Genomic DNA, 43252 nt, shown 5'->3' with positions numbered 1-43252 from the left:
AAGATCGGTGACATCTCCAAGGCGTTGAAGGGCGTCGGGAACATCGAGATCCCGAAGCTGCCGGAGACGGCGGTCCACTTGCCGCAGGGGACGTCGGTCCTGCCGGACGGGACGGTGCACCTGCCGGAGGGTGCGGCGGTGCCGGCGGGGCTGCACGAGCTGCCCGGGGGCGGGTTCAAGGTGCCGGACGACGTGCCGGTGGTGCACGAGGACGCGTTGCCGGTGAAGGCGGAGGGCGGCGAGCCGACCCTGTACGCCGACAGCCACGGCAACATCGTGGACGGGCAGGGCAAGGTCCTGCTGGACGTGGACAAGCCCGGGACGCAGGACATCGTGGACCGCCCGGCGGACCCGGACAGCACGGGTCCGGCGGGGGCGGACGTCCCGCACGTGGACTCCCCGGCGAAGGTGCCGGCGATGGCGGGCGCGGCCCCGCACACAGTGGACGCGGCGACGCACATCAACCTGGGCGACAGCCTGGGGGACGTGGGCCGGGTCGGCGAGGACGTACCGGTGGCGCCGGGGGTCCACGCGGGCGGCGACATCCCGAACGTCCACGCGGGCGGGGACCTGCCGGGTGGCCACGTGGGCGACCACCTGCCGGGCGGCACGGCCGACCACCTCCCGACGGGTACCGCCGGCGACCACCTGCCCGGCGGCAGGGCCGACGATCTCGGTGCCGGCCCCACCGCGAGCCACGACACGCTCCCCGGGACGCGTCCCGAGACGCCGACGACGCCCGTGCACACAGGGGGCTCACCGGAGCACGTACCGGGAGGTGCCGCCGACAACGCCGGTGCGGACGCGGGAACCGGGTCGCACGCCGCAGGGGGCGGCTCCACCACCGACACGCTGCCGCCGCGGGGCGACGACGGACTGCCGGGAGACCACGCGGGGCACTCGGAGTACCCCGACGGCGTGGACCGGCCGGAGGACCTGGGGCACCCCGGGGACGACCACGACCTCGGCTCCGCCGACGACGCCGCCGCGGACCACCCCCACACCCACGACGGCAACCCCTACGCGGGCCATGAGCCCGACTACTCGCGGCCCGCCCTGCTGCCGGCGGACGGACCACTGACCCTGCGCGACGTCCGCAACGTCCGCGACGTGCGGACCCGCTGGCAGCTCGGTGAGGAATTCCACCGCCAGATGTGGGGCGGCGACCCGGAGCGTCATTACCCGGTGCCCACCAACAACGACCCCCGGTATCCGGTGACCGCGACCGGCGGGCGCAAGGTCGACGTTCCCGTCGACCTCCCGGACGGGCGCACGGTCGCCGTCGAGGTGAAGACGTACGGGCCGTACCGGACCCTCACCCTGAAGGACGGAACGCGTGAACTGATCCAGAACGAAGTGCCGTTGAGCAAGCACATCAAGGAGCAGATCCACAAGGACATCGCTCTTCGGCGCCTGAATCCCGGATATGACCCGCGCTGGTCCTTCACGCACGCAGGGCCGTCCAAGGAACTGCGTGCCTATCTCGAGAAGGCGAAGATCATATTCCTCGAATACGGTCCCGCGCCCAAGAAGGATCAATGGGACCTGCCCAAGAAGAAGTAGACTCCTTCTTGGTCAACTGGAGGGCTGAGCACCATGCAGAACCAGACGCCGAACGAGGCGGCCGCCGAAGCGCTGGAGTGGGCGGAGGGCGCCCACCGCAACGCCGCGGGACTCGCCTCCACGCTCGGGCTGGCGCCGGAACGCTACGCGGACGACCCCTTGCTGCTCCTGCCCGGCCTGCAGAGCTATGTCGACCGGCTCCCCCTGGGGGAGTTCGAGCAGTCGGACTGGATCGGGCTGCACACGGACCTGACGTCCTACCTCGGTGATCTCCTCGTACGTCGGCACGGCGCGAAGTGGGTGAAGGCGGCGGACTCCACTTCCCCGGTCGGCTACCGCTATCTGGTCGAGGCGAAGGGTCTCGACGGCAGGACCCACCGGGTCGAGCCCTATGACGTGGTGATGGAGGAATTCCAGCACCTCCCCATCGAGATCGGCCGGTTGATCGCCAACGCGGAAGCGGTACTGCATCTGACACCCGAGGTGGACGAGGAATCCCTCGGGGACGTCCCCCTGGAAGACCTCTTGGGAGAAACAGGAGATTCTCGCTGAGAATCCCGCAGTCCTGCGGCGGCGGGACCCCGCGCTGCGAGCCGGGCCGGGTCCCGCCGCCGTATCCCCGCTAGACGGAGCCCGGCAGGCCCGCGGCCTGCAGGGGGAGCCTCACCAGCGTTCCGGAGCGGTTGACGAGGAGTTCGGGGATCTCGTCCTCGTAGAACCTCACCTGACCGATGACCCCCTCGGTCCTGGCGTTGAAGGCGAGCATCTCCGCCAGGGATTCCAGGTCCGGGAGGAGCTCCGCGTGGATCTCCTGACGCGCCGTCAGACACCAGTGCCCGCCCGCCCGGACCAGTTCTCCGGTCAGCACTCCCCCGATGCGAGCCGCGGGCCCGCGCTCCGCCAGCAGCGGGACGACGTCGAGGAACTCGTCCTCCTCACCCCTGCCGCCTTCGTCGCCGTCGAGCCCCAGGTGGAGGCGCAAGTGGTCCAGAACGGCGCTGGGTACGGTCGGTGCCAGGTCGAGGCCCAGGTCCACCGCGAACACGTCACTCATGTGCGCAGAGTCTAGGCCCGACCAGCCGAGGCCCGGACCGTGGACTCGGGGAGCACGCCGGGTACCGCACCCCGGCGGACGGGAGTGCCTGGGCTGCTCCTACGCTGGTGTCACCGTCGAGCACGTGAAGATCTGGCCCGAGGAGAGCAGGTGGTCACCCGCATCACCCGCCATGCGTTCCGTACCGACAACGCGGCGGAACTCATGGCACCGATCACCAGGAGCGCGAAAGAAGCGCTCGACCACCTGGAGACGTCGGAGGACGACCGCTACGACGCCCTCGACCTGTCCCTCACTCTCGCGAAGTGGCGGTGCCTGACCGACCCGACCGCGGGAGAACTCGCCTCGTGGGAGGCATGGGTCACGGCCATGCAGGTCGGCAGCGCACTCTTCGCCTCCGGTACGGCGACGGAGGGTCCCGTGCCGTGCCGCATCGGCGGCACCGGCGAGGTGAAACACCTCCCGGCGACAGGCCCCCGGGACTACCTGCACGCCGGCAACTGGCTGACCAGCTTCTACCTCGCCGTCATCTGCCGCGAGAACCACCGGATCGACCGGCTCGCGCGGGTACCGGTCTCCTTCCTGCGCGCATCCGGCGCCGAGTTCGACGACTACCTCTACGCCTGGGTGGAGACCCTGCAGCACTTCTGGTTCGGCCGGCAGGCCACCTGGGACACCCTGGCCGCCGCGGTCGACGGCACGGACCCGGAGAACGCGCGGATCGCCGGGCCGGAACTGATGCTGAAGCTCCTGTACCCGCCCATCGACCTCTTCCAGCGGTACCTCAGGCGCGAACCCGAGCAGTTCAACGCCGTTCTGGTCGACGCCCTCACGTGGCACAAGGAGTACTGGACGGCGAACGAGGCCCGCTCCCTCAGCGGTGAGGGCCTCGTAGCGCTCGGCCCGCTGGCCCTGGCCTGCCTGGCGTACGACGCCGGCCTGCCCGTGGAGGCGGAGTCCGCGTACATCCCCCGGGCGCTGCTGAGGCGTTCCTGGATCGGCGAGTGGACCACTGCATGACGATCACCATCCCGCGGCACGGTGCCCCCGGGCCCCACTCGGCCGAGTGGGCCGAGTCGCTCGGTGCGGACGTCGCCTCGGACGCGGAGAGGATCGAGCGCTCCCCCGGCAAGATCGACTTCATGTTCAGCACGGCGCTGCTCCACGTGCGGGCCCGCTGCACCGTGGACCCCAGGGCCGCGGCACTCGAGACGTGGGAGGCGACGGTCAGCGCGCTGCAGGTCGGTTCGGCCCTGTTCGCCGTGACCGGTGAGACCGAGGGCCACGTCGACTGCCGCATCAACCACAAGGTCCGGCGCATCCCTGCTCTCGGCCCCCGTCCGTACGCGGACGCGGGCAACTGGCTGACCACCTTCTGGCTCGCGATCGTCTGCCGCGACCAGAAGCGCATGACCCGGCTCTGCGAGATCCCGGTCGAACGGCTGCGCTCCCCCGAGGGGCAGTTCGACGCGTACGTGTACCACTGGGTCGAGACCCTTCAGGCGTACTGGCTCCAGCGGCCCGCGGTCGTGGAGAAGCTCACGGCCGCGCTGCAGAGCTCGCACCCCGGGGCGGTGACCGTCGCTCCGCGCGACCTGGTGCAGAACATCCTCGGTCCGCCGATCGGCCTCTTCCACCGCTTCCTCCGCAAGGACGAGGCCGGCTTCAACCAGGCACTGGTCGAGGCCCTCGAGCTGCACAAGGCGTACTGGACCGCGGACGAGGACCGGGCCAACGACCCCGAGGGCCGCATCGCCCTCGGCCCCCTCGCCCTCGCCTGCCTCGCCCACGACGGCGGCATCCCGATCGAGGTCGAGTCCGACTACCTCCCCCAGCACCTGCTGCGACGGGGCTGGCTGGGCGAGTTCGACATCTGAGGCGTCCACGGGGCGCGGGCCGGGGCACCGGCCCGGTCCCGCGGGTCAGAACAGACTCAGCAACGCCTCCGCCGGGTCCGTCAGTCCCGTTTCGCCGTCCGGCAGGGGCAGTTCGAACCACACCGTCTTGCCGCGCGGTGTCCGGCGCGAGCCCCACGCCGCGCTGAGGAGGCCGACGAGCTGGAGGCCGCGGCCGCCCTCGTCCGTGTCGCGGGCGCGGCGTCGGCGGGGCTGGACGAGGCCGGAGTCCCAGACCTCGCAGACCAGGGTGCGGTCGAGCAGCAGGCGGAGTCGTATCTCGCCCTCGCCGTAGCGCAGGGCGTTGGTGACCAGCTCGCTGACCAGCAGTTCCGTGGTGTCGACCAGCGGCTCCAGGTCCCAGCTCAGCAACTGCCCGCGCGCGTACTCCCGCGCCCGCCCGACGCTGCGCGGCTCACGCGGCAGGGTCCAGTCGCCGACCGAGTCGGTGGGCAGCCCCTGCACCCGAGCCATCAGCAGCGCGATGTCGTCCTCGCCGTGGTGCGTGTCGAGGGTGTTCAGGACGTGGTCGCAGACGTCCTCCAGCGGCTGGGAGGGGTCCGTCAGCGCCCCGACGAATGCCTGCAGCCCCTCGTCCAGCGGGTGGTCGCGGGACTCGACCAGGCCGTCCGTGTAGAGCGCCAGCAGCGCTCCCTCGGGGAGTTCGACCTCGACCTCCTCGAACGGCTCCCCGCCGACGCCGAGCGGCATCCCGGGCGGCACGTCCAGCATCAGCGCCGCCTCGCCCGGCTCGACCAGCACGGGCGGCAGGTGGCCCGCGTTGGCGAAGGTGCAGCGCCGCGTCACCGAGTCGTAGACGGCGTACACGCACGTCGCCAGGTACACCTCGGACAGGTCCGCCTCGCGGGGGCGGCGGGCCGCTCGGGTCGCCTGCTGCACCCCGCCGGGCGTGCCGAGCCCGCGGGCGATCTCGTCCAACGCGGAGAGCACTTCGGCCGGTTCCAGGTCGAGCAGCGCCAGCGTCCGTACGGCGGTGCGCAGTTCACCCATGGCGACGGCGGCGCGCAGGCCGCGCCCCATGACGTCCCCGACCACCAGCGCCGTACGGTGGCCGGGCAGTTCGATGACGTCGAACCAGTCGCCGCCGACCTCGCTGGGCCGGCCGGTGGAGGCGCTGCCGGGCAGGTAGCGGCAGGCGATGTCCAGGCCGGAGGCGACCGGGTCGCCCGGGGGCAGCAGGGACCGCTGGAGTATCAGCGCCCGCTCGTGCTCCCGCCGGTACAGGCGCGCGTTGTCGATGCACACGGCGGCCCGCGCCGCGAGTTCCACGGCGAGGTCGCGGTCCCGCTCGCCGAACGGCTCGCTGCCCTTGGTCCGCGAGAACTGCGCGAGTCCCACGACGGTGTCGTGGGCGACCATCGGCACGGCCAGGGTGGACTGCACCAGGCCGCCCTCCTCGCCGGGGATGTGCTGCGGGCGCGCGGTGCGCAGGGCGTCCGCGCAGGGCGAGTTGAAGGGGAAGTGGTGCACCGCGCCGACGGCGACGGGGGCGACCGTACTGGCGAAGGGGGCGTCCGAGACGGCGGAGGAGAAGGCGACCCGGCGCAGTTCGGCGCTGCCGTCGGCGAGGCCGGGCGGGGTCTCGTCGCCGACCAGCAGGCCCTGGTAGAGGTCGACGGTGGCCAGGTCGCAGAAGCCGGGGACGACCACGTCGAGGAGTTCGCGGGCGGTCGTCTCCAGGTCGAGGGAGTTCCCGATGCGGGCGCCGGCCTCGTTGAGCAGGGCGAGATTGCGCCGTGCCGCCGCGGCCTCGCGGGCGGCGGCGCGCCGGGCGGTGATGTCGGTGCCGAGCCAGGCGATGCCGATGGGGCGCCCGCTGCCGCTGTGCACGCGGTAGAGGTTGATCGACCAGTGCCGGCGCTCGTCGGACTCGGGCAGGTAGCCGGTGACGTGCATGTCCGTGATGGAGTCGCCGGTCTGCAGCACCCGGCGCAGCACGGCGGTGACCCGCTCGGCCTCGGACCGGGGCAGGTAGTCCTGGACGCCCTTGCCGCGGTGGTCGTCGGGGCTGCCGCCGAACAGGGACGCGAACCGCTCGTTGGCGCGCCGCACCCGGAGGTCGGAGTCGATGAGCAGGAAGCCGAACGGAGATTGTCCGAAAATGGCCTGCGAGGCGGCGAGGTCGGTCTCGATGCTGCGCAGGGTGCGGACGTCCACGACGATGCACACGGCGGCCTTCTCGCCGTCCTGTGTCCGTGTCGGCATGACGTAGACCTCGGCGAGCCCGTCCTCGCCCCGGTCGCCGTCCGGTCCCTCGGGCATCCGGAAGGGGACGACCCCGGTCCACTCGCGGCCGTCGAGGATCTCGGCCATCTTGCGCTGGCCGCGCTCGCGCAGATCGGGGTCGACGAACGCCTCGATGGGATCCCGGCCGACGGCCCGTTCCGCCGGGACGCCGAAGATCTGCTCGGCGCGCAGGCTCCACTGGTCGACCAGCCCGTCGGGGCCGATGGAGAAGGAGGCGACCCTGATGTAGTCGTAGATCGAACCGGGCGGACTGCTCTGCCACATGGCGTCACCGGGCGCGGCCTCGCCGTCGGCGGGACCACGCTCGGCAGCGGCGGCGAACGCGTCGGCGGGACCGGCGAACGCACCGGCGGCCTCCGTCCTCGCGCCGCCCGACGGGTCCTCGGACTCCGTGGCCTTCGCTGGTATCTCGCTCACGCGAACCGTCCCCTCCAGCTCACCGCGTCCGGCACCGGTCACCGGCGGCGGCTGCCCGCAGTATCCAGCACTACGGCGCCGCGCGACACGGTGTTCACGATCACAGCACGGTCCAGACGTTTTCCGGCCCGTGCCGTGAGAACACTTCCAGTCTTCTAACCAGCGGACACGCCCTCGAACCGCCCCCTTCGACAGTTGTCTGCGGCCGGATCCCTGCGGTGGACAGGGCGTCACGCTCCGTACACCCCGCCCCCACCGTTTCCCCGCCGGTCCGGAGAGCGGGTACGACGGCATCAGTACGGCCGTCTCCACACGGCCGACCCGGCATCCCGGCACCCTCCCCACCCGCGCCCGACACCGCGGCACTCCGCGTCCGACCGCCCGCTCAGTCCGCGCGGTCCGGTACGGCCAGTTCGAACCACACCGTCTTGCCGGCGGCTCCCGGGCGGCTGCCCCAGCGGCGCGAGGAGGACGCCACCAGTTGCAGGCCCCGGCCGCTCTCGTCGTCCGGCCGGGCCACCCGCTCGCGCGGCAGTTCGGGGAGCGGGTCGGACACCTCCACCAGCAGCACCCCGCCGATCCCCGCGGGGCGCACGAGCCGGACGCCGATGGGACCCGTGGCGTGCCGCAGGGAGTTGGTGACCAACTCGCTGACCAGCAGCGCCGCGACATCGCTGACCGGTTCCAGCCCCCAGCCGCGCAACTGACCCCGCACCGCGGCCCGTGCGGTGCGCACCGCCCCCGGGTCGGCGGGGAAGGTCCACTCGGCGCGCACGCCTTCGGTGTCGATCACGCCGATCACTTCCCAGGCCAACGAAGGTCACCCCTGTCCGTTTTCGCGGGGTTAATGGCCACATACCCGATATCCGGGGGCAAGTACCGCACCATCGGGCGCACGGGGTCACGAACGGCGTACGGCGCCTGCCGAGCGCCTTCGGGGTGCCTCCGGGCAGCCGCCGGCGAGCCCTCGGCCCCCGGCGGGCCGTTTACGAGCCGCGCGCTTCCGTTGCCCAGGGGGCGAGCGTCGCGCGGACGGCCGGGACGTCCTGGTCCAGCCAGTCGACCTCCCAGACCTGTGCGGGGGTCAGCCAGCGCAGCGCGTCGTGGTCCTGCAGGGGCTCGGGGGCGGCGGAGCCGGGGCGCAGCCGCGCGGTCCACACGCGCAGCACGTACGGCGGCCGCAGCGGCCACTCCCCCGGTACGGGCGCCAACGGCTCGGCGTCGACGCCCAGTTCCTCGCGCAGCTCGCGCACCAGGGCGTCCTCGGGCCGTTCGCCCGGCTCGACCTTGCCGCCGGGCAGCTCCCAGCGGCCGGCGAGGTCGGGGGGTGCGCTGCGCCGGGCGGCGAGCAGCCGGCCGCCGTCGAGCAGGGCGGCCGCGACCACCACGATCCGTTCCGTCACCCGCGGGAGCTTACGGGATGTCCACGGGGCCCCGGGGACCCCCAACCGCACGCCCGGGGGCGTCAGTTCCGGGCACCGCCACCGCGCCCGTTCCCCGCGGTGCGGCTGCCGTCGCCGTGATGCGTGCCGTCGCCGTTGCGGGTGCCGTCGCCGTTGCGGCTCTGGCCGATGCGCTCGACCCAGTAGAGCTGCTTGTGCCCGCGGGCGTCGAGGCTGTCCGCGATCTTCTGGGCCTCGGCCCGGGTCGCGTACCGGCCCACGCGGTAGCGGTTGCCGTTGTCGTCCTGGCGTATGACGAGCCACGGCAGAGGGATCGTGCCGTCGTTCATGGGGTCCCCCGCCTCCTTCCCGCGCGGGACCGCCCAGGTCCCGTCCGCGGTCCGCCCCGTGCCCCGCCGTCCAAGGAAACCGCACACCGCATATGCCCGAGCGTACGCCTTACCTTTACGCAGCGAACACGGATTTTCACAAAGAGGTACGCAACCAGCCAAGACGGAGGGGGCGCACGAGATCGAACGCGCCGTCCGCCCGGCGTGCGACCTCCGGTCGACGGACACCGGGCACGCGGCGGGGACACGAGGGCGACCTGCGAGAACGACCGGAAACGACCGGGTGCGGGGCAGGAGCGGACCGGTCCGGAACCGGTTCCGGCCGGTTCGCGGCGGGGCCGGGGCGCACGCGCTCGCACGCCGTCGGACCGTTCACACCCGGGCCGACGGGCGGCCCGGGAGACCCCGGCGACGGCGGCGGCGGCCCCCGCCTGCCGGTCCGCGCGCCCCGACCGCGCCCCGCTCCGGCCCCTTTCGGGGGCTACCTCACGGGCAGGTGGTACGACACCCGGTACCGGTCCGCCGGGATGACCACGTCGGCCGTCTCCACCGCGCGGCCGGAGGCGTAGTACGTCCGCTGGACGACGAGGACGACGTGGCCCGGGACGCCGCCCAGGGCGAGGAGTTCGTCGGCGAGGCCGGGACGGGCGCCGACCTCCTCGGTGACGTTGTCGACGATGACGTCGATGGCGCGCATGCGCTCGACGACGCCCATGCCGCCGAGCGGCCCCTCCTCGGGCAGCATCACGGGGGTGCGGCCGGTGACGGCCAGGGGCTCCCAGGAGGTGGAGAGCATCATGGTCTCCCCCGCCTCCCGGAACACGTACTTGGTGCGCATGACCCGGTCGCCCGGCTGGATGCCCAGCCGCCCGGCGATGGCGACGCTCGCCTCGACCTGCTCGCTGCGGGACTCCCAGGTCCCGCGCGCCTCCGCGTCGGCCTGCTCCTGCCGGAACGGCGTGGCCCCGCCGGCCGGCCGGTAGCCGGAGCGGTGGACGCGGCGGGGCACGGGCCGCTCGCGCACGTACGTCCCGGACCCGGAGCGGCCCTCCACCAGGCCCTCGGCCATCAGGACCTTGCGGGCCTCCAGGGCGACGGTGTCCGAGACGCCGTACTCCTCGCGGATCCTGGCCTGGGACGGGAGGCGGGTGTGGGGCGGCAGTGAACCGTCGACGATCTTCTTGCGGAGATCACCCGCGACGCGCAGGTACGCCGGCTGCTCACCGAATGTCACTGGCCGCTCCCATCAGGTTGTACAGACAGCAACAGCGTGGCAACCGTGGGTTCGCCTGTGCAAGCAAAGGCCAGGGAATCACTCGAAGTGATGACATCTGCGGGGGGAGGGCTTTACGCAGGCACTTTCTCCCCGCTACGGCCGCGATTACACGCTCGCGTCCCCGGAGTCGTCCCCCGAATCGTCGCCGGAGCCATCACCGGAGCCGTCGCCCGAGCCGTCGTCGTAGCTGGGCGGGGTGGTCGCCAGACGCAGGGCCCGGCGGGCGCCGACGGTGGTGTCGCCGTCGACGTACTCGTACCCGGCTTCGTAGTACGTGTAGTACGCGTCCGCGTCGTCGGCGGCGGCCGCCTTCGCCCACTCCTTCTGCGCGGCCGTCATGTCCTTGATCAGGGCGGCGACGGGGGCCTGCGCCGCGGCCGGCCAGGTGTGGCCGCGCAGGGCGGTGACCTGCGTGCCCAGGGCGTCGTGCACGCCCCGCGCCCAGTCCTTGCTGGCGCCGAGGTCGTCCTCGGCGTAGTCGTCGGGCTCCTGGTAGAGGACCCCGTCGATCGCGTTCATGGCGTGCAGGAAAGCCAGTTGGTCGGCGTCGAACGTCGAGGCGTCGGCCCGCAGCGAGCCGGTGAGGGCGCCCGACCCGTCCTCGTCGGCGAAGGCGCAGGTGATCTCGCGGTCGCCGAACTCCCAGGTGTCGCCGGTGGGGGTGAGGTAGTACACGCTGACGGTGTCGGGCAGGGCCCACGGGTCCGTCGCGTACGCGGTCTGCAGGTCCCAGCAGCGGTCCTCGGCGAGGTCCGTGACCCGGCCCTCGCCGGGGAAGGTGTCCCCGGCGACCGGTACGACGGCGAACACCTCGGCGTCGTGCGCGCCGGAGCAGGGGACCGTGTCGACGTCGTAGATCTCGGAGTCGAAGTCGCCCCCCGGCACGTCGAAGCAGTCGCCCTTCGCCAGTGACAGGCTGGCGGTGCCGTCCAGGCCCTCCTTGAAGCCGTCCCAGAGCGCGGAGGCGGCACCGGTGCTCAGCGACACGATCCACAGGGCGAGCCCCAGGGACGACAGCGCCGCCCCGACGATCGCCAGGGGCTTGCCGCGCTCGCCCCTGCGGCGGATCTGCACGAGCGCGACGATGCCGAGGACTAGGCCGACCGCCGGCAGGAAGCACATGACGCCGAGCACCAGCGCGGCGATGGCCACGCCGTTGACGGGTGCCTGCCGGTTGTACGGCGTGTAGCCCTGCCCCCAGCCCTGGTACGGCGCCCCGTACGGGCCCTGCGGATACGGGCCGTAGGGGCCGCCGGGCGGCTGCGCGCCGGGCGAACTGGGCGCCTGCGGAGCCCGGAACGGGTCCTGCGGCTCGTGCGGCCCGGGGGGCGGGGGTATGGACACGGCTACCGTGCTCCTGCTTTCCGACGGTGGACCCGGCGCGCAGGGCAACGGACGTACGGCGCGCGGACGGGGGAAGGACGACTGGGCGCATGGTAAGCGCGTGAGCGCCCACGCCGGAACGGGGGCCGGAGACCGGGCGATCCGGGCGCGGGGGGATGCGGAGGTCCGTCAGCCGTCCGGCTGCCCCACGGTGTCGCGCGCGCCCTCCGCGAGCCGTTGCTGCTCCTCCTCCACGATCCGGCGCGCGAGGCCGTCGTCGGAGACGTCGACCGCGTCCGGGGTGGCGTCGGCGGTGTCGCTGCGGCGGGCGTAGGCGTCGAAGAGGCGGTCCTTGTCGGCGAGGATCCGCAGCAGCCGGTCGTCGACGCTGTCCGGGGTCAGCAGCCGGTGCACCTGGACCGGGCGGACCTGGCCCATGCGATGGGCGCGGGCCACGGCCTGGTGCTCCAGCGTCGGCTTGACCTGCGGCTCGCACAGCACGACCACGGACGCGGCCTGGAGGTTGAGCCCGACACCGCCCGCCTGGATCTGGGAGAGCAGCACGGCGTGCCCGCCGGCGGCCGTGAACGCGTCGACCATCTGCTGCCGCCGGGCGGCCGGCACGGAGCCGGATATCGGGCCGAAGAGCGCGGTGCCCGGCTCCGCCGGTGGGTCCTCGAGCGTCCCCTTCGGCTCGGCGAGGGCCTCCCGCACGGCCTCCAGCACGGCGCGGAAGTACGAGAACACCACGACCTTCAGGCCGTTGGCCGCCGCCTCCGCGACCAGTTCGCGCAGCCGCTCCAGCTTGGCGGACTTCGCGGGATCGGCGTAGGCGGCCCGGCGCATCGCCATGAAGTTCCCCTCGGCGACCGCCGCCCGGTACGCCTCCTCGTCCGCCGCGCTGAACTCCTCCCACTCGTCGACCACCAGCAGCGCGGGCAGCTCGGTGAGCACGTCCTGCTGGTTGCGGCGCAGGTACGCGGGCGCGACCGCGGTGCGGAACGCGTGCGGTCCGGCCACCGCGTCGCCGGCGCGGATCGCGGGCAGCAGACCGGGCTGGAGCAGGCGGACCAGGGCGCGGAACTCCTCGACGCGGTTCTCCATCGGCGTACCGGTGAGGAACAGCACGCGTTCGCAGCGCTCCGTCCACGCCGCCACCGAACGGGCGCGGCGGGTCTCGGGGTTCTTGACGTAGTGCGCCTCGTCGACGACCAGCAGGGCGGGGACGCGGGCCGGGTCCGGGGCCAGCGTGTGCAGGACGTCGAAGGTGGTCACCGCCACGCCCCCGCGCTCACGCCAGCGCGCCCACGCGTCCTGCCGGTCCGGGCCGTGCACCGGGACGGCCCTGAGGGTGCTGCGGGCGCGGATCTCGCGGGTCCAGTTGATGAGGACGCCGGCCGGGCAGACCACCAGGAAGTGGGTGTGCCCCCCGGCCGCGAGGTGGGCCAGCGCGGCGATCGCCTGGACGGTCTTGCCGAGCCCCATCTCGTCGCCGAGGACCACCCGCCGCTGGGCGAGCGCGAACCGGGCGCCGAAGGACTGGTAGCCGCGCAGGGAGACCCGGCGGTGGGTGTCGTCCAGCGGCTGGGCGCGCACCCGCTCGGCGATCCCGGACGGCACGAACCCCTCGGCGGCCGCCGCGTCCGTACGGTGTGCGCTGACCTCGGCGAGCAGGCTGTAGTACTCGGCGGAGCGGACCTCGAAGTCCACCCACGCCTCGATCTCGGAGGCCGGTTCGCGCAGCAGGTCCGCGCCCGCCTGGGCGAGCCGCAGCCGTACCTCCAGGGCGGCGGCCTCGGCGGTCAGCGCGCGCAGCTCCGCGGCGGCGGCCAGGGCGGCCTCCCTGCGCTCCCGTCCGGCGAGCGCGAGCCGGAGCCTGCTGACGGTCGGGCGGACCGCGGGCAGCAGCTCGGTCAGCCGGCGTTCGTAGCGCTCGGCGGTGTCGACGGCGCGGCGCAGCTCGGGGCCACCCTCGACGAGCCGGTACAGCGCGCCGACCAGGGCCGTCGTGCGCGGCTCGGGGTGGTCGACGTCGATGCGCACGGAGACGGTCTGCTCCACCGCGCGGGCGATCTGGCGGGCCGCGGCCAGCGCCTGGTCGGCGGTCTGGGCGCCGACGCCGGGGATCTGCCGCAGCTCGTACCGCTCGGCGTCGTGCACCGCGCGCACCGACCCCAGCCCGGCCGCCTCGAGCGCGCCGAGCCGCAGCCTGCCCTCGGTGACGTCCTTGAGCCGGGCGAGCGGGATGGACTCCAGCTCCTGCGCGACCAGTTCGTCCCGCAGGGGTGCGAGCGCGGAGCGGACGGCGTCCAGGGCGCGCTCGTGGTCGGCGCGCAGGGCGCGGGCGGCGTCGTACAGCGCGACGCCCTGCGCGTGCAGGTCGCGGGCCCGTCGGCCGACGGGCGCCGCCGCGGCCCCGGCCTGCTCGCTCTCCCCCATCACACCCCCGTACGCACCCGCAGTTCGGCTCGGACTGCCCATGCTCGCACCTGCCGCTGACAACGGGCCCGCGGCGGCCGTGGTCAGTCGTCGAACGCGGTGGCGCGGCTGCGGTCCTCCCAGGCGGCGATCTCGGCGCGGACGGCGTCCAGCTTGCCGAGGACCGCGCTCACGCCGTCGTCGCCGAGCGGCAGGTGCAGCGGGGTGTCGTCGGCGTCGAGGGCGGCGAGGATCAGGGCGGCCGCCTTGGCGGGGTCGCCGGGCTGGCTGCCGTGCCCGCCGGAGACGGCGTCACGGGTCCGGCGCACCGTGGCGTACACGCCGCTGTCCGCGCTGACGCCGGCCCGGGCGGTCTCGAACAGCGAGGTGCGGAAGGCGCCCGGTTCGACGACGAGCACCTTGATGCCGAACTCCCGCACCTCGTCGGCCAGTCCCTCGGACAGGCCCTCCAGGGCGAACTTGGTCCCGCTGTACGCCGAGAAACCGGCGAAGGACATCTGCCCGCCCATGCTGCTCATCTGCACGATCGCCCCCGAGCGCCGCTCGCGCAGGTGCGGCAGCACCGCGCGCGTGAGCGCGGCCGGCCCGAAGACGTGCAGGTCGAACAGCTCACGCAGTTCGGCGTCGGTGGTCTCCTCGAAGGCGCCGACGTGGGTGCGGCCGGCGTTGTTGACGAGCACGTCGAGCCGTCCGTGCCGGTCGACGACGTCCCGTACGGCCGCCTCGGCCGCCGCCACGTCGGTGACGTCGAGCCGCAGGGCCTCCACCTGGTCGGGGTGCGCGGCGACGAGGTCGTCCAGCGCCTCGGGCCGCCGGGCGGCGCCGACGACCACGTCGCCGGCGGCGACGGCCGCCTCGGCGATCGCCCGCCCGAACCCGCTGCTCGCACCGGTGATCAGCCAGACCTTGTGCATGGGAACTCCTCCTGGATCGCGGTTGCGTGCACCAGCCTGCGCCGGAACGGAGTTGTGGGTCCAAGACCCGCGGTGATAACCGATGGGCATGACCACGGACGTCCACGTACGGGACCTGCGCTACTTCGTCGCGGTCGCCGAGGACCTGCACTTCACGCGCGCGGCGGAACGGCTGTACGTCTCCCAGCCCGCGCTGAGCAAACAGGTCCGCGCGCTGGAACGGCAGTTGGGCACCGCGCTGTTCCGCCGCGACCGGCACGGCGTGGAGCTGACCGCGGCGGGGACGGCGCTGCTGGCGCACGCGCGGCGGGTGCTGGCCGCGTGGGACGACGGCTGGGCGGAGGTGGAGCGGGCGAAGGCGGCGCAGCGCAGCACCCTGACGGTGGGCATGAGCACCAGCCCGGGCCGGGGCGGCCTGCTGCCGTCGATCCGCTCCCGCTTCACAGCGGCCCACCCGGAGGCGGAGCTGCGGCTGCGCCAGGTCGGCTGGCAGGACCCGACGGCGGGCCTGGCGGACGGCACGTCGGACGTCGCCTTCGTGTGGCTGCCGCTGCCCGACGAGCGGCGCTACGCCTGGACGGTGCTCGCCGAGGAACCCCGCCTGGTCGCCCTCCCCGAGACGCACCCGCTGGCCGCCCGCGCGGAGGTCGCCTTCGCGGACCTGGCCGACGAGCCGTTCCTCGCGCTGCCGCCGAGCGCGGGGGTCCTGCGCGACCACTGGCTGGCCCTCCCCGAACGCGCCGGCCGCCCGCCCCGCATCGGCGCGGAGATCGCCGGCACGGAGGAGACCTACGAGGCCCTGGTCGCCGGCCTGGGCGTCTGCCTGATCGCCGCGGGCAACGCCTCCCTGATCACCCTGGGCGGCGTGGTCACCCGCCCGGTCCCCGACCTCCCCCCGACCCGCTACGCCCTGGCATGGCGCCGGACGGACGGGGAGCGGCCGCTGGTGAGGGGGTATGCCCAGGCGTGCCGGGAGGCGGTGCGCTGAGACCTGGCACGCGCCGGCGATCTCGTGCCCTGCCCCTCACCGGCCGGCTTCGAGGTCGAGCGCCAGATGACGATTCGCCTGGACGCCCGCAACCGCCCCGAGCCGGACCTCCTGCTGACGAACCTGCCGTACGACCCCGACCGCACCTGGTACGCCCCGGAGGACGTGAAGCTCGTCGTGGAGGCGGTCTCACCCGAGTCGGCCCATCGCGATCGCACCGTGAAGCTCCGCAAGTACGCGGAGGCCGGCATCCCGCACTACTGGTGCATCGAGGACGAGGACGGAGCACCGGTGGTCCACGTCTACGAGCTCGACGCGCCGACCCGCGCCTACGCCCCCGCCGGCATCTTCCGCGGCAGCCTGGAGCGGCCCGTGCCCTTCCCGATCAGCCTGGACCTCGACCAGCTCACTCCGCCCCGGAGCAGGTGAGAGCGGCGCAGCAGCGCGGAAGGGGCCGGACTCCTTCGAGTCCGACCCCTTCCGGAACGGCGTCTCAGACGTTGAAGCGAAATGTTTGCGGACTGATCCTGACCTGCGGCGGAGCCCCAATCAGGGCCCTGACCTGGGCTTCCTCGTTGTCATGCGTTGGCTCCAGACGGCTGTTTACGGGTGTCCTGCGGACTGGCTGCGGACTGCCCGGGGGCTCCGAGGTGGCGAAATCCCTGGCACACCGGCTGGGCCTGCAAGGAAACTGCGCAGGTGAGCGACTCCTACCCCTGTCCCTGCTGCGGGCACCGCGTGCTGGACGCGATGCCCGGTTCGTACGAGATCTGCCCCGTCTCCTTCTGGGAGGACGACGGGGTCCAGTTCCGCTGGCCCACCTTGGCCGGCGGGGCGAACAAGGTCTCCCTGACCGAGGCCCAGCGCAACTACCAGGACTTCGGCGCCTGCGACGAGCACGGCCGGCGGTACGTCCGCCCTCCGGCCGAGGACGAGCCGCTCGACCCCGCCTGGCGCCCCATCGATCTGGCACGGGACTCCTTCGAGGACTGGGCGGCCGAGGACCGCGCCCCGTGGCCCGACGACCACTCGGTGCTCTGCTGGTGGCTGCCCACCTTCTGGCGCCGGGACCACTCCGCGTCATGACCTCCCACATCGAGACACTCGTCCAGCAGCTCGACGGCAAGGCCGACGAGTCCTACGACGCCCGCGCAGAGCTGATCTGGATCGGCGCCGACGCCATACCCGCCGTCATCGACGGCCTGCCTTCCCTCGGCGGCTTCGGTCAGCTGACCGCCATCGAGGTCTTCGAGGAGGTGGGCGATCCCCGTTGCGGCCCCGCTCTCATCGGCCTGCTGGACAGCGACAACCCGACCGTCCGCGAATGGGCGGCCACGACCCTGGCAAGCCTGAAGATCGACGGCGCGGTCGAGCCCGTACGCCACGCCTATCGCGCCTGCTTGGAACGGGAGACGCCACCGGGCTGGAGCGAGCCGGAAGGCATCCGCTGGGCCCTGACCGAACTCGGCGCCCGCACCCCGTCGTCCCACCACTCACCGCGCGCCTGCGAGCCACCGCTGCAGAGGACGCCCCCGGCTGGCCCTCGGCCCACTTCGCCGAGATCATCAACGACCTGGCCGACCACGCCCAGGTGATCCTCTACTCCCAGTTCTAGCGGGTGGACGCCGGCCGCACGTACGGCGTCTCCGGCCCCGGCCTAGACTGGGAGCTCGACTGGACCGCGCCCTGGGAGCACCTGGTCGAGGAGTCCCGCACCTGGTCCCTGCTGGAAGCCTCCGAAGCCCCCGCCGGCGACAACATCTTCGTCGCCCCCACCTGGATCGACCGCACCGATCTGCACCCGGAGAGGTGACCGATGCCGTCCCAGCACCCCGAGGAGATCGGCTACGGCCATGTGGTCGAGAGCTACGTGACGAGGACGTACGGCGGCCTCCCGCGCTATCTCGTACTGAATGGCGGGCGGTTCCTGGGCCCCCGGTGGTGGCACACCACCCGCTTCACCCGACACCTGTTGAATGACGCCGCCGCAATCACCGACGAAGAACTGGAAGCTCTCCTCGGGTACGAATGGCGCTCGCGCCTCACCGCCGCCTGGCTGATCGGCGTCGACCGCCGCGAACGGTTCCGAGCACGCATCGGCGACCTGCTCCTGGCCAGCGAGGTCTGCTACTCCGGCGGCGCCTACTGCTTCGCCTTGGCCCGCTTCGGCACACACGCCGACGCTGAGATCCTCACCGCCTACCTCGACCGCTACCTCCCCCGCACCGGCCTCCACTACGACCAGCCCGCCGCCCTCGGTGCTCTCCTCCGCCTCGACGCCCTCCTCGGCACCCACCACGCCGACCGCTTCACAGAGCCCGACGGCCTCTGGGACGAGTGGGTCAAGGGCGTGGGACGTCTCGGCTACCCCAGCCACATCCCCGCCGAACAGCGCCGCTGGGCGGACCTTCAATGCGAGTTCGCCAGCGGCTGGCGACGCCTGTAGGTCGCGGTGCAATCACTGTCCCCAGGCCCCTAGTTCTCACCTGGTAGGGGCGTGAACAAGCCAAACGCACACCAGAAAGCCGGTTCTGTCCGACGATGGAAATGCGGAAGACCGCCGACACGCAGAGACAGGGAAAACCATGCGCATCGACGTGCGGGTAGGGGCCGAGGCAGACGAGCTGCGTTCACTGCACCAGTGGCTGGGGGCAGACAGAGAGATCCGCAGATCGTCCTCCTTGACACTCCAGGAGCAGCCTCCCGAGCCAGGGCACATGGGCGGTTTGCTGGACGTCATCCAACTGGTGACTGACAACGGATGGAGCGCTGCCTCCTTCGCGATGGCACTGGCCGCCTGGAAGCGAACCAGGCCCCAGGACCCGCGGATCGAGATCAGGCGGGGTGACACCGTGATCGTTCTTACCCAGGGCAGCGATGCCGAGATCGAACGTGTCATTCGTGCCCTTGAGACCTCGACCGAGGATGAGGCACCTGGGACATGAGCGTGTTGCCCGACCCCGGCGCGACCCGAGCCGTGCTGATCGGCACCAGCTACTACGACCACCTGGAGTCGCTGCCGGCTGTGTCCAACAACCTGACCGCTCTGGCCGAGGCGCTGACCGGACCCACCTCTTGGGCCCTGCCGCAGAAGCATTGCACGATCCTCTCCAACCCCACGACCGCAGAGATGGCCATGGCCGCAGTGCGAGCCGCAGCCGAGCAAGCGCGCGACACCGTGCTGATCTACTTCGCCGGTCATGGGCTGGTCGACCCCGAAGGGGACCTCTATCTGGCCATGCCACAGTCCAAGCAGCAACGCGTGGAGACCGGCCTGCCCTATCGGTGGATGCGGCAGGCCCTCCTGAACGGCCGGGCCGATCGATGTGTCGTTGTCCTCGACTGCTGCTACGGCGGTCTGGCCCTCGGGACGATGGGCGGCCCATCAGATCTGGCCGATCAGGCGGCCGTCGAGGGAACATTCCTACTGGCCGCTGCTGCAGAAACACGCCAAGCACTCGCCCCGCCGGACGAGACCTTCACCGCGTTCACCGGCGAGCTCCTCGACACGCTTCAGACGGGCATCCCCAATGGGCCTGAGCTGATCGACTTTGGAGCGCTGTACCGGCACTTGCGCATCAGGCTGGCGGCTAAGGGGCGCCCCGACCCACAGGCGAGAGACAGAAACACCGGGGCCCGACTCGCTCTTGGCCGCAACCTGGCCTGCCTGCCGACAACCGCGACCACCCCTTCTGCCGACGGGAAGCCAGCCACAGGGCGCTCCTGGCCGAGTCCCTCGGAAATCCGCACTGTCAGGGGTTTCTTCAAGTCGTTGGCCGATGTTCGTGCGACGAGCGGTCTCACCCATCAGATGGTCAGCCAACGTTCCGGTGGACGCATCTCGCCCGGTACCGTCAGCAGGCTCTTGAACCGCGAAAGCCTGCCCAAGACCTGGCCCACCACAGCCGCGTACCTGTCCGCCTGTGGCGTGCCGAATCAGCAGGTCGCTGAGTGGCATGCCGTCTGGACGCGGTTGCTAACGGATACGACGACTGACACCGCGCCGCACACCGTCCCGCACCCGCGCCAGCACCAGCACCAGCACCAGCACCAGCACCAGCACCAGCAGCCCACTACGTTGCAGCGGTTGACCGGAAGACTGTCTCGGCGAAACGGTCGCAGTCGAGATCACCGTTCAGGGAGTAGCTGAGGCAGTCGGGGACGCCTGCTGCGGAGCCGGAGCAGGTGCCTCGCTGTCATCACCGAAGACCGTGTTCCAGGCAGCAATAGCCAGCAACGCCGCCGCAATCACAAGGCCCGTCGCAGGCTTCTTCACCTGCTTGGCGACCGGCGGCCGCACCCAGTGCCCTGCCCGGTAGTAGGGCTTGTCGCTCTTCTGCGTCAGTGCGCTCTCCCCCCGACAACGCTGCCTTCCGTTCCCTCGAGAGTTTCGCAGCGTTCGTCCTGATGAGAGGGCAAACGGCTACTTCCGGCTGATTCTGGTCCCTGTAGAACCGACCACGTATGGGTGCGGTGACCCGCTTCCAGCGCAGCTCTGACCCCCTCTTTAGCAGGACCGTCGACAGCCGCAGCGCCACCTGCTGGCGAGCAAGATAAGGCGCGGTACTGCCTGGCAACCAGTTCCACCTCACGGAGATGCCTGCTGAGGTACTGCTTAGCAGCGACGATCTCACCGTCCGCGGCTATGTCTGCGCACGCCTGTGTGCACGCGTAGGGTTCACGAGGGAGGAGTAGACGCGAGCACCCTGCTCGTGTCGCACCCAGATAAGCCGCTCGTCGATACCAGGTACCCCAGTTCGGCTGGGGCAGATCTTCTCCGAGAGCACGTATGAAGCCTGAGCCCTTCTACGAGTGCCCTGGGGACGTGTCACACCACAGGACGGGGGATCGGTTGCCGTTCGGCTTGCCCTGCACAGCGGCCGAAGGCAGTGTCGTTGGTAACGGAATCAGCGTCGGTATTGGCACGCCGCCGTTGCCCATCAAGACTGCACAGACCGAAGAACCAGCGTTCCTATGGGGGTGTACCGATGAGCGACCTGCTGGACGCGGTGGACACGGCTCACAACAACATCGAGCGCCTCACCGATCCGGGTGCACTACGCGACGCCACGGAGCAAGTGATCACTGTCGCGCGCCAGTGCGGCGCCCAAGCGGTCCTTGCCGCCAGCCCCGTTGCCGAGCGCCTGGTCGGCGCACTCCTGTCTTCGTGCAGCGACTTGGTCAGCTTGTCCTCGCAGACAGCCGCAGCCTCACAGAACGTACTGATCGTGGACGTCAACCTTGCCAGCGGCACTTCGGTGGCACAGGCTGCCCGCCACGCCCGCAGCCACGGAGCACGACGTATCCATGCAGTCGTCCTCCATCAACTGACCGCGGTTGCAGCCCAGGCCGAGGACTGCGGCGTAGATGCGCTGGACGTCCTCGGAGAACGACCGCCGACCCGCTCGTCTTCTACGACAGATTCGGGTCTGTAGTAGATGCGGGCAAAGCCGTGAGGGCCGCAGCAGCGGCCGCCGAGCGCCTAGAGTCCAGCGCCTTACCACGTGCGAGCGCCTCCGCCTTGCTCAGGCCAAGCGCCTCGCCGACTTCCTTGCCGTTGCGGTACACAACCTGCTGGATCTTGTGATCACGGCACACGTACCCGAGAGCACCTTCGATCATGAGGCGATGACGGGGTGCCGCCTTGCGGTTCCCGGCGGGGCTAACGTCCGCGACGCAGATCACTACGGCGTTGGGGTTCAATGCCGAGAGCTTGCTACTGAGCATGCGCCCCAGGTCTTCAACCTGGTCGATGGCCTCCAACGCCGCCGTTCGAAGCTCACAGGCCTCCTGAATCTGGGGCTCGCCCCGCGACCCCCCGAGGACAACGCAGGTAACTACAGGGCCTCGCCCTGCCGCTGGAAAGCCCACACTGATCCCGAGTACCTCCATGCACAGCACTATAGAGTGACGGGCATGTCGGGAACGGTCATCGCCCAGGTCGGCAACCGCCAGGTCGGGAACCGCATCAGTGATCGCTACAAGGTGTTGGAACGCCTTGGGGGCGGGGCTGGTGGCCAGGTCTATCGGGTCGAGGACGAGCATCTGCGCACAGAGGTGGCGCTCAAGCTCTTCGAACCGCAGTCAGGTCAGCCAGCCACGTGGGACGAGGCCCAAGCGCTCAAGGAGCTGCAGAGCCAGTACCTCCTCCCCGTCTACAACGCCGACATCGCCAGCGGGACCGACATCCGCTACATCACGATGCCCGTCATGGACGGCGATCTTGAATCAGCTTCAGCACCGTTCGGCGTCGACATCGCTAAGGCGGTGCGCTGGGGCCAGCAACTCGGGCACGGACTTGAGCGCGTCCACGCCGCCGGCCTACTTCATCGCGACGTCAAACCAGGTAATGCGTTCGTCGACACCGGCAACAACGTCCTGCTGGGAGATCTTGGTTTTGCCGCGCGGATGGATGCCGACGGCTATACCGCCGCGAACGGAACATACGCCACCGTAGCTCCGGAAGTACTGAGTACAGGCAAATGCTCGGTGGCCTCAGACGTCTACTCGCTGGCTGCCACCATGTTCTACCTCCTGTCCGGGCAGTACCCGAACGGGCCGATAGCCCTGGGACGAGACGCCCGCAGGGAGCGAATTCTCCACGGTCAGTTCGACAAACTGCGCGATGTCGCCCCGTATGTCTCCCAGGGCCTCGGCAACGTCGTTGAACGAGGACTCTCCCTCGATCCAGTTGCTCGCCCCAGCAGCGCGCAAGCTCTCGCAAACCAACTCGCTCAATGTTCACGCCCTCACAGACCTTGGCGCCGCGTCACACCCCACGATGGTCACGACCAGTGCTTTGAAGGGGGCGCCACCAACAAGGTGAAGGCAGTCTCGGTCTGCGCGGTGCAGGACGCACGCGGCCGCTACAGCGTCGAGGTGCGCCACGAGACAGGTCGGCGAGCACGCCAGCACGAGAAGAGCGGAATCCAACAAGATAGCCTTCCTGCCGCATTGCGCACTGTGCTTCGCAACGTCTAGCTTGCCGCTCGCCTGCTGGCTGTGGCCGCACGCGCGGCCCCGAACTACGTGCCGCGTGTACCGGACGACATCACCTGCCGTACGAGCTTCTGTTTCCGAGCAGCTCTGCGTAGCGAAGCCAGCGCTTGACGTCAGTACCGGGCGATGACCTGTCGCAGGTCCGTGCCCAGGAGGTCCTCCAGCGCCTGGATGCTGGCTGGTGGTAGTGGCAGCTCGCATTCTGGGTCTGTGGTGACGAGGCTGTACCTGGCGAAACCCGCAGCCTCGACGTAGTCGAGGGCGTTCAAGTCCGTCTGGGCAGAGCAACAGGGCATCGTCATGGCGAGTGCATCGAAATAGCCGTCCGGAAGGGCTGCCGTGTCCATCGCGTCGCCCCACCAGTCTTCGATGTCGGAGCCGCATGCGGGGCACCGAACACCACACCAGTTCTCCCCGGGATCGATGAAGGCCGTGCCAGGGATGTCCCAAACGTCGTAACCGCCCAACGCCTCAGGAACCAGTTGCTGTAGCCGGGCTTGCGCAGCTTCGCTCGCAGCCGGTGCAGGCGAAAAGTGCGGGTCCTTGGGTATGAGGTGGAGCAGCGTGATGCTCACGCTGCCGACCAGCCGTCCAGCGAGACCTCCGAGCCGTCATTCAAGTACTGGTGGAGGGCACAGGCGGTGGTGTCAACGAAGGCTTCAGGGATGGCGTCGGTGTCGACCCAGCGAACCTGGGCGTGCTTGCGCGGTTCGCGGTTCTCGGGCTCGCCGGTCCATTCGTGGGCGGCGAACACGACCGTGAGGAAGCCGTTGGGGGCTTCGACGCCCCAGGCGCCGTGGATGATGTGGGCGACCTTGAGGGACTCGGGCTTCACCGTGAGGCCGGTCTCCTCGTAGAGCTCGCGGACGGCGGTCTCGGTGATGGGCTCGCCCGGTTCGCTCTTGCCGACGGGGAGGTCCCACCTGCCCTGGGCAAACTTGGCGTTCTCGCTGCGCTGCAGGAGGACAACGCGGTTGGTGGCCTTGTCGTGGACGATGACGGCCGCGACCAGCAGGGTCATCGATTCGAGCGCCGGCTTGAGGGCCTTCGGCTGGTCGTCGGTCTGCTGGGTCACGGTGTTCCCTTCGTCGGGCGGGTTGTTGGGCATGTTAGGCGAGGGCCTCGCGAGCGCGGCGGGCGAGATCGGCGGCGCCGGGCACTTTGCGGCGCTGGTAGACCGCGAGCGTGGAGCGGATTGAGGTGATCGCCTTACGGGTCCGGTCGGAGGTCATGCCCTCCATGAGGACCAGGGCCTGGGCCCAGGCGGCGACCGCCTCGTCGGCGCGGGCCTGGGCGGCGAGGCTGTCGCCGAGGTCTGCGTGGGTGAGGGCGTGGACACGCTTGTACTTGGCCGGGTCCCAGCGAGTGAGGGCGTCCCGGTGCTGCTGCTCGGTGCCGATGTGGTCTGCGAGGTCGGTCAGGGTGCGGGCGGTGTGGCTGGCCACGGTGCCGGCGGCGGGGCCACTGACGCGGGAGTAGCTGGGCTGGGGGCCGTCGTCCCGTAGGAGTGCGTCCTCAGCAGCAAGCAGGGCGCGCGCGGCCGACGAGTTCTCGTCGGTGGCTGCGTAGGCGCGGGCGTGGGTGATGTGGAGGAGGGCCTCGGTCTGGCCGTCGACGTGGCCGAGACCTGTGCGGAGGGCGCCTTCGACGAGGTCGACGCAGTGGTGGGGCTGCTTGAGGCTCAGGGCTTGGTGGGCGAGGGCGCGCATCATCCAGGCGGCGTGGCCGTGGGGGTCGGCTTCGCAGGCGAGCTTGTAGCCGACCTGGTAGTAGCGCTGGGCGGCGCCTTCCTGGCCGAGGTCGTGGTGCTTCCACCCTGCGAGGTAGGCGAGTTCGGCGACGGCGCCGAAGGCGGCCCGGCGTAAGGCTTCGCTGGGGAAGCGTCCGCGCAGCATGGGGGCGGCTGTGTCGGCGAGGTACGCGGTGACAGTGGTCAGGCCGTGCCCGCCGCCGAGGCGCTCGTCGGCAGCACTGAAGGCCGCGGTGATCTGCCGTACGACGTCCACGTCCTCCGCGCCGACCATGGACGTGCCGGTGCGGGCGCGGAGCATGCGGGCGGTGGCTTCGTGGTCGTATCCGAGCGGCATGGCAACGCCGGCGGTGGTGAAGGCCGCGATGGCTAGGAAGCGGCGGCGCTCGACGTCGGCGCGGCCCAGGTCGGTGGCGGCGAGGACAGGGTCGGATTCCGCCGGCGCTTCGTCAGCGCTGGTCTGGAGGCCGATCTCGGTTTGGGTGACCGTGCGCCCCGCTCGGCGGGACAGCGCCTCGGCCAGGTACTGACCTACCCGGCCGGACGGGGCACGGGTGCCGTTCACCCAGTGTGAGAGGGCCGACTTGTTGGTCTGGAGGATCTCGCCGTTCTCGGCGGCGATACGCCGCACGTCTCTGGCGAGAGCCTCGTAGGTGCAGTCGACCGCCTCAATGACGTCACGCAGACGGGAGTTGGGTTCTCTCTGCGCCGCCACGATCGCCTCCACTCCGGAGCTGTAAACCGCGTATACCGCTTCAACCGCCTTCCACCGTACCCACTGAGCGTGACCACCGGTTCACTTATCAGGAGCCGCCCGGAACGGCGCGACCGTGATCCAGGCTCCCCTTGGTCCGGGCGGCACCCCGAAGTTCCGTACGCCCACACCGGGCTCGGGCATTCCTGTGCCCGAACCCGGCCAATCAGAGACGGAGAACACGGTGACCACCATCGACACCACGGCCATCACAGTCGAGCTGCCCGAGGCGTTCGACCCGCGCTGGAGCCGCCTGCCCGGCATCCAGGTCGACGGCCGACGCATCACGATCGACCCGGCCGAGTACTTCTTCCGCTTCGAGTCGAACGCCTGGATCGTCGCCGACTGGGAGCTGGTCAAGTCCCAGCTCCTGGACGTGGACGAGACGACCGAGAGCGCGGTCGAGCAGCTCGCGCTCGACTTCATCAAGCACCACAGCGAGTCGACCCCCGACGCGGCCCGTGTCCTGGCCACCGCGTACGAGGTGTACGCGTACCTCTTCCGCGACGAGCACCTGGCCAGCCTCGGCCTGCCGCAGATCACCGCCGACCACCTGCGGATGCTCCGCGAGGCCGCCACGCTCATGGCGCTCAACAAGGTCGAGCTGGACGGGCACATCTCCAACGTCGGCCCGTGCTGGTTCTTCCCCGCCGCCACCTCCGTCGTCTTCGACCTGGACGACGAGATGGGCGGGATGCTCGACGAGGTCTACCACGGCGGCTGGTTCAACGAGCACCGCCGGATCGAGTCCATCAAGGCCCACGCCGCGCTCGGTGGCCGGCTCGTCCACGGCTGCCAGTCCGTGCCGGACCAGTCCGGCGGCGTGGTCGCGCCCTACGGTGCCTCGATGGCGAACTTCCGCGACGACCTCGCTGCGTTCAAGGCGGGCTGGATCGAGCAGGTCTACGCCCACCGTATGAACCCCGCCGCGTAACCCACCGCCCGATCAGGCTCCGGGGCGGGCCGGCATCCCTCGCCCGCCCCGGACGCCACCTTCTCCCCGGAGACCTCTCGTGACCATGAACCCCAGCGCCGAACTCCTCGACAGCCTGCTCACCGCGACCGGCCAGACCACCGCCGTACGGGAGGAGGTACGCGTGTGGTCCATGTCCGGCGTCGAGCGCGTCACCTTCCCCGACGGCTCCACGGCCATCTTCAAGTACGCCAAGAAGCCCTTCGACAGCGAGGACCAGGCCCTCCGCCTGGCCCACACCCTCGGCGTACCAGTCCCCCAGGTCCACGCCTCCGCCGTCCTGGACGGCTGGCTCGGCATGCTCATGGAGGACCTCGGACCGTCCGTACGCGAGGCCGACGACCTCGACGGCGTCGCCGCGGCCGTGGTCCTCCACGGCACCCGTACGGCTCCGCCCTTGCCCGTCCTCGATCAGAACCGGCTGCGGACGCTGCCGGCCAGGGCGCTGGAGCATCTCGAACGGCTGCGCAAGGCCGACCGGTGGCAGGACGCCGACGACGTCGAGGACGCGCTCGACCGGATCGCCCAGGCCGCCGAGGCCCGCTCGGCCGGAGCGACGCTGGAACCGTTCGGCTGGGTGCACTCCGAGTTCCACCCCACCAGCCTCCACATCGGCGAGCGCGGCTGGCGGCTGCTCGACTTCGCCCGCGCCTTCACCGGCCCCGGCCTGCTCGACCTCGCCAGCTGGCACGGCACCATCGATCCCCCGCACCCCGTGCGCCTGCGCGTCTTCCTGGAGCAGTACGTCACCGCCGGCGGCACCCCCGACGCCCTTGCCCCGCGCGGCGGGCTCACCGCCGAGAACTGGGCCCTGGGCTGGCACCGCATGTGGGCCGTCGAGTGGTTCATGGAGCAGTCCATCCGCTGGATCAACGACCCGGCCACCGACCCCGCCTACATCAAGGCCGTCCACCGCCACCTCACCGACGTCCTCCACCTCCTGGAGATCTGACGTGCTCGCCCAGGCATCCCCCTGTCACGCCCATGCACTCCAACGCACCGCCGCCGGACTCGCCGAACCCCTTTCCGTACCCGCACGGATGGAATGGACCACGAGACCCGGCCAAGGGCCCGGAGCCGAGATCCTCGGCCGCGACCTGCGCGGCAAGCGGCTCCTGGAGCTCGGCTGCGGCCCCGGCCACAACGCCGCCCACCTCGCCACCCGCCACGGCGCCCACGTCACCGGCGTCGACCTGGTCGGCCTCCAGGTCCGCCGCGCCCGCTCCCACTACGGACGGCTGAACACCCTCACCTTCGTCGCCGGCCACGCCCTGCACTACCTGCACGCCACCGACGATCAGTTCGACGCGATCTACTCCGTCTTCGGAGCCATCGGCCTCGTCGCCCCCGAGCTCCTGCTCCCGGCCATCGCCCAACGCCTCGCACCCGGACGAGTGCTCGCCTTCTCCATCCCGCACCCGCAGCGTGGTGGCCGAAGCCCCTCGGGCGACGACCGGCCTCGTCGCGACCACGTCACTCTTCCCGATCGCACCCGCCTACCCATCGCCCGCTGGGAGTTCTCCACGGACCGGTGGGAGAGGCACCTCAGCCAGGCGGGCTTCTGGCTCACCTCAGCCCAGGAGTTCCGCGACCCCCGCATGGGCCACTGGCCCACCACCCTGCTGATCCGCGCCCGCAAGCTCTGACATCCGCGTTCATCCGGCCTATGGAGGACCGATGCACCCGCCCTACCTGCTCCTCGACATCGACGGCGTCCTCATACCCTTCCCCGACGAACACGGCTCGGCCCCGGCCACCCACGCCCGCCACGACGTCGTCCCCACCGGCCGCAGCGCCGACAACCCGGTCACCGTCTGGCTTGACCCCGCCCACGGCCCCATGCTCATGGACGTGATCGGTACGGGTCTCGTCACGCCGGTCTGGTGCACCAGCTGGCGGCAGGACGCCGCCACCCTGATCGGACCGCTCCTCGACCTCCCCCCTCTGCCGCACGTCGACCTCCCCCGCCCGCAGATCACCACCAGCCACCCCAACGGCTACCTGTGGAAACGCGACCACGTCGACGCCTGGCTGGCAGACGCCCCCGCCGTCTGGATCGACGACGACTTCACCAGCCTCGACCACGCCTGGGCCGCAGAGCGCACCGCCCGCGGCGCGGCGACCCTCCTGATCCAACCCGATCCCCGTGCTGGGCTGCAGGCTGAACACGTGGTCGAGGCCTGGGCGTGGGCGGAGCGGCTGCTGGCCGTGCGGGCTGGTGCGACCGTTACTCCGAGCGAAACCGAAGCAGCCTGACACGTACCAAGTTCATCAAGCGCAGGTCCTACGAGCGAGGGTCCTTCGCTCTCCTGCGAACGCTCGTCTTTGCTCAGCCGCCGTGATCGTCAGAACGGCAGAATGAAGTCACCCCCGTCGACCAGCCCCGTTACAACTGGCGCGGCCGCAGGCCAGGCACCAGGAATCGCTTCGAGGGCAAGCTGGAGATCATCCTCCGTCCTGCCGATCACAACCAGATCCCTCCCCTGCGAACCGGGCTCCAGGCACAGCAGCAAACCAGGGGCAGAGAACCACCGAACGGGCCGTCCCATCGGCTCGAACCATGCCGGGTACGGCGGCAGCCCGATCGAGGTGAACTGCCTTTCCGAAGAAGCAACCACGTCGGGGGTTGCCTGACATGCACGTTGCTGGGTCCACCTAGCCATGGCGGCTTCGCTCAGGACGATTTCCACGCAAGCCAGGGATAGGCGATCGAGGAAGGGCCGCCGGCCGGCCGGAAGACGATCAGAGAACAAAACGACCGCCCGGCGACGTACAGAGCTGGGTCACCAGCCTGACCACCACGCACGGGCTGGCCGCCAGTACCTCACGGACGGTCTTCAACACGGTCAACGCCGTCTTCCGGGCAGCCGTCCGTGACCGGATGATCCCCCACAACCCGTGCGCCGAGGCGAAGCTGCCCTCGGTACCCCGGAAGAAGATCGTGCCACTGGCCGTCGAGCAGGTGCGGACGCTGTCCGAGGAGACACCCGCCCGCTACAAGGGCCTCGTGCTGCTCGGCGCGGCCACCGGGCTCCGCCCCGGCGAGCTGTTCGGTCTCCAGCTCCGGCATGTGGACTTGCCGTACGCGACCGTCTCGGTCGAGCAGCAGATCCAGCAGACCGCCAAGCACGGCGTGTACGTCTGCCCGCCCAAGACCGCTCGCTCGCACCGCACGGTCCCGCTCCCCCGCATGGCGGTGGATGCCGGTGGATGCGATGAAGGCCCACCTGCGGGACTTTCCCGCCGATGGGCCCGAGGGCTGGATCTTCACGGCACCGCAGGGCGGACCCGTGGTCTACACGCACTTCATGGACGCGTCCTGGCGGCCCGCCTGCGCGAAGGCCGGCATACCGAAGGGCACCGGACCCCACGCCCTCCGGCACCACTACGCCAGCCTGCTGATCAAGCACGGCGAGTCCGTGAAGACGGTCTCCGAGCGCCTCGGCCACACCAACGCGGCCATGACGCTGAACATCTACACCCACCTGTGGCCCGACTCCGAGGAGCGGACCCGGGCCGCCGTCGACAAGGCGTACGCGGACCAGTCCACCGACGCCCAGCCACCGGTCGACGAAGCGGCGTAACCGCTCCCCCGCGCGCCGACCGAAGTCAGCACGCTGCGGACTCTGTGCGGACCGAAAAGGCCGCCTAACCCGATCCGTCGCAGGTCAGACGGCCTTTCGCCGAACGTATTAGACGTTGAAGCGGAACTCCACCACGTCCCCGTCCTGCATCACGTACTCCTTGCCCTCCATGCGGGCCTTGCCCTTCGCGCGGGCCTCGGTGACCGAGCCGGACTCGACCAGGTCGTCGAAGGAGATGACCTCGGCCTTGATGAAGCCCTTCTGGAAGTCGGTGTGGATGACTCCCGCGGCCTCGGGGGCCGTCGCGCCCTTCTTGATGGTCCAGGCGCGGGACTCCTTGGGGCCGGCCGTGAGGTAGGTCTGCAGGCCCAGGGTGTCGAAGCCGACGCGTGCGAGGGTCGCGAGGCCGGGCTCGTGCTGGCCGACCGACTCCAGCAGCTCCAGCGCCTCCTCCTCGTCCAGCTCGGCGAGGTCCGCCTCCAGCTTGGCGTTCAGGAAGATCGCCTCGGCCGGGGCGACCAGGGCGCGCTGCTGGTCCTTGAAGTCCTCGTCGACCAGTTCGTCCTCGTCGACGTTGAAGACGTAGAGGAAGGGCTTCGTGGTCAGCAGGTGCAGGTCGTGGAGGAGCTCGGCGCGCTCGCTGCCCTGGAGGATGCCGTGGGCGAAGAGCGTGTCGCCCTTCTCCAGGATCTCCTTGGCCTCCTCGACGGCCTTGACCTTGGGCGCCACGTCCTTCTTGATCCGCGACTCCTTCTGGAGGCGGGGCAGCACCTTCTCGATCGTCTGCAGGTCGGCCAGGATCAGCTCGGTGTTGATCGTCTCGATGTCGTCCTTCGGCGAGACCTTGCCGTCGACGTGGACGACGTTCTCGTCCTTGAAGGCGCGGATGACCTGGCAGATCGCGTCGGACTCACGGATGTTCGCGAGGAACTTGTTGCCCAGGCCCTCGCCCTCCGAGGCGCCGCGCACGATGCCCGCGATGTCGACGAAGTCGACCGTCGCCGGCAGGACCCGCTCCGACTTGAAGATCTTCGCCAGCTCGGCCAGCCGCGGGTCGGGGACGCCGACCACGCCGACGTTCGGCTCGATCGTGGCGAACGGGTAGTTGGCCGCCAGCACGTCGTTCTTGGTCAGGGCGTTGAACAGGGTCGACTTGCCGACATTCGGCAGACCGACGATTCCGATCGTGAGCGACACGTTGCGACTTCCCGTATGTGGTGAGGGCCAGGGGGCCAGGGGACCGGCCGATCCACCAGTCTACGGCGTGCGCGCGCCCGGACCGGCGGAGCTGTCGAACGCTTGGCCACTGTCCCGCCGACGGCGTGTCCCGCGCCCCGTTCGGCATATGAGCAGACCTAGGTTGGAGCAGTGGAGCATGACGGAAGGCGCCCCTCACAGCAGCACGGAACACGGCCGGGCACCTCGCCCCTGCCGCCCCAGTCGGCCCGCGCGGCGGGCGGCGCCGGCAAGGGCGGGGGCAGGAGCGGAGGCAGGGCCGGACGCGGGGCGGGGGGTGGGAGCGGGGGCGAGGCACCGCCGCGGCCGTCGAGTTCGCTGGGGCGCCCGCGTGACTCCGCGCGGGCGGACGCGGCCGGACGAACGGACGGCTCCCCGCGCGGCGACGGCGCCGATGCCCCCGGTGGCTCTCCGGCCGGCCGGTCCCCCCGGCCCCGCCCGGCCCGGCGCACCCCCCGCTCCTTCCGCGGGTCCTCGTCCCGGCGCACCGGGACGCCCGGCGCCTCCGGGTCCGCTCCCCGGGCCGGCAAGCCCCCGCGGCCCCGCCCCGGCGGGACGACGCGGCAGTCCGCCGGGGGCGTACGGCCCCCCGTGCCCGCCGCCCCCGACCCGTCGCCGCGCCGGCCGTCCCACGCCCGGCTCACCGGTCTCGGGGCCGGACTCCTCGCAGTGGCGCTGATGCTCGCGCTCGGGTGCGTGGACCGGTGGCTGGGCGGGGCGTCGCTGACGGCGTACGGCGTGCTGTTCCTGCCGGTGTCCGTGCTGACCGCGCTGTGGGTGCGGCCGGGCGACCTGCGGGCCGCGCCGGTCGCCCTGCCGATCGCCTTCGCCGTGGGGCTGCTCCCCGTGGCCGACGGCGACGGCGGCCTCGGGTCGTACGCGATGGGCCTGCTGACCGCACTCGCCACGCAGGCCGCGTGGCTGTACGCCGGGACGCTGGTCGCCGCCCTGCTGGTGCTCGGGCGCCGGGTCGCCCTGGTCGCCGCCCACCGGCGGGCCAGGAACCGCCGTCAGCCGGCGGCCCCCTGAGCGGCCGGCCCGCGCGGGGGTGCCGCCGGCCGGGCCGAGCGGGCCCGCGGACTCACCCCTGGCTGTGCCCCTCCGCCTGCGCCGCCCGCATCGCCGCGCCCACGATCCCGGCGTTGTTCTGCAGCTCGGCCGGGACGATCTCGGCCCGGATGCCCTCGACGTGGGGCAGGAACTTGGCGGCCTTGCGGCTGACCCCGCCGCCGATGATGAACAGCTCGGGCGAGAAGAGCATCTCGACGTGGGCGAGGTACTTCTGGACGCGGTGCGCCCAGTGCTCCCAGCTCAGGTCCTCGTCCTCCTTGGCCTTGCTGGAGGCGCGCTTCTCCGCGTCGTGGCCGTGCAGTTCGAGGTGGCCCAGCTCGGTGTTGGGCACGAGGACGCCGTCGGTGAAGACGGCGCTGCCGATGCCGGTGCCGAAGGTGAGCAGGACGACGGTGCCCTTGCGGCCCTTGCCCGCGCCGAAGCTCATCTCGGCGATGCCCGCCGCGTCGGCGTCGTTGACGACCGTCACCGGGAGGCCGCCGAGCCGGTCGGCGAACAACGCGCGCGCGTCCGTGTCGATCCAGCCCTTGTCGACGTTGGCGGCGGTGCGGACCGTCGCCCCGCCGGTGACCACGCCCGGGAAGGTCAGTCCGACCGGCCCCGTCCAGCCGAAGTGCTCGACGACCTGCCGCACGCCGTCGGCCACGCCGTCGGGCGTGGCCGGGTGCGGGGTGAGCACTTTGAAACGCTCGGCCGCGAGGTCGCCCTTGTCCAGGTCCACAGGGGCGCCCTTGATTCCGGACCCGCCGATGTCCACACCGAAGATCTGCATGGCTCCACGTTACGACGGCCCACCGGCGGTCACGGCCGCCCCCGGGTCACTGCGCGGGGTCCGGCTCCGTCACGCCCGCGCCGCCGCGCTCGGCCACCAGCGTCGCCGCCTCCGCGCGCAGGTCGCGGCGCAGCTCCTTGGGGAGCGAGAAGGTGATGGACTCCTCGGCCGCCTTGACGATCTCCACGTCGCCGTAGCCGCGCTGGGCGAGCCACTCCAGGACCTGCTCGACCAGGACCTCCGGCACGGACGCGCCCGAGGTGACGCCGACCGTGGTGACGCCCTCCAGCCAGGCCTCGTCGATCTCGTCGGCGAAGTCGACCAGGTACGCGGCGCGCGCGCCCGCGAGCTTGGCGACCTCGACCAGCCGCTTGGAGTTGGAGGAGTTGCGGGAGCCGACCACGATGACCAGCTCGGCCTCCGCGCCCATCTGCTTGACGGCGAGCTGACGGTTCTGCGTGGCGTAGCAGATGTCGTCGCTGGGCGGCGAGATGAGCTGCGGGAACTTCTCCTTCAGGGCGTCGACCGTCTCCATGGTCTCGTCCACGGAGAGCGTGGTCTGGGAGAGCCAGACGACCTTGGAGGGGTCGCGGACCTCGACCTTGGCGACGTCCTCGGGGCCGTCGACGAGCTGGATGTGGTCGGGGGCCTCGCCGGACGTGCCGATGACCTCCTCGTGGCCCTCGTGCCCGATCAGCAGGATGTCGAAGTCGTCGTTGGCGAAGCGCACGGCCTCCTTGTGCACCTTCGTCACCAGCGGGCAGGTGGCGTCGATGGTGGCGAGCCGGCCGCGTGCGGCCTCCTCGTGGACGACGGGGGCGACGCCGTGCGCGGAGAACATCACGATGTTGCCCGGCGGCACCTCCTCCGTGCGCTCGACGAAGACGGCGCCCTTCTTCTCGAGGGTCTGCACGACGTACTTGTTGTGCACGATCTCGTGCCGGACGTAGACGGGGGCCCCGTACTGCTCGAGGGCCTTCTCGACGGCGATCACGGCGCGGTCCACACCGGCGCAGTAGCCACGGGGGGCGGCGAGCAGGACACGGCGGCCAGGCGAAGCGGTCATGGGTCCCATCGTAAGGCCGCGCCCCGGGGCCCGAAGATCTCCTGCCCCGGGCTGTCGGTGCCTGCCGTTACGCTCGCCGCATGGCTGTGAACACGTCCGCGGACGCCCCGCTGCCCGTCGGCGAGGTGTCGCGGCTCATCGGGGGGTGGATCGACCGGCTCGGCGCGATCTGGGTCGAGGGGCAGATCACCCAGTTGTCGCGGCGTCCGGGGGCGGGCGTGGTGTTCCTGACGCTGCGCGACCCGTCGTACGACATCTCCGTGAGCGTCACCTGCTACCGGCAGGTGTTCGACGCGGTCGCCGACATCGTGGGCGAGGGCGCGCGCGTGGTCGTGCACGCCAAGCCGGAGTGGTACGCCCCGCGCGGCCAGCTCTCGCTGAGGGCCGCCGAGATCCGGCCGGTGGGCATGGGCGAGCTGCTCGCGCGGCTGGAGCAGCTGAAGAAGTCGCTCGCCGCCGAGGGCCTGTTCGCGCCGGAGCGCAAGAAGCCGCTGCCGTTCCTGCCGCAGCTCGTCGGGCTGGTCTGCGGCCGGGCCTCGGCCGCCGAGCGGGACGTGCTGGAGAACGCCCGGCACCGCTGGCCGGCCGTCCGCTTCGAGGTGCGCAACGTCGCCGTGCAGGGCGTGCACGCGGTCCCGCAGGTCGTGCAGGCCGTGAAGGAGCTGGACGCGCTGGACGACGTGGACGTGATCATCGTCGCGCGCGGCGGGGGCAGCGTGGAGGACCTGCTGCCGTTCTCCGACGAGCAGCTCGTCCGCGCGGTCGCCGCGTGCCGTACGCCGGTGGTCTCGGCGATCGGGCACGAGCCCGACAGCCCGCTCCTCGACCACGTGGCGGACCTGCGCGCCTCCACCCCGACCGACGCGGCCAAGAAGGTCGTGCCGGACGTGGGCGAGGAGATGCAGCGCGTACGGGCCCTGCGGGACCGGGCGCGGCGGTGCGTGGGGGCGCTGGTGGACCGGGAGGAGCGCGGGCTCGCCCACGCGCTCGCGCGCCCGGCGATACAGGATCCGCACCGGATGATCGACGAGCGGGCCGACCACGTCGCCTCCCTCGTCGACCGCGGGCGGCGCTGCCTGGGCCACCTGCTGGACCGCGCCGAGTCGGAGCTGACGCACACGCACGCGCGGGTGGTGGCACTGTCCCCGGCGATGACGCTGCGGCGCGGGTACGCGGTGCTGCAGCGGGCCGACGGGCACGTGGTGCGCGACCCGGGCGAGGTGGCGGCGGACGAGGCGCTGCGCGCCCGGGTCGCCGAGGGCGAGTTCACGGTGCGGGTCGACGGGTGAGCGAGCCGATGAGGGACACGACGGACAGGGCGGATGACGGACAGGACGGGTCGATGACCGGCAAGGTGGACGAGGCGCTCGGCTACGAGCAGGCGCGCGACGAGCTGATCGAGGTCGTGCGGCGGCTGGAGGCGGGCGGGACGACCCTCGAGGAGTCCCTGGCGCTGTGGGAGCGCGGCGAGGAGCTGGCCAGGGTGTGCCGGCGCTGGCTGGAGGGCGCCCGAGCGCGGCTGGACGCGGCCCTCGCGGAGGAGGAGGCCGCGGAGGGGACGGACGAGACCGAGTAGGCCACCGCGGGGACCCGCGCGGGATCTCGCGTCCGGCACCGGGCTCGTCGCCCGTGCCCGCGAGGACCCGACCGCCGATCCCGGCAGCGCCGCGCCGGCCGGCGTGGGTGCGCCGGCTCTCGTGGACGAGGCCGGTGATGGGCCGGGCGGCGCGGGACAGCGCTTGGACCTCCCCGGCGGCGCCGTCCAGGGCGGTGTGCCCGCGTGGTCGGTGGGGGCCACGTACGCCGCGTCCACGTCGGCGTTGTCGATGTCGGTGGCGGCGCCGTCGGTGTGCTCGGCGTCGGCCGGCACGCTGCGCCACAGGACCACCTGATCGAGGTCAGGGGGATCTGGGGTGTGAGCGCACTCACATCACCCTCGGCGAAGGCCCGACCGGAGCATTTCGCCGACCAGGCGTGCCGCACGCCGTTCCGCCTTTCGTCGAAACCCCTACTCGGTACGTCCCCCACCCTTACGGGGTGGCGTTTAGGGGGCGGCTAAGGGTTCGGCAGTCCCCAGGGCGCTGCGTAACGTAACCGGCGTCGCGGCGCTCCCATCCCGGAGCAGCCGACATCCCGACGGAAGGGGCTGGCATGGATGCGTTGTCCGAGGCTCTCCTCACCGGGGCCGACCCGGCGACAATCGAGGAGGCCGAACTTCCGGACAGCTATCTGGCCGCACATCTGCGGATCGAAGACCTGAACATGTTCGACGGACTTTCCGACAGGGACGTCCAGAAGTCGCTGCACGTCGACCGTGTTCCCATGCCCGACCTCGCGCCGGACGAAGTGCTGGTGGCGGTGATGGCCAGTTCCATCAACTACAACACCGTCTGGTCCGCCACCTTCCAGCCCGTCCCCACCTTCGGTTTTCTGCAGCGGCTGGGCCGCGAGGGCGGCTGGGCGACGCGCCACGACCTGCCGTACCACGTCCTGGGCTCCGACGCGTCGGGCGTGGTGGTCCGGGCGGGCACCGGCGTGCGCAACTGGCGTCCCGGGGACCACGTGGTCGTCAGTTGTGTGCAGGTCGACGATCAGGAGCCCGCCACGCACGCCGACGGCATGCTCGGCGCCGGGCAGCGCATCTGGGGGTACGAGACCAACTTCGGCGGCCTGGCCCACTACGCCGTCGTCCGCGCCAGCCAGCTGCTGGCGAAGCCGGCCCACCTGACCTGGGAGGAGTCGGCGAGCATCCTGCTGACCGCCACCACCTCCTACCGCATGCTCATCAGCGACAAGGGCGCCCGGATCAAGCAGGGCGACATCGTCCTCATCTGGGGAGCGACCGGCGGGCTCGGGGCGTTCGCCGTGCAGCTGGTCAAGAATGCGGGCGGCATCCCCGTCGGCGTGGTGGGCTCGGAGGAAAAGGCAGCCCTTTCGCGCACGCTCGGCTGCGACGTCGTGATCAACCGGAACGAAATCGGTCTGGGCGGCGACGAACCCCTCACCCCGGAACGCACCATCCAACTCGGAAAGCGGCTCGGCCGGGCCATCAGGGCGGCGGTCGGAGAAGATCCGCATGTCGTCTTCGATTTCATCGGACAGGCGACCTTCGGCATTTCCGTATTCGTCGTGCGCCGAGGCGGAGTGGTCGTCACCTGCGGGTCGAGCACGGGTTATCAGCACCAGTTCGACAACCGTTATCTCTGGATGAACCTCAAGCGCATCGTCGGCAGTCACGCGGCCAATCTGCAGGAGCAGTGGGAGCTCAACCGACTGGTCAGGCTCGGCCGGCTGTCCCCCGTCCTGTCGGAGGTGTATCCGCTCTCCGAGGTGGCCGAGGCGGCCAGGCTCGTCCAGCGGAACCGGCACATCGGGAAGGTCGGCGTGCTGTGTCTGGCCCCGGAGGAAGGCCTCGGGGTGACCGACCCCGGCACCCGGGCCGCGCTGGGGGCGGAGCGGCTCAACCCACTGCGCGCCGGCCGGAAGGCGCTCGCGTCCCAGGAAAGGGCGGCATGAGGTGACAGGCACACGTACAGGGGTCATAGCGACCGGCTCCTACTTACCGAAGGACGAGGTCGACAACGAGGAGGTCGCCGCCCGCGTCGGCGTCACCGCCGAGTGGATCGAGCGCAAGACGCAGATCCTGTCCCGGCGTTACGCGGCGCCCCACGAAGCCACCTCGGACCTCGCCGTGCGGGCGGCCGAGCGGGCCCTGGAACAGGCCGGGCTGAGCGCGGACGCGATCGACCACCTGATCGTGTCGACGTCCACGGGCGACTTCCCGCAGCCGCCCACCTCGTATCTGGTGCAGGACACGCTCGGCGCGCGCCGGGCGGCCTGCTTCGACATCAACGTCGTCTGCAGCGGCTTCGTGTACGCGCTGGAGGTGGCGCGCGGCCTGGCGCTCAGCAGGCCGGACTGCCGCATCCTCGTCATCGGAGCCGACCTGTACTCACGGATCCTCGACTTCGGCGACCGACGCACGGCCGTCCTGTTCGCCGACGGCGCGGGAGCCGCCGTCCTCGGACCGGTCGACGAGCCGTACGGCATCATCGGCACCGATCTGGTCAGCCGCGGTGACGCCCACGACCTGATCCGGGTGGAGGCGGGCGGCAGCCGCAAGCCGGCCTCGGCCGCCACGGTCGCCGAGGGCGAGCACTACTTCAGGATGAACGGCCGCGGTGTGCGCGACTTCGTCGGCGAGCACGTTCCGCCGGCCCTGACCGCGCTGGCCGAACGGCTCGGTGTCGCGATGGACGAGGTGGACCACTTCGTGCCGCACCAGGCCAACGGTGTCATGCTCGGCGAGGTCGTCGAGCGGGCGGGTCTCACCGGCGCGCTCACGCACCGGACCCTGCAGAAGTACGGCAACGTCGGCAGCGCCTCCGTCCCGGTCGCCCTCGACGAGGCCAACCGGTCCGGTCTCCTCGCGCCCGGGGACCTGGTGCTGCTCGCCGGGTTCGGGGGCGGGATGTCCATCGGCGCCTCGCTGCTGCGCTGGGGCGTGCGCGCATGAGCGCCGCGCCGGCCGGGCACGGCATCGAACGGATCGGGGTCGTCGGCAGCGGCATCATGGGCGTCGGGATCGCGGAACTGTGCGCGAAGGCCGGCTGCGACGTGCGGGTCGCGGTCTCCTCCGACCGGTCCCTGCAGTCGGGTCCGGCCCGGGTGGCCCGCTCCCTGGACCGGGCCGTGACGAAGGGAAAGATCAGCGCCGAGCACCGTGACGCGGCACTGGCGCGCATCACGTTCACCCGCGACCTCGGCGAGCTCGGCGACCGTCAGCTGGTGGTCGAGGCGGTGAAGGAGGACGAGGCACTCAAGCTGGACCTGTTCTCCGCGCTGGACAAGATCGTCGAGTCCCCCGACGCGATCCTGGCGACCAACACCTCCTCGCTGTCCGTCGCGCGCCTGGCGGGCGCCACCAGCCGCCCTGGCAACGTCGTCGGACTGCACTTCTTCAACCCGGCCCCGGTGCTGCCCCTGGTCGAGATCGTCGACTCCATCATGACCGACCCGCAGGTCAGCATGCGCGCCGAAGACTTCGTGGTGGGCCGGCTGGGCAAGTCCGCCGTCAAGTCCCCCGACCGCGCCGGGTTCCTGGTCAACGCCCTGCTGTTCCCCTACCTGTTGTCCGCCATCCGCATGGTCGACGCGGGTCTGGTCACCGCCGAGGTCGTCGACCGGGGCATGACCCTCGGCTGCTCGCATCCGCTGGGCCCGCTGCAACTGGTCGATCTGATCGGGCTCGACACCACGGTGGCCATCGCCGAGGCGATGTACGGGGAGTTCAAGGAGCCCTTGTACGCGCCGCCCGCGCTGCTGCTGCGCATGGTCGAGGCCGGGCTGCTCGGCAAGAAGTCCGGCCGCGGTTTCTACGTGTACGCGTAGCCGCCCCGTCCCCGCGGTCGCGGTGGGACAGCCCCGGCTGGCGCCGCCCGCATCACCTCACGCACGTCCGCGCGTCGCGGTCCCACATCGCCGCGCGCCGCTGCCGCCGACAGGGAGAGCGAAGAAGATGGCCATCCGTCCCGGATCAGACCGTCCGCAGGGGTCCTCGGTACCGGACGACGCAATCGCCGTGGTGGGCCTCGCCTGCCGCTTCCCCGGCGCCGAGGACCCGGACGCCTTCTGGCGGCTGCTGACCGACGGCGACGAGGCCGTCGGCCCGGTCCCCGCCGGCCGCCCCGGGCTGCCGGCCGGCACCGGTGTGCGCCCGGCCGGGTTCCTGGACGGCGTCGACGGCTTCGAGGCCGAGTTCTTCGGCGTCTCCCCGCGCGAGGCGAGCGCCATGGACCCCCAGCAGCGACTGGTGCTGGAACTGGGCTGGGAGGCGCTGGAGAACGCGGGCATCGTCCCGGGCACCCTGCGCGACACCCCGGCCGGCGTGTTCATCGGGGCGATCTGGGACGACTACGCCAAGTTGGTCCACCAGTACGGCTCCGACGCGGTCGGTCATCACACCATCACCGGCACCAGCCGCGGCGTCATCGCCAACCGGCTCTCGTACACGCTGGGCCTGCAGGGTCCGAGCCTGCTGGTGGACACCGGCCAGTCCTCGTCCCTGGTGGCCGTCCATCTGGCCTGCGAGAGCCTGCGCAAGGGCGAGTCGGCCGTGGCGCTCGCCGGTGGGGTGAGCCTGAACCTCGCCCCGGAGGGGTTCACCATCGCGGAGCAGTTCGGCGCGCTCTCCCCGCAGGGGCGGACGTACACCTTCGACGAACGGGCCTCGGGGTACGTACGCGGTGAGGGCGGCGGCGTGGTCGTCCTGAAGACGCTGCGGCAGGCCATGGCGGACGGCGACCACGTCCACTGCCTCGTGCGCGGCGGAGCCGTGAACAACGACGGCGGCGGCGGCGCGCTCACCGCTCCCAGGGGATCGGCGCAGGAGGACGTCCTGCGGCGCGCCCTGGCCGCGGCCGATGTGGCACCGTCCGAGGTGCGGTTCGTGGAGCTGCACGGGACCGGGACCCCGGTCGGCGACCCCGTCGAGGCGGCGGCCCTCGGCTCGGTGCTCGGTGCCGGACGGACCGCCGGCGAACCCCTGCTCGTGGGCTCCGTGAAGACCAACATCGGGCACCTGGAAGGCGCCGCCGGTATCGCCGGTCTGATCAAGGCGGCCCTGTCCCTGCGCGCCGGGATTCTTCCGCCCAGCCTGCACTTCGCCCGGCCCAACCCGGCGATCGCCTTCGACGAACTGCGACTCGCCGTCGCCACCCGGCCCACACCACTGCGGGACGAGGACGACGGGCCTGTCCTCGCAGGAGTCAGCTCGTTCGGCATGGGCGGCACCAACTGCCACCTCGTGCTGTCCGACTGGCGCGCGCCGCACGAGGACACCCCCGCGCCGGACTCGCCGGTGCTCGTGCCCCTGTCGGCGCGCACCGAGCAGGCGCTGCGCGCCCAGGCCGGCCGGCTGGCCCGCCGACTGCGTGACCGTCCCGCGCTCACGCCCGCGGACGTGGCGCACTCGCTGGCCACCACGCGCACGCACTTCAAGCAGCGCGCGGTGCTGCTCCCCGACGACCGGGACGCTCTGCTGGCCTCGTTGGAGGCGCTGGCGGAGGACCGGCCGGTGCCCGGCCTGGTCCGCGGGACAGCGGGTGAGGCCGCCGTCGCCTTCCTGTTCACCGGTCAGGGCAGCCAGCGCCCCGGCATGGGGCGGGAACTCCACGAGCGGTACCCCGTGTTCGCCCGGGCCCTGGACGAGGTGTGCGCCGGGCTCGACACCGAACTCGAACAGCCGCTGCGGGAGGTGATGTTCGCCGGGGAGGACTCGCCGGAGGCCGACCTGCTGGACCTCACCCGGTACACGCAGCCCGCCCTCTTCGCCTACGAGGTGGCCCTGTACCGGCTGCTGGAGCACTTCGGCGTCACCCCCGCCGTCGTCCTCGGCCACTCGGTCGGTGAACTGGCCGCGGCGCACGTCGCGGGCGTGCTGTCGCTGGAGGACGCCTGCGCCTTGGTGGCCGCCCGCGGCCGGCTGATGCAGGAACTCCCGGCGGGCGGCGCCATGGTGTCGCTGCAGGCCTCGGCGCAGGAGGTCGCGGCCACCCTGAGCGGGCGGGAGCACCAGGTGGCGGTGGCCGCCGCGAACGGCCCGCTGTCCACGGTCGTCGCCGGCGACGAGGACGCGGTCCTGGACGTCGCGCGGCACTGGGCGGAGCGGGGCCGCAAGACCAGGCGGCTGAAGGTCAGCCACGCCTTCCACTCGCCCCGTATGGACCCGATGCTCGACGCGTTCGGCGAGGTCGCGCGCACCCTGACCTACCACGCGCCGCGGATCACGGTCGTGTCCGATCTGACCGGCCGCCCGGTGACCGCCGAGGAGATCGGGACGGCCGAGTACTGGGTGCGTCACGCGCGCGCCGCCGTGCGGTTCCTGGACGGTATGCGCGCCGTGGAGGAGACCGGCGTCCGCACCTACCTCGAGATCGGTCCGGACGCCGTCCTCGCGGCGATGGGACCCGACTGCCTCACCGGGGACGCCCGGTTCGTCGCGGCGGCACGGCGGTCGCGCGCCGAGGTCCCGGCCCTGTCCGCGGCCCTGGCCGAGCTGCACGTCCAAGGCGTGCCCCTCGACTGGGGTCAGGTGGCGCCCGGACGCCGAGTCGAGCTGCCGACGTACGCCTTCCAGCGCTCGTCGTACTGGCTGTCCGCGCCGTCGGGCCGGTCCGACGTGGTGCCCCCTGGCGCCGCCGACCTGCCGACGCGGGAGCACGAGGAGGAGCCCGCCGCTTCCGGCCCCGGCACGGAGGGCGTCACCGTCGACGTCCCGGCGGGCCGGCTCGCCGCTCTGGACGAGCGCGAACGGGTGCGAGCCCTCACGGACCTGGTCCGGCAGGAGATCGCCGCAGTGCTGGAGCACGCCTCGCCGGACGCCGTCGACATGGACCTGACGTTCCAGGAGCTCGGCTTCGACTCGCTCACCGGCGTCGAGCTGCGGGAGCGGATCACCGCGGTCTCGGGGGTACGCGTGCCGCCCACCTTGATCTTCGATCATCCGACCGGGCGGGCGGTGGTCCGGTACCTGCTGGCGGAGCTGTCCGGCGACCCGGCCGCCACGCCCGCCCGGGCCGCCGTCCCGGCCGGGAGCGCCGACGACCCGGTCGTCATCGTGGGCATGAGCGGCCGCTTCCCCGGCGGGATCGACACCCCGGAGCAGCTGTGGGACCTGGTCGCGGCGGGGGGCGAGGCCATCTCGGAGTTCCCGGACGACCGGGGCTGGGACCTGGACGCGCTGTACGACCCGGACGGGGAACGCGCCGGCACGTCGTACACCCGGCGCGGGGGCTTCCTCGCGGGAGCGGCGGAGTTCGACGCGGAGTTCTTCGGGATCTCCCCCCGTGAGGCGCTCGCCATGGACCCGCAGCAGCGGCTGTACCTGGAGGCGACGTGGGAGGCGCTGGAGCGGGCCGGCATCGACCCGACGAGCCTGCGCGGCAGCTCCACCGGCGTCTACGCGGGCATGTTCGGTTTCCGCGCGGAGGGCGGTCCGGGCGGCGGGGCCGAGGGCCAGCGCATGACGGGGTCCGCGGCGAGTGTGCTGTCGGGGCGGGTGTCCTACACGTTCGGTCTCGAGGGGCCGGCGGTCACCGTCGACACCGCCTGCTCCTCCTCCCTGGTCGCCCTGCACCTCGCCGTGCAGGCCCTGCACCAGGGCGAGTGCTCACTCGCA

43 protein-coding genes and 2 pseudogenes are annotated in these 43252 nt (G+C 71.6%); 27 read left to right on the top strand and 18 right to left on the bottom strand.

What is annotated here, in order from left to right:
- A pseudogene (locus E4U92_RS32315) lies at positions 1-1563 on the top strand (hypothetical protein); the annotation flags it as partial.
- Between the two features lie 33 nt (positions 1564-1596).
- On the top strand, positions 1597-2115 hold the full coding sequence (locus tag E4U92_RS32310) for a hypothetical protein (protein ID WP_229863625.1): 519 nt from the start codon (positions 1597-1599) through the stop codon (positions 2113-2115).
- Positions 2116-2185: 70 nt separating this feature from the next.
- On the opposite strand, the gene E4U92_RS32305 is transcribed toward E4U92_RS32310, so the two are convergent.
- Positions 2186-2617 carry a hypothetical protein gene (locus E4U92_RS32305; protein WP_137303989.1) on the bottom strand — a complete coding sequence of 144 codons (432 nt, stop codon included), beginning with the start codon at positions 2615-2617 and terminating at the stop codon, positions 2186-2188.
- Positions 2618-2767: 150 nt separating this feature from the next.
- Here E4U92_RS32305 and E4U92_RS32300 point away from each other — a divergent pair, with 150 nt between their 5' ends.
- Together E4U92_RS32300 and E4U92_RS32295 are read left to right on the top strand one after the other, a co-directional pair.
- Positions 2768-3637, top strand: a complete 870-nt coding sequence (locus E4U92_RS32300; RefSeq protein ID WP_229863628.1) for an immunity 49 family protein — start codon at positions 2768-2770, stop codon at positions 3635-3637.
- Positions 3634-4494 (top strand): immunity 49 family protein, encoded by an 861-nt coding sequence (locus E4U92_RS32295; protein ID WP_137303988.1) that lies wholly within the window; start codon positions 3634-3636, stop codon positions 4492-4494. The genes E4U92_RS32300 and E4U92_RS32295 overlap by 4 nt, the downstream gene beginning before the upstream one ends.
- 45 nt (positions 4495-4539) lie before the next feature.
- Here E4U92_RS32295 and E4U92_RS32290 read toward each other — a convergent pair whose 3' ends face one another.
- From E4U92_RS32290 to E4U92_RS32255, 8 genes are all read right to left on the bottom strand, one after another.
- Positions 4540-7197, bottom strand: a complete 2658-nt coding sequence (locus E4U92_RS32290; RefSeq protein ID WP_137303987.1) for a SpoIIE family protein phosphatase — start codon at positions 7195-7197, stop codon at positions 4540-4542.
- Positions 7198-7582: 385 nt separating this feature from the next.
- Positions 7583-7999, bottom strand: coding sequence for an ATP-binding protein (locus E4U92_RS32285; protein WP_229863642.1), 417 nt, complete (start codon positions 7997-7999; stop codon positions 7583-7585).
- 184 nt (positions 8000-8183) lie between these two features.
- Positions 8184-8600, bottom strand: a complete 417-nt coding sequence (locus E4U92_RS32280; RefSeq protein ID WP_137303985.1) for a (deoxy)nucleoside triphosphate pyrophosphohydrolase — start codon at positions 8598-8600, stop codon at positions 8184-8186.
- Between the two features lie 62 nt (positions 8601-8662).
- The gene (locus E4U92_RS32275) at positions 8663-8929 is read right to left on the bottom strand and encodes an SPOR domain-containing protein (RefSeq protein ID WP_229863631.1); all 267 of its coding nucleotides are present in this window, start codon (positions 8927-8929) and stop codon (positions 8663-8665) included.
- Positions 8930-9410: 481 nt separating this feature from the next.
- On the bottom strand, positions 9411-10163 hold the full coding sequence (locus E4U92_RS32270) for a GntR family transcriptional regulator (protein WP_137303984.1): 753 nt from the start codon (positions 10161-10163) through the stop codon (positions 9411-9413).
- 147 nt (positions 10164-10310) lie between these two features.
- On the bottom strand, positions 10311-11549 hold the full coding sequence (locus E4U92_RS32265) for a DUF4190 domain-containing protein (RefSeq protein WP_137303983.1): 1239 nt from the start codon (positions 11547-11549) through the stop codon (positions 10311-10313).
- A 168-nt stretch (positions 11550-11717) separates the two neighbouring features.
- Positions 11718-13967 carry a DEAD/DEAH box helicase gene (locus E4U92_RS32260; RefSeq protein WP_137303991.1) on the bottom strand — a complete coding sequence of 750 codons (2250 nt, stop codon included), beginning with the start codon at positions 13965-13967 and terminating at the stop codon, positions 11718-11720.
- An 83-nt stretch (positions 13968-14050) separates the two neighbouring features.
- Positions 14051-14881: an oxidoreductase gene (locus tag E4U92_RS32255; RefSeq protein WP_137303982.1), complete on the bottom strand. Its 831-nt coding sequence runs from the start codon at positions 14879-14881 to the stop codon at positions 14051-14053.
- An 88-nt stretch (positions 14882-14969) separates the two neighbouring features.
- Between E4U92_RS32255 and E4U92_RS32250 the strand changes: the two genes are divergently transcribed.
- The 9 genes and pseudogenes from E4U92_RS32250 (at position 14970) to E4U92_RS32215 (ending at position 21304) form a co-directional block, all read left to right on the top strand.
- Complete coding sequence (locus E4U92_RS32250; protein ID WP_174864109.1) at positions 14970-15869, top strand: LysR family transcriptional regulator; 900 nt, start codon at positions 14970-14972, stop codon at positions 15867-15869.
- Between the two features lie 36 nt (positions 15870-15905).
- A pseudogene (locus E4U92_RS32245) lies at positions 15906-16298 on the top strand (Uma2 family endonuclease); the annotation flags it as partial.
- Positions 16299-16568: 270 nt separating this feature from the next.
- On the top strand, positions 16569-16955 hold the full coding sequence (locus E4U92_RS32240) for a CPCC family cysteine-rich protein (RefSeq protein ID WP_137303980.1): 387 nt from the start codon (positions 16569-16571) through the stop codon (positions 16953-16955).
- On the top strand, positions 16952-17464 hold the full coding sequence (locus E4U92_RS32235; RefSeq protein WP_229863634.1) for a HEAT repeat domain-containing protein: 513 nt from the start codon (positions 16952-16954) through the stop codon (positions 17462-17464). The genes E4U92_RS32240 and E4U92_RS32235 overlap by 4 nt, the downstream gene beginning before the upstream one ends.
- A gap of 23 nt (positions 17465-17487) precedes the next feature.
- Positions 17488-17682 (top strand): hypothetical protein, encoded by a 195-nt coding sequence (locus tag E4U92_RS36900; RefSeq protein WP_229863636.1) that lies wholly within the window; start codon positions 17488-17490, stop codon positions 17680-17682.
- Positions 17683-17685: 3 nt separating this feature from the next.
- Positions 17686-18315 (top strand): DUF6000 family protein, encoded by a 630-nt coding sequence (locus tag E4U92_RS32230; protein WP_137303979.1) that lies wholly within the window; start codon positions 17686-17688, stop codon positions 18313-18315.
- Positions 18316-18454: 139 nt separating this feature from the next.
- Positions 18455-18814: an effector-associated constant component EACC1 gene (locus tag E4U92_RS32225; protein WP_137303978.1), complete on the top strand. Its 360-nt coding sequence runs from the start codon at positions 18455-18457 to the stop codon at positions 18812-18814.
- Positions 18811-20019, top strand: a complete 1209-nt coding sequence (locus E4U92_RS32220) for a caspase, EACC1-associated type (RefSeq protein WP_179956568.1) — start codon at positions 18811-18813, stop codon at positions 20017-20019. Before E4U92_RS32225 ends, E4U92_RS32220 begins: the two co-directional genes overlap by 4 nt.
- Before the next feature lie 838 nt (positions 20020-20857).
- On the top strand, positions 20858-21304 hold the full coding sequence (locus tag E4U92_RS32215) for a phosphoribosyltransferase (protein WP_137303977.1): 447 nt from the start codon (positions 20858-20860) through the stop codon (positions 21302-21304).
- Here the strand turns inward: E4U92_RS32215 and E4U92_RS36095 are convergent.
- Positions 21282-21761 carry a hypothetical protein gene (locus E4U92_RS36095; RefSeq protein WP_168725240.1) on the bottom strand — a complete coding sequence of 160 codons (480 nt, stop codon included), beginning with the start codon at positions 21759-21761 and terminating at the stop codon, positions 21282-21284. The genes E4U92_RS32215 and E4U92_RS36095 overlap by 23 nt on opposite strands.
- A gap of 24 nt (positions 21762-21785) precedes the next feature.
- Here E4U92_RS36095 and E4U92_RS32210 point away from each other — a divergent pair, with 24 nt between their 5' ends.
- A complete protein-coding gene (locus tag E4U92_RS32210) occupies positions 21786-22850 on the top strand; it encodes a serine/threonine-protein kinase (RefSeq protein ID WP_168725239.1) in 1065 nt (354 codons plus the stop codon).
- A gap of 131 nt (positions 22851-22981) precedes the next feature.
- Here E4U92_RS32210 and E4U92_RS32205 read toward each other — a convergent pair whose 3' ends face one another.
- The 3 genes from E4U92_RS32205 to E4U92_RS32195 are packed head-to-tail and all read right to left on the bottom strand — an operon-like array spanning position 22982 to position 25333.
- Positions 22982-23443 (bottom strand): hypothetical protein, encoded by a 462-nt coding sequence (locus E4U92_RS32205; RefSeq protein ID WP_137303975.1) that lies wholly within the window; start codon positions 23441-23443, stop codon positions 22982-22984.
- Positions 23440-23976, bottom strand: coding sequence for an NUDIX domain-containing protein (locus E4U92_RS32200; RefSeq protein ID WP_137303974.1), 537 nt, complete (start codon positions 23974-23976; stop codon positions 23440-23442). Before E4U92_RS32200 ends, E4U92_RS32205 begins: the two co-directional genes overlap by 4 nt.
- 1 nt (position 23977) lies before the next feature.
- On the bottom strand, positions 23978-25333 hold the full coding sequence (locus tag E4U92_RS32195) for an NsdA family TPR-like regulatory protein (protein WP_137303973.1): 1356 nt from the start codon (positions 25331-25333) through the stop codon (positions 23978-23980).
- Positions 25334-25556: 223 nt separating this feature from the next.
- On the opposite strand from E4U92_RS32195, the gene E4U92_RS32190 reads away from it, so the two are divergent.
- The 4 genes from E4U92_RS32190 to E4U92_RS32175 all read left to right on the top strand — a co-directional run bounded on the left by E4U92_RS32190 (position 25557) and on the right by E4U92_RS32175 (position 28601).
- Positions 25557-26306, top strand: coding sequence for a hypothetical protein (locus E4U92_RS32190; protein ID WP_137303972.1), 750 nt, complete (start codon positions 25557-25559; stop codon positions 26304-26306).
- 79 nt (positions 26307-26385) lie between these two features.
- On the top strand, positions 26386-27297 hold the full coding sequence (locus E4U92_RS32185; RefSeq protein WP_137303971.1) for a phosphotransferase family protein: 912 nt from the start codon (positions 26386-26388) through the stop codon (positions 27295-27297).
- 1 nt (position 27298) lies between these two features.
- Positions 27299-27991, top strand: coding sequence for a class I SAM-dependent methyltransferase (locus E4U92_RS32180; protein ID WP_137303970.1), 693 nt, complete (start codon positions 27299-27301; stop codon positions 27989-27991).
- 31 nt (positions 27992-28022) lie between these two features.
- Entirely contained in the window at positions 28023-28601 is a 579-nt protein-coding gene (locus E4U92_RS32175) for an HAD domain-containing protein (protein ID WP_137303969.1), read from the top strand.
- Positions 28602-28690: 89 nt separating this feature from the next.
- Here the strand turns inward: E4U92_RS32175 and E4U92_RS32170 are convergent, their stop codons facing one another.
- Together E4U92_RS32170 and E4U92_RS36895 are read right to left on the bottom strand one after the other, a co-directional pair.
- Positions 28691-29035: a hypothetical protein gene (locus E4U92_RS32170; protein ID WP_229863638.1), complete on the bottom strand. Its 345-nt coding sequence runs from the start codon at positions 29033-29035 to the stop codon at positions 28691-28693.
- 134 nt (positions 29036-29169) lie between these two features.
- On the bottom strand, positions 29170-29415 hold the full coding sequence (locus E4U92_RS36895; protein ID WP_229863640.1) for a hypothetical protein: 246 nt from the start codon (positions 29413-29415) through the stop codon (positions 29170-29172).
- A 145-nt stretch (positions 29416-29560) separates the two neighbouring features.
- On the opposite strand from E4U92_RS36895, the gene E4U92_RS36890 reads away from it, so the two are divergent.
- A complete protein-coding gene (locus E4U92_RS36890; RefSeq protein ID WP_229863644.1) occupies positions 29561-29929 on the top strand; it encodes a tyrosine-type recombinase/integrase in 369 nt (122 codons plus the stop codon).
- A 108-nt stretch (positions 29930-30037) separates the two neighbouring features.
- On the opposite strand, the gene ychF is transcribed toward E4U92_RS36890, so the two are convergent.
- Positions 30038-31126 carry a redox-regulated ATPase YchF gene (gene ychF / locus E4U92_RS32160; RefSeq protein ID WP_137303968.1) on the bottom strand — a complete coding sequence of 363 codons (1089 nt, stop codon included), beginning with the start codon at positions 31124-31126 and terminating at the stop codon, positions 30038-30040.
- Between the two features lie 630 nt (positions 31127-31756).
- Here ychF and E4U92_RS32155 point away from each other — a divergent pair.
- Positions 31757-32194 (top strand): DUF6542 domain-containing protein, encoded by a 438-nt coding sequence (locus E4U92_RS32155; RefSeq protein WP_168374994.1) that lies wholly within the window; start codon positions 31757-31759, stop codon positions 32192-32194.
- A 52-nt stretch (positions 32195-32246) separates the two neighbouring features.
- On the opposite strand, the gene ppgK is transcribed toward E4U92_RS32155, so the two are convergent.
- Complete coding sequence (gene ppgK, locus E4U92_RS32150) at positions 32247-33008, bottom strand: polyphosphate--glucose phosphotransferase (RefSeq protein ID WP_137303967.1); 762 nt, start codon at positions 33006-33008, stop codon at positions 32247-32249.
- Between the two features lie 46 nt (positions 33009-33054).
- Positions 33055-34083, bottom strand: coding sequence for a 4-hydroxy-3-methylbut-2-enyl diphosphate reductase (locus E4U92_RS32145; protein ID WP_137303966.1), 1029 nt, complete (start codon positions 34081-34083; stop codon positions 33055-33057).
- A 71-nt stretch (positions 34084-34154) separates the two neighbouring features.
- Between E4U92_RS32145 and xseA the strand changes: the two genes are divergently transcribed.
- The 7 genes from xseA to E4U92_RS32115 form a co-directional block, all read left to right on the top strand.
- Complete coding sequence (gene xseA / locus E4U92_RS32140) at positions 34155-35363, top strand: exodeoxyribonuclease VII large subunit (protein WP_137303965.1); 1209 nt, start codon at positions 34155-34157, stop codon at positions 35361-35363.
- A 53-nt stretch (positions 35364-35416) separates the two neighbouring features.
- Positions 35417-35650 carry an exodeoxyribonuclease VII small subunit gene (locus E4U92_RS32135; RefSeq protein ID WP_137303964.1) on the top strand — a complete coding sequence of 78 codons (234 nt, stop codon included), beginning with the start codon at positions 35417-35419 and terminating at the stop codon, positions 35648-35650.
- A 163-nt stretch (positions 35651-35813) separates the two neighbouring features.
- A complete protein-coding gene (locus E4U92_RS36090) occupies positions 35814-35966 on the top strand; it encodes a hypothetical protein (RefSeq protein ID WP_168725238.1) in 153 nt (50 codons plus the stop codon).
- A gap of 259 nt (positions 35967-36225) precedes the next feature.
- The gene (gene ccrA / locus E4U92_RS32130; protein WP_137303963.1) at positions 36226-37590 is read left to right on the top strand and encodes a crotonyl-CoA carboxylase/reductase; all 1365 of its coding nucleotides are present in this window, start codon (positions 36226-36228) and stop codon (positions 37588-37590) included.
- A 1-nt stretch (position 37591) separates the two neighbouring features.
- Positions 37592-38590: a 3-oxoacyl-ACP synthase III family protein gene (locus tag E4U92_RS32125; protein ID WP_137303962.1), complete on the top strand. Its 999-nt coding sequence runs from the start codon at positions 37592-37594 to the stop codon at positions 38588-38590.
- The gene (locus E4U92_RS32120) at positions 38587-39465 is read left to right on the top strand and encodes a 3-hydroxybutyryl-CoA dehydrogenase (protein ID WP_137303961.1); all 879 of its coding nucleotides are present in this window, start codon (positions 38587-38589) and stop codon (positions 39463-39465) included. Before E4U92_RS32125 ends, E4U92_RS32120 begins: the two co-directional genes overlap by 4 nt.
- Before the next feature lie 127 nt (positions 39466-39592).
- A partial coding sequence (locus E4U92_RS32115) for a type I polyketide synthase (protein ID WP_137303960.1) occupies positions 39593-43252 on the top strand: 3660 nt, incomplete at its 3' end.

Source organism: Streptomyces galbus (genome assembly GCF_005280195.1).
Classification (GTDB): Bacteria; Actinomycetota; Actinomycetes; order Streptomycetales; family Streptomycetaceae; genus Streptomyces; species Streptomyces galbus.
The sequence above is the reverse complement of the archived record's forward strand: the minus strand, read 5'-3'. Positions and strand labels throughout refer to the sequence as shown.

What these genes read in the sequence shown, in the direction of transcription:
- ppgK (WP_137303967.1), bottom strand. Translation starts at nt 33,008, where the DNA reads ATGCAGATCTTCGGTGTGGACATCGGCGGGTCCGGAATCAAGGGCGCC.
- E4U92_RS32220 (WP_179956568.1), top strand. Translation starts at nt 18,811, where the DNA reads ATGAGCGTGTTGCCCGACCCCGGCGCGACCCGAGCCGTGCTGATCGGC.
- E4U92_RS36895 (WP_229863640.1), bottom strand. Translation starts at nt 29,415, where the DNA reads ATGCCGGAGCTGGAGACCGAACAGCTCGCCGGGGCGGAGCCCGGTGGC.
- E4U92_RS36095 (WP_168725240.1), bottom strand. Translation starts at nt 21,761, where the DNA reads ATGGAGGTACTCGGGATCAGTGTGGGCTTTCCAGCGGCAGGGCGAGGC.
- E4U92_RS32230 (WP_137303979.1), top strand. Translation starts at nt 17,686, where the DNA reads ATGCCGTCCCAGCACCCCGAGGAGATCGGCTACGGCCATGTGGTCGAG.
- E4U92_RS32200 (WP_137303974.1), bottom strand. Translation starts at nt 23,976, where the DNA reads ATGCCCAACAACCCGCCCGACGAAGGGAACACCGTGACCCAGCAGACC.
- E4U92_RS32210 (WP_168725239.1), top strand. Translation starts at nt 21,786, where the DNA reads ATGTCGGGAACGGTCATCGCCCAGGTCGGCAACCGCCAGGTCGGGAAC.
- E4U92_RS32120 (WP_137303961.1), top strand. Translation starts at nt 38,587, where the DNA reads ATGAGCGCCGCGCCGGCCGGGCACGGCATCGAACGGATCGGGGTCGTC.
- E4U92_RS32135 (WP_137303964.1), top strand. Translation starts at nt 35,417, where the DNA reads ATGACCGGCAAGGTGGACGAGGCGCTCGGCTACGAGCAGGCGCGCGAC.
- E4U92_RS32145 (WP_137303966.1), bottom strand. Translation starts at nt 34,083, where the DNA reads ATGGGACCCATGACCGCTTCGCCTGGCCGCCGTGTCCTGCTCGCCGCC.
- E4U92_RS32225 (WP_137303978.1), top strand. Translation starts at nt 18,455, where the DNA reads ATGCGCATCGACGTGCGGGTAGGGGCCGAGGCAGACGAGCTGCGTTCA.
- E4U92_RS36890 (WP_229863644.1), top strand. Translation starts at nt 29,561, where the DNA reads ATGAAGGCCCACCTGCGGGACTTTCCCGCCGATGGGCCCGAGGGCTGG.
- xseA (WP_137303965.1), top strand. Translation starts at nt 34,155, where the DNA reads ATGGCTGTGAACACGTCCGCGGACGCCCCGCTGCCCGTCGGCGAGGTG.
- E4U92_RS32255 (WP_137303982.1), bottom strand. Translation starts at nt 14,881, where the DNA reads ATGCACAAGGTCTGGCTGATCACCGGTGCGAGCAGCGGGTTCGGGCGG.
- E4U92_RS32310 (WP_229863625.1), top strand. Translation starts at nt 1,597, where the DNA reads ATGCAGAACCAGACGCCGAACGAGGCGGCCGCCGAAGCGCTGGAGTGG.
- E4U92_RS32275 (WP_229863631.1), bottom strand. Translation starts at nt 8,929, where the DNA reads ATGAACGACGGCACGATCCCTCTGCCGTGGCTCGTCATACGCCAGGAC.
- E4U92_RS32215 (WP_137303977.1), top strand. Translation starts at nt 20,858, where the DNA reads ATGAGCGACCTGCTGGACGCGGTGGACACGGCTCACAACAACATCGAG.
- E4U92_RS32295 (WP_137303988.1), top strand. Translation starts at nt 3,634, where the DNA reads ATGACGATCACCATCCCGCGGCACGGTGCCCCCGGGCCCCACTCGGCC.
- E4U92_RS32250 (WP_174864109.1), top strand. Translation starts at nt 14,970, where the DNA reads ATGACCACGGACGTCCACGTACGGGACCTGCGCTACTTCGTCGCGGTC.
- E4U92_RS32235 (WP_229863634.1), top strand. Translation starts at nt 16,952, where the DNA reads ATGACCTCCCACATCGAGACACTCGTCCAGCAGCTCGACGGCAAGGCC.
- E4U92_RS32175 (WP_137303969.1), top strand. Translation starts at nt 28,023, where the DNA reads ATGCACCCGCCCTACCTGCTCCTCGACATCGACGGCGTCCTCATACCC.
- E4U92_RS32305 (WP_137303989.1), bottom strand. Translation starts at nt 2,617, where the DNA reads ATGAGTGACGTGTTCGCGGTGGACCTGGGCCTCGACCTGGCACCGACC.
- E4U92_RS32260 (WP_137303991.1), bottom strand. Translation starts at nt 13,967, where the DNA reads ATGGGGGAGAGCGAGCAGGCCGGGGCCGCGGCGGCGCCCGTCGGCCGA.
- ccrA (WP_137303963.1), top strand. Translation starts at nt 36,226, where the DNA reads ATGGATGCGTTGTCCGAGGCTCTCCTCACCGGGGCCGACCCGGCGACA.